Origin of the sequence: Citrobacter cronae (genome assembly GCF_016893685.1) — a bacterium.
Classification (GTDB): domain Bacteria; phylum Pseudomonadota; class Gammaproteobacteria; order Enterobacterales; family Enterobacteriaceae; genus Citrobacter; species Citrobacter werkmanii.
Map to the genome: position 1 here is coordinate 1,053,849 of NZ_CP069763.1, position 57,671 is coordinate 1,111,519.

Consider the following 57,671-nt stretch of genomic DNA (forward strand, 5'->3'; position numbering starts at 1 on the left):
TACTATGCGCTAATTGCACAGGTGTAGACGCTATTCACTACACACTCAAGTAACACCCCTCCGGCAACCGGAGGGGTGTTATGTCACCTCCGCCCGCGCTATTCGGCCAACGCACGCATCTCTTTAATCAGATCAGATTTCCCTTCAAAACCGATGCCCGGCAGTTCTGGCATGACGATATGACCCTCTTCCACCTTCACTGAATCCGGGAAACCGCCGTACGGCTGAAACAGATCCGGGTAACTTTCATTCCCACCGAGGCCAAGACCCGCCGCAATGTTCAGCGACATCTGGTGACCGCCATGCGGTATGCAGCGTGATGGAGACCAGCCAAACTGCGCCAGTACGTCCAGGGTACGCAGATATTCGACCAGACCGTAGGAAAGCGCACAGTCAAATTGCAGGTAGTCGCGATCCGGGCGCATGCCGCCGTAGCGCAGCAGGTTGCGCGCATCCTGATGAGAAAAGAGGTTTTCACCTGTCGCCATCGCGCCTGGGTAAAATTCTGACAGCGCGGCCTGGAGAGAATAATCCAGCGGGTCGCCGGCTTCTTCGTACCAAAACAATGGATAATCCCGTAGCATTTTGGCATAGGCAATACTGGTTTCCAGATCAAAGCGACCATTGGCATCGACGGCAAGACGCGCTTCGTCGCCAATTTCAGTCAATACCGCTTCGATACGGCGACGGTCCTCTTCCAACGATGCGCCGCCGATTTTCATTTTAACTACGTTGTAGCCGCGGTTCAGGTAGCCTCGCATTTCCTGACGCAGCGCGCTCAGGTCTTTACCCGGATAATAGTAACCCCCCGCCGCGTAGACAAAGACGCGTGGATTCGCCTCAACGCCCTTCATCTCAGCCAGCAGACGGAACAACGGCTTGTTGGCAATTTTGGCAACGGCATCCCAGATAGCCATATCCAGCGTACCAACAGCCACCGAGCGCTCACCATGGCCCCCCGGCTTTTCATTACTCATCATGACGTCCCAGATTTTATGCGGATCCAGGTTATCGCCTTCGGCATTCAGCAGACTTTCCGGGTCAGCGTCCAGAATGCGGTTACGGAAGCGTTCGCGGATCAATCCCCCCTGGCCGTAACGACCATTAGAGTTAAATCCGTATCCCACCACGCGACGACCCTCTATCTCAACGTCAGTCACAACGGCCACCAGACTGGTCGTCATCTTGCTGAAATCGATATAGGCGTTACGAATAGGGGAAGCGATGGGTTTGGTAATTTCTACAACATCGAGGATACGCATGTTTTCTCCGGCGGGTTCTTAGTCAGTTATGCTCGCACTTACACGCCTGTAAAAAGTGATAACTCATGCCGGTTTATTATTGGCATAATGTATCCAGGCAGCATTTAAGGACGCCATCGTCCTGTATTTCTCCATCTTAAGCAGTGCTCATTTACTGATCTAATGCCAAAGAGGCTGGCTGTAATGCAAAATCGGCATCACCTGGAACTCACCTGGCTTGAAGACTGCGTTGCGCTGGCGCAGTCACTCAATTTCTCTCGCGCAGCCGCTTCCCGATTTGTGACGCAGCCCGCATTCAGTCGGCGCATTGTCTCGCTGGAAGAGTGGCTGGGAACGCCGATTTTTGAGCGTAACCGCCGTGGCGTTAGCCTGACTCGAGCGGGGGAAGTTTTCGTCGCTCAAGTGCCCGAACTGATCCGGGCGCTATATACCCTGAGAAATGAAACCATTGAAGCGGCGGGAAATACACGACCGGATGTTATTTTCTCCGCAACGCACTCCCTGTCGTTCTCATTTTTTCCGGCGCTGATGCGTAATAACGAAAAAATCGCCCGTTTCGGCTCATTTCGCCTGCTGTCAGACACGCTCAGCGCCTGTGAAAGGATGATTGAAAATGGGGATGCGCAGTTTCTGCTGTGTTATTACCACCCTCACATGCACATCAATCTTGATCAGACGAAATATCTCAGCGTTCGCCTTGGACAAGAAACGTTATTACCCTACTCCAAATGTGATCCCGGCTCTCATCAGCCGCTCTGGCAGGCTATGGGGGGCAAAAAATTTCCGTTCCTCTCCTTCTCTGCAGAATCCGGTCTGGGGAGGATCCTCTCGAACACGTCACCGGTGAATCATGCCCGACGCGGTATGGACATCGCCTTCACCGCCGATCTGGCCGCCACGCTGCTGGCGATGGTCAAAGCCGGGGACGGCATTGCCTGGCTGCCGGAAAGTCTGGCGGCTCCGGATGTTCAGGCCGGGACGATTGCCGCGGCGGCCCCACAGAAGAGCGGATTATGGATACCCATTGATATCCGACTGTTTCGGCCTGCGGGCAGAATGTCCAGAGCGGTAGAAGAATTGTGGGAAATATTCGTGGGCGAGCAGAGGTAACAAAATATCCGGATGGGAGGAAACGCGCCCATTTTGCATACAAACGAGCGCGTTAAACAACCGATCTTAGTAGGTATTAAAATAATGCTGAATGAGCTCAGGATTTTTCGTTTTTGTCAGGGCTGTCATCAGCAAAACCCGGGCTTTCGCAGGATTTAATGAATCAGACACCAATCCCGGCTGCCCTTTATCCTGTGGAACAATGCCGTTACCCGTTCGGGATGCACGCACCACAATGATTCCCGCTTTCTCTGCTTTTTTAATTCCAGCTTCACTTCTGACAGAAACCGACCCGGCACCGGTTCCGGCATAGACAATCCCATCTACATGATGCGCAATTGCAGCATCATACATATATTCAGGATCGTCCTGGTAACCATAAATAATCGCTACCTGCGGCAGCTTTTTAAGATTTCTTACATCAAAAACGGAACGCAGGGTATGCGTCTTTTCAATGCGAGTTTCAAACTCTGGTTTGCCATTGACGATAACCCCTAAATACCCCTGCTCAGGGGCTTTGAAGGTATCCAGCGTGGTCGCGTTTGTCTTGGTCACAAACCTTGCAGAACCTATGCGATCATTTAAAACCACCATAACCCCCCGACCCCTTGCATTCGGATCGGCGGCCACCGTGACCGCTTCCAGCAGATTCATTGCACCGTCTGCGCTAATGGCCGTCGCGGGTCTCATCGCCGCAGTGAACACCACGGGTTTATCGCTCTTAACCGTCAGATTGAGAAAGTAGGCCGTTTCATCAAGCGTGTCGGTTCCGTGGGTAATAACGATACCGTCAACGTCATCACGCGCGAGCAGCGCATTCACCTGCTTAGATAGCTTTAAAATAATGTCACTGGTCATGTTTTCGCTGCCGATATTAGATATTTGCTGACCATCAACACTGGCAATCTTATTAATTTCAGGCACTGCTTTAATTAATGTCTGAACACCTATTTCACCAGATTTATATCCCGATGTTTGGGTGTTATTTTCAGCGGTACCAGCGATGGTTCCTCCCGTCGCCAGAATTATTATGTGAGGTTGCGTTATCGCACTAAAAACGTTTGAACTGATAAATAACATCGCCGCCGCGATGAATATTTTAATATTCATTTTCATCCTCTGAATTTAATTAATTAGGGATACAGGAAATGCTTCAAAAAAATCAAGCCAGGATTATTTTCCCGATAATAAGGCCAACGACGACAGCAACAATAACATTCACTAAACCAGGCCGCATAAAACTATGGTTAAATACATATTTGCCTATGCGCGTAGTTCCCGTGTCATCAAAAGCAAGCGCAGCCAGACATTGACCCGCCACCGGAATGAAGAAATATCCATTCACCGCAGGCCATGCACCAATGAGCGCATATGCAGGTAAGCCTAATGCCAGCCCCAACGGTAGAAGAATGAGCGTTGTTGCCGCCTGGCTACTGACCATCGCAGAGACAAAAAACATCATGATGGCAATTAACCAGGTATGTTGCTGTAATAGCGTCTGAACCTCTGCCTTAATCAGATCAATATGCCCATTGACGAAGGTTTCGCTCATCCAGGCAAGGCCAAAGGCGCAGACAATCGCCAGTGCCCCCGCGCGAAACACAGTCCCGCTGATAATTTGGTCCACCGGAGGTCGGCATATCAAGACTATCAGACAGGCAAAAGAGAGCATTGTTATCTGGATCGCTGCCGACATCGATAACGGTTGCAGCCCTTTTGCCGTTTCCACTACCGGTCGTAATTGAGGAATAATCCCTAAGAGCACAATCACCACGGCACTCATCAAAAACAGTACGACAGAGAGCTTAGCGCGAAAGGTAACTTCAGTTTTATCGTGTTGTTTCTGAGCAGGCTTTATTAAACCCTCCGCAAGCCTGCGTTGATACTCTGGGTCATCTTTTAGCTCTTTGCCTTTATTAAAGGTCGCTAAGGCCCCCATCGCGACACCCACTAACGTAGCGGGAACGCAGATCATCATAATTGTAGAAATGGATATCCCTAACGGGGCCATTAAACCAATCATTGCCGCCATCGCCGCCGATATTGGACTGGCTGTGATAGCCTGCTGCGATGCAATAACAGAAATGGATAATGGCCGCTCAGGACGGATCCCCGAATCACGGGCGACTTCAGAAATAACCGGTAATAAACTATAAACAACATGCCCCGTTCCGGACATAAAAGTGAAGATATAGCAAATAAAAGGCGCCAGCAGCGTAATATAACGAGGATGACGGCGCAGAATTTTCTCTGCCAGTTTAACCAGTAAATCCAGACCACCGGCGGCTTGTAATGATGAGGCAGCTAAAACAACCGAAAGAATAATAAGAATAACGTCAATCGGCGGTGTGGATGGGGTCAGGCCAAAAACAAATACCATGACGCCAACACCGAGTCCCCCGACCATGCCTAAAAACACACCGCCAATCCTGGCGCCAACCATTAAGGCTAAAAGAATAAAACACAATTCCGTCCAAAACATACTTCCTCCTGGCTTATCTGGAGTGAATGTTGGGTTACATGAGTGGAACAGCGTTAACAGGGTTAATACGGTTTACCAAAACCGAATGCACCGTAATCAGACAAAACATTCGCTGCAGATTTACCACCAGCCTGCATGGCGCACAGCACCCTTTCTCGATCGGGCTCAGCTGTACCTGATTGGATAATGGAGAGCATAAATCCGGTTAAAAACGCATCACCTGCCCCCAGGGTATCTACTGGCTCAATATATTTCGGCGTCCAGTCAAGAAAACCACCAGCGGAAAAATAATAAACACGTTCATGCCCGCAGGTTGCAATAATATGTCGACAACCGTATTGGTAAAGCTTATTTATTTTTTCTTTGGTTTCATCTGGTGAGATGCCACTACAGGAAATGAAGCCATAATCTACCCATGGGCATACTCTTGCGAAATAATCATCGGTGCCACGTCCAGAAAAATCGAATGATATCATGATATTTTTCTGTTTTATTTTTTCCAGCTCACTTTCAAGATAACCATTAATACTGGTGTGAACTAAGTCAAAACTGGCAATGTATCGCAGATCATCCACCGTCAGCATGAAGGGATGTTCGCGTAAAACACCATTTTTATTACTGGTGACAAACTCACGATCGCCATTATTGAGGCGAATACAGGCGTAACCGTTCTCCCCCTCATAATGCCGACTATGGGTAATATCTATCTGTAACTTATGCAATACATCTTGTATATGTTTTGCCGCGTCATCATTCCCAAACGCCCCCATGAAGGCGCTTGAAGCACCGGCTTGCTTTGCGTAGACGGAAAAATTTAAGGCATTGCCACCTGGATACATCATTCCAGAATGAAGGTATTTATCGACGACATTGTCACCTATACCTATTACGCGAATACTCATAATAATACCCTGCTCTATAAAATCTTAAAAAGCGTCCCTGCTTTTACCTTAATCCTTTAGTAATCAGTATGCTACTTTCCACATATAGCGACGTGTAGTGAGCGGATGCTGGCGAGCTTCAGCAAGCGCTCGGTTGTAGACAGGGTAAACATTATTGAAGAGAGAATGGTTAAAGTAATCAATAACCGTAGTTTTGATAGTCGACAACCCTAACTCTTTCGCGTCTATCACTTCAATTCGCTGACCATATTTTTTCAGAAAATCTAATGCACGCTCATCGACCGGGCGGGTACTACCTTCAGAAAGCTGTACGAAAAATGGTGTATTAGCATCCGTAATTTCGAACGGTCCGTGGAAGAATTCACCGCTGTGAATACAGGCTGAATGAATCCACTGCATTTCCATAAATATGCAGATACTTTGTAAATATGACGCGCCATAGCCCGCCCCACTGGCAACAGTATAAATAACTTTATCGTCTTTATATTCTTGAGCAAATGCTTGTGCCCGTTCAGCCACATGCTCGCAAGCACGATATACAATACGGTTAATTTTACTGACGCCATCCAGGAAATCGTCATAGTGAACATAGCCTTCTGTTTGCTGAAGAAGCTCTACCGCGGTAAGCAAACATTGTATCGTCTTCTCTTCAGCGACATCTTTTCCCTCGCCGAAGGTATAGGTCTCAACATAATCACAATGCGCAACCAAAGGTGAATCCATAACCCAGGTAAGCCCAATAACGGTCGCGCCATGCAGGCGTGCAATTTCTGCCGCCTTCGTGGTTTCAGGGGTATTGCCTTTATGCGAAGCAACAACAACGACGGCATTTTCACCCAGCGCAACAGGCGGGTTACTGATAAATTCCCCACTGTTGTAAAGGCCCACGCTCAGCGTTTTTGACTCTTTTTCTAAGAATGCTTTTGCCGGGTAGAACGCGGCATAAGACCCACCACAGGCAACATAGTAAACATGTTTAGTCCCCCCTTTTTCCGCCTGGCTGGCCACAATATCGTTCACAATTTCTTTAATGCTCATTATGGTTCCCTCTGGTTCAATCAATCATACAGGCGGATATCGCCTACAAAATGACTCTTAATGTATTGGTATTTTTATAATACATTTAAAGACATTTGATCAACGTAAGAACCATAAAAAATCGGGATCCGCGACACGGATCCCGATTTTAGCCAGTATCAAAGATGTAAGAGGAGGACCTATACGGTGAATCGAATCTTGTCGCCAACGATCAACTGACGAGACACACAAGATAATTCTCCTTTGTTATCAATCATTTCACTCTTAATTAAAATCAGAGGATAATTTTCACTCACCCCAAGATAGTGAGCAACCTCAAAGCTTGCATACACTAGCTCAATCATTTTGCGCGAATGGGTAAACCACAGCCCATATTTTTCACGTAAGCAAGCGTATAACGAATGATTATTGAGGTCCTCTTGCAGCAGAAAGGCAAAACGAGGAGGTAACTGGATGGTTTCCAGCGAAACGGGAATATCGTCAGCATAACGAATACGTTCAATGACTACCGCTTTCTCTTTTTCAGCCATTCCCAGCGAGGCGCTGGTCTCGTTATCCACCGATTCAAAAACCGATTTGATAGTTCGGGAGCCAGGCCGCCGCCCCTGGGACTGACACAACTCGCTAAAGCTCATAATCCCGGTCATGCTGCGCTGAAATTTTTCATTGCTGACAAACGTTCCCTTGCCAGAAACACGCGTCAGAAGATTTTCACGCGTTAGAGCATCCAGAGCTTTACGCACCGTTACACGACTAACCTGCCACTGGCTACTGAGTTCATTTTCTGTGGGGATCTGCTGACCGGGCTTGTATTCACCGCGCAAAATCGCCTCTTTCAAGGATGCCTCAAGCTGTTTATAGAGAGGTTTTGCGCTATTGCTGTCAGGTTGCTCCATCATTTGTATCCTTTTGTATTATTAGAATACCATGACATGTATTATAACTATTTACCTGACATTTGCTGGCATAAAAAAGAAAATCGGCCACAAAATCAATCTGGTGGCCGATTTATCATATTGAAATTACTGATGGTTCTGCATATACGGCGTATAAATCCCGTTCAAACTTTCGAGGAACGCCACGATATCGTCGATATCTTCCTGCGGCAGTTCCTTACCCACCTGATAACGCAGCATCAGTTTGACCGCACCATCGAGCGTAGGCACATCACCGCGATGGAAATAAGGCGCAGTCAGCGCAACGTTACGTAATCCAGGGACTTTCTGACGTAGCTTGTCACGTAGCTCATTGGTAACGTTCATCCGGCCAATATCTGCGGCAGTGACTTCGCCGAAATTAAAGTCCTTTTTCAAACCTAATGGTTCAAATGAGCGTCCGCCTAAAATAATACCGCCATGACAGGTCGCGCACTTATTTTCCTTAAACAACTGATAGCCATGTTTTTGCTGAGCCGTTAACGCTTCCTCATCACCACGTAACCACTTATCAAACGGTGAATTTGGCGTGATCAGCGTTTTCTCAAATTCAGCAATCGCATCGGTAATATTATCTCCGCTGAATCCCTGTGGATAAACCGCAATAAATTCTTGCTTCAAGAGCGGATCTTTATCCAGCTTCTGGATAATTTCATCCCAGGATTTAGATGCCATTTCAATCGGGTTCAACGGCGGACCACCTGCCTGCGCCTGCAATGTCGGCGCACGGCCATCCCAGAACTGTTCCACGTTAAAGACTGAGTTAAACACCGTTGGCGCGTTGATCGGCCCGACCGCTCCGCCTACGCCAATTGACGTTTTCCGGCCATCCACACCACCCGCATTCAGGGCATGACAGTGCGCGCAAGAGATCGTGCTGTCGCCGGAAATACGCGGATCGTGATAAAGCGTAAAGCCAAGCGCCACCTTCCGGGCATCAGTCGGGATGCTTTCTGGTATTGGCTGTACGGGTTCATTACGATGCTGCGCGGCGGTATCTTTACTGGCGTAATACTGCTCACGCTGTTTGGCGACCCAGCCCAGAATGTCTTTTCGCTCCGCATCGCTCACCTTACCGGCCCAGTGCAGCGCGGTATAACGCGTCGGCGGCATGGTTTCGTACTGCATCACCCATTCAATTTTATTCAGGTCGCTTTGCGAACGGGTTTATCCGCGACCAGCGCCGCACGAACGGCCTCAAGATTAAAGGATTTATATCCCAGTTGAATGTCGTAATTCATCAACTGCTTAGCGACAGGAAAAGAAGAATAGAAAGGTAATTCAGCCGAAGGGGTGTGACAATAATCACATCCTTTTTCGCGCAAGAATCCTAAAACTTTATTATTTGCTTCCAGCGAAGAGGCCTGAACATCAGCCTGTTTGCTCCGTTGATTATCGTGATACCACACATAACCGGATAATCCAAAATAACAAATCACGATGCCAGCTATGGCAATCGCGGTAAGACGGGTAATGATTTTCATTATTTTACCCTCACCGTTGTGAGTTATTGTGACCCAGAAAAATTAGAATAATTAATGCACAGTCTTTGTCAGACTTGACCATCATAGGAAATGAGGGGATTACTATTTTGATAAGTATCAAGCAATTACATGGAGGAGAACTATCAATAGAATAGCCTGTGCCTATTATAGCGTTAAGCCATTAGCAGGTTTCGTTCACACCTCGTTGCAATCGAATGTTCTGAAAATGGAATATCTTCAGGTCGCGCACGATTCTGAATTATTCATTATTATCATTGGGATAGTTTAATTTTTTAAATAATGCTCAACACTAAAACGTGATCAACCGCACGCTTTACTCAGCCAATACCGAAGCGAATGTCTACGCTTAACTGACGACCGGGCAACAGCCTTACTATTTCAACGTCCATCGGAGGTCTTTCTCATTATGCTCAACCAGAAACTACCCCACGCCCCTTCTGAAGAACTGACGATCGACATCGATCTGCTTTATGAAATGGATCCGTGCGAGTTAAAGCTGGATGAAATGATTGAGGCAGAGCCTGAGCCGGAGATGATTGAAGGGCTGCCCGCCTCAGATGCGTTAACCCCGGCCGATCGTTACCTTGAGCTGTTCGAACATGTCCAGTCGTCGAAACTGTTTGCCGATAGCAAAACCTTCCCCGACTGTGCACCCAAAATGGACCCGCTGGACATTTTGATCCGTTATCGCAAGGTCAAACGCCATCGGGACTTTGACCTGAAGCGCTTTGTTGAGAACCATTTCTGGCTCCCGGAAACGCCCTCCAGCGAATACGTTTCTGATCCGGCAAATTCGCTGAAAGAGCATATCGATCAATTGTGGCCAGTGCTGACGCGCGAACCGCAGGACCACATTCCCTGGTCCTCGTTGCTGCCGTTACCGCAGTCATATATTGTGCCTGGCGGACGTTTTAGCGAAACCTACTACTGGGATTCCTATTTCACCATGCTGGGTCTGGCAGAGAGCGGGCGCGAAGATCTGCTGAAATGTATGGCGGATAACTTTGCCTGGATGATCGAAAATTATGGTCACATCCCAAACGGTAATCGAACGTACTACCTGAGCCGCTCGCAGCCGCCGGTCTTTGCGCTGATGGTGGAACTGTTTGAAGAGGATGGCGTACGTGGCGCGCGCCGTTATCTTGATCATCTAAAAATGGAGTACGCGTTCTGGATGGATGGCGCCGATTCGCTGGTGCTCAACCAGGCCTACCGCCACGTAATCAGAATGTCGGACGGATCCTTGCTCAACCGCTATTGGGACGATCGTGATACGCCGCGCGATGAATCGTGGCTTGAAGACGTCGAGACCGCCAAGCATTCAGGTCGACCGCCCAATGAGGTGTATCGCGATTTGCGTGCAGGCGCGGCATCGGGATGGGATTACTCCTCACGCTGGCTACGCGATGCAGGCCGCCTTGCCAGCATACGCACGACACAATTCATCCCAATTGATCTGAACGCGTTCCTCTACAAGCTGGAGAGCGCCATCGCCAATATTTCGGCGCTGAAAGGTGACAAAGAAGCTGAAGCGCTGTTTCGCCAGAAAGCCAATGACCGCCGCGATGCGGTGAATCGCTACTTATGGGATGATGAAAACGGCTGCTATCGCGATTATGACTGGCGACGTGAACAAATGGCCCTCTTCTCTGCCGCCAGTATCGTACCGCTGTATGTCGGCATGGCAACGCATGAACAAGCCGACCGGCTGGCCAATGCGGTACGCAGCCGCCTGCTAACGCCAGGGGGTATTTTAGCCACAGAACATGAAACCGGTGAGCAGTGGGATAAACCCAACGGCTGGGCGCCGCTGCAATGGATGGCTATTCAAGGTTTCAAATTGTATGGCGACGACCATCTCGGGGATGAAATTGCCCGTAACTGGTTGAAAACGGTGAATCTCTTTTACCAGGAACACCACAAGCTTATCGAAAAATACCATATTGCCGACGGCATGCCGCGCGAAGGCGGCGGCGGGGAATATCCGCTGCAGGACGGCTTTGGCTGGACAAACGGCGTGGTGCGCCGACTCATCGGGCTGTATGGCGAACCTTAGCCGCTGGCGGCCTGACTCCTCAGGCCGTTAGTTAATCGCATCGTAGAGTTCAGTATGAATTTTTTGCCATTTCTTGTTCTCCGGGCTGGGTTCTGCGCGAGCGCGGAGCTGAGCCTGCTCAAGATCATACTGTTGACGTGCGATAACCGCCGGAACCGAACAAAAACTTTGCAGGTAGCTTTTGTGCAAGGAAGTGAGTGACGCCCCATTCGACATGGCATGACTGAGCGTACTCATAAACTGTCTGCAAGGTTTGCTCTCGTTCATCTGCGCAGGATAACGCAGCAGCAGTCTCAACACCTCGGTATTGCCCGCAGCGAATGCTTGTTCCGTCCACGCCAGCTTCCAGTCCATCCCGCCCTGCAGGAACAGTGACGTCACACGGGTATCGTTGCGATCGATAGCCGCGCGCATGTTAAAGGCATCCCAGGTGATACCCATTCGGGTCACAGATTCCCGTGCGGAAGGTGCATCACGGCGCGGTTCCTCCTGCACGATTTCAACGGATTGTCCGGATGGCGCCTGTGGCGCTGGCGAAGTGAATAACCAGAACGCACCCAGCGAAATCACCAGCACCATCACGCCGACCGCGACCCACAACATGCCTGAAATCAGCTGTTCACGCTCCTCCGCGGTGCGCTTTGCTCGCTTCTCCGGCGGATCAATACTGTCGGCGATTTCCTGTTTGTCGCCCCCCGCCTGCTCATCCTTTTGCTTTGCCATTTCCCAGAACTGGCGGACGGTCGTCTCATCAGACTCCAGATATGACGCGGGATTAACACGCGTACGCCTTTCTGCAAATGCCCGTTGTACAGGGTGAGTAATCTGTCGGTACTGACAATCCAGCAACATCAGTTGTACTGAGGTCAGCGGCTGCTGCGCGATGACGCCGTTGCGGGCCAGCCGGCAATCATCCAGAAACATACGCAACGTAAGACGTGGTTCGACAAACAACGTCAGCACCGAGGTGTCGTTAAAAATCTGGGTAAAGTGGCGTACAAACAATTTCTTATCCACGACCATAAGCGCCAGCTCGCTAAACATCATGCCGTCCAGCGCATCCCGACTGTCACCCAGTTTTAACCAACGGCGCAGGCGTTCCCCACCGAAGTGCTGTTTCAGGAAGCTGTTGAGTGGATGTTGATCCGGCCATACCCGGGCGATAAGCGATTTGAGCGTTAATTCTATGGCACGAAGCTGACGCTGCGCATGGATCTGTGCTTCCGGCTCTGCACGTTCAATCTCAGTTTCATACTTCAGTATGGGCTGTTGCTGACGCAATTGTTCCAGAGACGCCACGAAGCGTAGCGCAGAAATCAGCTGGTTTTCACTGACGTCCTGGCCATTTTCATACTGCGGCACGCTCTGCTGCAGATGACGCAGCCGTAGAGTGAACTGGCTCAATTGCGCATCGTTCATCTGCAAACGTCTGGCGACAGCTCCCCAGCCGCCCAGATTCAATCTGGCCTGGTCAAGCTGCTCAAGGAACCATCGCGGCTCTTTACCCTCTGCGACATGCACGCCTAACAGCAGCAATATTTCTACCGATGCCTGACGGATGATCGCCAGACAACGTTCAAAGGGTGTACATGTCGCTTGTAATGCGCTATTGGTCATCATCTTCCCTAACAGGACCCAAAACGTGCGGCCTCACAATGGTATGTCGTTATTTTCTATAAAAGCAGATGTGTATCGACGTAGACTAAAACACATTCATATAGCAAATAAATCTGTTTTACAGTGACTTCCGCACAATCATGGAAAATTATTCAGGAGATATGTCCGTGCCCGTATTGAAAACATCGCGCCTGATCTGTCGTCCATTGAATATTGAAGATTGGGCGTTCTTTTTAACGTTACAGCAGAACGCTGATGTGATGCGCTTTGTCGCTGATACGCGCACAGAACAAGAGATACAGGCAGCCTTTCATTCACGCTTACCAGAGTGGTCCCCCGGCAGCCCGCACTGGCTTTGCCTGGTGCTGTGCGATAAGGCATCGGGAACGCCGCTGGGGGTGACTGGATATATTCATGAAAACAATGAATGTGCCGAGGTCGGTTTTTTGCTTACTCCCGAGGCACAGGGTAAAGGTTATGGCACTGAATCCCTGCATGCCGTTTGCGATTACGCATTTACCCACGGCGGACTCCGCCGGCTGACGGCCTGCGTCACCGCAGGAAACGAAGCCTCAAGACGTCTGCTGGAAAAGATTGGGTTCATTCACGAAGGTACGCTGCGGGAAAGCTATTGGCTACAACAAACCTGGCGCGATGACTGGCTTTTCGGCCTGTTAAAACGTGAATATCAGCCGCCAATGCCATAAGGCGTTTTGCTGTAAAAACTGGCTACATGGCAACTGGCGTAACGGAGTGGATTTCTTAAAATATATCTCTTTACTCAGAGAGTATTATGCCGCTCCGTTCAACGCACTTCACACCCGCCTGTGTCGCATTTATTAAGCAATGGCAAGGCCTGTCGCTGGAAAAGTATCAGGATAAACATGGAATTTGGGTGATAGGTTACGGGCATGAAATTGCCGCAGACGAAACCTTTGATACCCCAATTACGCTAATGCAGGCAGAAGCACTTCTGCTCGCCGATCTGCATCTCTGTGAGGCGTTACTATATGAAAAAAAACCGCAAATAAAAGATCGGTTTCAACAAGAGACGTTAATTGCGTGGATATTCAGCGTGGGAATAACCCGATTTAACATGACAGAAATTTGGCCTTAAGCTATTTCACAGCCAGAAATTTTCTGACTGTGAAATTTACGTCAATTAAATAGCGTCGTTTAACATCATTGCCGCCTGCGTACGATTTTTTACCTCCAGACGCTGGTAAAGCGACTCAAGATGGGCTTTTACCGTTCCGGTACTGATATTTAACAGTCGGCCAATTTGTTTATTCGACTCGCCCGCGGCCAGCATAGTCAGAATTTCTCGCTGACGCGCACTGAGCGATCTTATATTTTGGCGGCTACTCTCAGTCACTGTAATACAGTCTCTGGGGATAAACATCATGCCCATCGCGACACTATTGAGCGCCAGTGTGAAGGTTTCCGCGTCAGAGTCACGTGGAACAATGGCCAGCACGTTTAAATGCGTGACCTCCTGTAGCCATCTTTTCCGGCAATCCGTTGCTGTTACCAGCACTTTTACCGCCGAATAGCGTTGCGCGATCTGTTGCAGCAAGTTGCGGCAGAACTCAGCATCAAGATCGCCATCCAGCATTACCATTGCATCAGGGTTGTCTTCCAGCTTCTGCCACAGGTCATCTGTCTGACTGACACCCTGAACATCCACTCCTGGAATACGTTGCTGTAAACTTACATTCATTCCATGAATAAATATTGACTGCCTGTCAAACATTATTAACTGCATTATTTATCTCCGTCTGAATAAGATATTAGCCTTAGCGCGCGGAAGGGTATTACCCATAGGGTAAAATAAGAAGTCACCATTTGGCGGGTGGGCCATTGTACCGATAGTCGTAGAAGAAAGAAGCAGAAATTATGATTAGTTACAGCTCAATCAACAGAATCACACAAAGAAACAAAAACAGAGAAATATATTAAGTAAATTCTTATATTTTGACGCTCATGTATATTAATTAATATTAATTATATGCAGTCTATATTTTTGTCGAAAAATAAGGAATGCAAACCATCATTCAAATATGTTACAAAATAAAAAATCGCATTAAATGCTTATTCAGCCAATATCTGGCTGAATAAGACACGACGGGTTACAGGAACATTCCGCCGGAGACCTCAATACGCTGCGCCGTCATCCACGCCAGCTCATCGCTGAGCAACGCGGCAATCGCGTCACCGATATCATCCGGCAAACCAACTCGCCCCAACGCTGTTTGCGAAGCAATGTACGCATTCAGTTGCGCGTTATCCCGCACATTTCCACCGCTAAAATCGGTTTCTATCGCGCCGGGGGCAATAATATTGGCCGTAATTCCGCGCTCCCCCAGTTCTTTTGCCTGATAACGGGTTAACACTTCCATCGCCCCTTTCATAGCCGCGTATGCGCTGTAACCCGGCAGCGCAAAGCGCGCAAGTCCGGTTGAAACATTGAGGATCCTGCCGCCTCTGTTCATCAGCGGTAAAAGGTTCTGCGTCAGGAAAAAAGGACCTTTAAAATGGATATTCAAAAGTTGATCAAATTGCGCTTCGGTGAACGCCGGATACGGCGCGTTAATACCAATCCCGGCATTGTTCAATAAATAATCAAAGGTGTCGCTTTGCCACTGGGTCTGTAAGGTTTCCCGCACCTGTTTTATAAACTGAGGGAATGTTGAAATATCCCCGACATTCAACGGTAATGCCGCTGCTTTACCGCCAGATTGGCGAATTTCATCCACAACCTGCAGCGCTTCTTTTTCATTGCTGTTCCACGTCAGGATGATACCGATTCCTTTGCTTGCCAGCTTAAGCGCCGCGTTTTTACCGAGTCCACGACCACCGCCGGTCACCAATGCGATACGTTGCGTCATAAGAAACCTCATTTCATGTGTAGTGAAGATTGAGACAAAGCTTATTAGGTGGTAGAAAAACAATAAATATCGCTGATTGCGCATTACTGTTTCATACAGAACAACAATAGGGCATGAGAATGGATAAAATTCACGCAATGCAGTTGTTCATCCGCGTCGCAGAACTGGAGAGTTTTTCGCGTGCAGCGGACACCCTTGGACTACCTAAAGGTAGCGTATCGCGACAAATCCAGGCCCTGGAAAATCATCTGGGCACGCAGCTGTTGCACCGCACCACCCGACGCGTCCAGCTCACACAAGACGGCATGATCTATTATGAACGCGCGAAAGATCTGCTAAGCAATCTGGATGAACTGGATGGACTATTCCATCACGATTCGGCCAGTATCAGCGGCAAGCTGCGCGTGGATATGCCGGTGGGCGTCGCGAGAAATTTGGTGATGCCTCGCCTGGCAGCCTTCTTGCATCAATATCCGGGACTTGAACTCGAACTCAGCAGCAGCGATCGGCTGGTGGACTTGATCCGCGAAGGTTTCGACTGCGTCGTACGCGTAGGTACGCTGAAAGATTCAGGGCTGATTGCCCGTCCGCTGGGTAAACTCACGCAGATTAACTGCGCCAGCCCAGAATATCTGGCCCGCTTTGGCTACCCGGAAAGCCTGGAAGATTTAGCCTCGCATGCGGTGGTGCATTACTCGGTGAACCTGGGAACGCGTGCACAAGGTTTCGAGGTGGCGACAGGCAACGGTACTCAATGGGTTAAAACCGGCGGCATGCTGACGGTGAACAGCACGGAAACCTATCATGCAGCGTGCCTTGCCGGCCTGGGCATTATTCAGGTGCCACGCGTCGGCGTACGCGACGCCCTGCGCGCCGGTACGCTGGTCGAGGTGTTAGGGCAGTATCGTGCCGAGCCGATGCCGGTTTCTCTGTTGTATCCGCATCGCCGCAACCTCTCCCGCCGGGTTCATCTGTTTATGGAATGGCTGACCGGCGTAATGAAAGATTATGTGGACTGACAAGCTATACTGTCCTGAGAATGAACAGAACAAGGAATACTGGCCTGATGACGCAGGAAAAAGAGATAAAACGCCCCATTCAGGAACTTGAGCACGCACCGATCCCAAAAATTGAGACCCAGGAGCGTGAAAAAACAGAAACCAACGGTACGACCAACCAGGCATTGCAAACAGCCCTGACCCTCGCCGATAAAATTCAACGCCAGCCCGTCATCGCCCATATGATTCGAGCCGCAGAGCGTTTTAATGACCGCATGGGAAACCAGTTTGGCGCCGCTATCACCTACTTCTCGTTCCTGTCGATGATCCCTATCCTGATGGTGTCATTTGCCGCCGCCGGTTTTATTCTCGCCTCCCACCCTACGCTGTTGCAGGATATCTTCAGCAAAATACTGCTTAACGTCAGCGACCCGACGCTCGCCTCCACGTTAAAAAACACCATTAACACTGCCGTTCAGCAGCGAACCACTGTGGGTCTGGTCGGGCTTGGGATCGCCCTTTATTCCGGGATTAACTGGATGGGTAATCTGCGCGAAGCGATTCGTGCCCAGTCGCGAGATGTCTGGGAGCGTACGCCGCAGGATCAGGAAAAAATTTGGGTTAAATACCTGCGCGATTTTGTTTCATTGATTGGTTTGTTGATTGCGCTGATTGTCACTCTGTCCATTACTTCTATCGCCGGTTCCGCCCAGCAGATGATTATCTCTGCGCTATATCTCGACGGCATCGAATGGCTGAAGCCCGCCTGGCGCCTGATCGGCCTGACCATCTCTATTTTCGCCAACTATTTGCTTTTCTTCTGGATTTTCTGGCGACTGCCGCGTCACCGACCACGTAAGAAAGCACTCATTCGCGGCACATTTATCGCGGCGCTGGGGTTTGAAGTTATCAAAATGATCATGACCTACACGCTGCCGTCACTGGTGCAATCGCCGTCAGGCGCGGCGTTTGGTTCCGTGCTTGGACTGATGGCGTTCTTCTACTTCTTCGCTCGTCTGACGCTGTTTTGCGCCGCCTGGATAGCCACGGCGGAATACAAAGATGACCCGCGAATGCCGGGGAAAACGCAATAGCCACCGCCGGAATAGTTGTCAATTRCCGGATGGMGACGCACGCGTCTTATCCGGCCTACGGGTGAGTTTGTAGGCCGGATAAGCGCAGCGCCATCCGGCAATTATAATGCCGCCTGTTCTTACTGATTTAGTGAATAAATCCAACCCGTAACTTTTATTTAACCAAAAACCAGTTTTATCATCCAAGTTTTAAATTATGTGAAGCATTTCATGGAAGTGAAATCTTCAGCCTGAATATTATCCCCTTTTTGCTCTTTTTTTGACCAATTGCAGGGTTTGTTACAGATTGAAATATCGCTTTTGCTGTGCGTAATATGGCCTTTCGTTCGGCCAAAAATAAGAAAATATTATGCAAGCAACAGCCACAACACTCGACAACGAACAGGAACACACCCCGGTCAACTCGCGCAATAAAGTTGTCGTCGCCTCACTCATTGGTACCGCCATTGAGTTCTTCGACTTCTATATCTACGCGACCGCCGCGGTGATCGTGTTTCCCCATATTTTCTTCCCACAGGGAGATCCGACCGCGGCTACGCTGCAGTCCCTCGCCACCTTCGCTATCGCTTTTGTGGCCCGGCCAATCGGCTCCGCGGTGTTCGGCCATTTCGGCGATCGCGTAGGCCGTAAAGTCACGCTGGTTGCTTCACTGCTTACCATGGGGATTTCAACGGTTGTCATTGGCCTGCTGCCGGGCTATGAAACTATCGGCATTTTCGCCCCGTTGCTGCTGGCACTGGCGCGTTTTGGTCAGGGTTTAGGTCTGGGCGGTGAGTGGGGCGGCGCGGCGTTGCTGGCAACGGAAAACGCGCCGCCGCGTAAACGCGCGCTGTACGGATCATTCCCGCAACTGGGCGCGCCTATCGGCTTTTTCTTCGCCAACGGCACTTTTCTGCTGCTCTCCTGGCTGCTGACCGATGAACAGTTTATGAGCTGGGGCTGGCGCGTACCGTTCATCTTCTCTGCGGTACTGGTGATCATCGGCCTGTACGTTCGCGTTTCATTGCATGAGTCCCCGGTCTTCGCCAAAGTCGCTGCGGCGAAAAAACAGGTGAAAATCCCGCTGGGTACCTTACTGACAAAGCATATTCGCGTAACGATCCTCGGCACGTTCATCATGCTGGCGACCTATACGCTGTTCTATATCATGACCGTCTATTCGATGACGTTCAGTACAGCCGCCGCGCCTGTAGGGCTTGGCCTGCCACGTAATGAAGTGTTGTGGATGCTGATGATGGCGGTAATTGGCTTTGGCGTTATGGTGCCTGTGGCGGGTCTGCTGGCCGACGCGTTTGGTCGCCGCAAGAGCATGCTCATCATCACCACGCTTATCATTCTGTTTGCGCTGTTTGCCTTTAAACCGCTGCTCGGATCTGGCAATCCGGCGCTGGTGTTCGCTTTCCTGCTGCTGGGTTTAAGCCTGATGGGACTGACATTTGGTCCGATGGGCGCGTTGCTGCCGGAGCTGTTCCCAACCGAGGTTCGCTACACGGGCGCATCATTCTCATATAACGTTTCGTCGATTCTTGGCGCTTCCGTTGCCCCGTATATTGCCGCATGGCTGCAGGCTAACTACGGTCTGGCAGCGGTAGGAACGTATCTGGCATCGATGGCGGCGTTGACATTGATCGCGCTGCTGTTAACCCATGAGACCCGTCATCAGTCATTATGATTCTTTTGCCGGATGCGGTGTAACCATCGCATCCGGCCTGACATCACTTCTTCATTTGCGACAGTATCGCCCGGCACTGGTTGGCTTCCCCTTCGGAAGGAGAAATCAGCGCCAACAGTGCCGCCGCTGGAGTGACTAACGTGGCTAATGCGGCGGCAACCGCACCACGCGCAATCAATGGCCCAGCTTTTACACCTGCCTGCGGGTTCTTGAAGGTCCCGCGAACATACAGCGGCGAACGCAGCGTAATAATACGAATACCTTTGCTCTCTGGATCGATGGTTAAATCCAGTTGCTCAGAGGCAAAACTCGCGGTCCCGGTCACATTGATCACCGCATTTTCCGTATCAAAAGCAAAGATTTGAGGACGCGCCACGCCGTTAACGATATCCAGATTCGCCGCCGCGCAGTTCACCCGGACCTCATCGTCACCAAATATCTGACCAACGAGATAGTTACCCAGATTTAATCCCACAATTTCCATCAGATTCCGGCTGATTAAGCCGTCGTTCATCAGCAGCTTCAGGTTGCCATTGCTGTTTCCTAACAGCGCGGCCACCGAGTTTCCGCTGCCGCTAAATTTAGCGTCACCGTTCATTTCACCGAGCGTTTTCTGCATCAGTTCTACATCCGGCATGAGCTCTTTTAGCTTCAGGCGGCGAGCCTGAATATCCGCCTGCCCACGCATCGGCTTTTTATCCCCTTCCAGATGGATTCTGGAAACAATGCTGCCTCCCGCCAGGCCAAATTTCAGCGGCTGCAGGCGCAGGTCGGCATTTTTCAGGATGATATGGGTGGAGAGATCGCTAATCGGTAGGCTGCTGCCGTGTTCAATGCGCCGACCTTTGAAACGTACGTCAGCATCCATCACATTCCATTTGTCAGTTTCGAAACGGTCATACGGTAAGACTTTATCGGCAGGCTGGACGCTCTTCTCACCTTTGCGCTGTTCAGACTGTTTGGCCTTTTCCGCGCCTTTCCCCGAATCCACACCAATCAGCGGTCCCAAATCAGCCAGTCTCAGCTGGCGTGATTCGACGTCCCCTTCCAGTTTCGGACGCGGCTTACCGGTCGTATAAGTTAGCGTTCCATGAATATCGCTGTCGCCAATACGGCCATTAAAATCGCGGTAATCAAAAACAGAGGATTTTTCCGGATCGATTTTCGCCACCAGACGCCCATCGGTTTCAAACGGCGGCGTATCCGGGAGCAGCACCCCCGTCAAATCGTACAAATCCCCTAGCGAATCACCCGAGAATTTAAGCCGCAGATCCACGCCGCCCATATTCATCGGGTCATTTACCGTACCGGTAAATGCTACGCGCGTATTGCCCGAGCGGAAATCAGCCTGCACCGGGAAAGGGGTTCCTTCGCCCCTCAGCGCCAGCATCCCGCCTATTTTTCCGCTACCGCTTAGCGGTTCGTCGTTATAGCGTCCTTTGGCCTGCAAACCAAATACGTAATCCTCAACGCGGGTTTGACTCTCTTTATTTTTTGCGCCCGTCACTTCGCTAAAAGGCAATGGCTTACCCAGCGGATCGACCAGGATCTCAAGCTCCGAGCGGGTCACCTTATCGTTTATAGCGATGCGTCCTTGATCGAAGAGAATATTATCCAGCCGGAAAGACCACGCAGAGGGCGGCGCATTGGGATCGCGGTTTTCATCTTCTGCGAGGGTAAAGGTCCAGTTATTGTTTTTTTCCGACAGGCGAATAAGGCGCGCATCAGGCTTTACCAGCTTGACCCACGGTAGCCAGACGGTTTTTGTCAGCAATGCCAGCGGCGCGAGCGTGGCTTCCACACGGGGAAGATGCACCATGGTGACGTCGGGAATGTCCGGCGGGTTGCCAAGGATAATATCCTCGGCATGAACGTGCGGCCACGGAACCCAGCTACGCCAGCCGGTTTCCTGCTTCTGGCGCTCCCAAACCACGCCCAGATCGCCCCGTATGGCGAAGGGCCGGTTGAGTTCTGTAGAGACTTTCTGGTTGATGGTCGGTTTGAGCCGGTTCCAGTCAAATGTCGCAATCACAATGATGAATACGACGATCAACAACAAGAAAACCCCTAATACTGATACGGTTATTTTGCCTGCTTTTGTCATAGTTAGCGTCCTCACTTCCTTCCTTGCCTGTCCTAAAGATAGTCCAGCAGGGCAAAATGAGGGACGCTACATCCGAATCAAAGCGACAGGATCACCTCTTCGAGGGTGTCCAGAGGTACTGGACGAGAAAGAAAATAGCCTTGCGCCGCGAAAGCCGGTGAGTTTTGCACATCACGCCACTCTTCAAGTGTTTCAACACCTTCAACAATCACCCCGCGGCAATAGCGGTTCATCAGCTGTAACAACAACGTGAAGAGATTGCGGCCTTCCGGCGTCTGGCGCAGCATGACAAACAGATCCCGCGCCACTTTAATATAGTCGTAACTCACTTCGCTCAGGGCCGAGAAGTTCGCCATTCCGGTACCAAAATCATCCAGCCAGAGGGGACCAAACTCGCACATTGAGGCGAACGACGACCCCTTCGGCAGGCGGATATGCTCCACCAGCTCAAAACGCAGCCACGGCAGGCATTCGATGATTTTCAGGATTTCAGGATCCTGGCGCATCGCAATCAGCGTTGGGCCATCGACATTCACTGAAGCCAGCAGGTTATTGGCTCTGAAAAAGTCCTTTTTCAGCTCAAGCTGCAGGAGCTGCTCTTTCACGACCTCTATACGGTGTCGGACGGCCACTTCAGCAAAATAGCGATCTGGCGCAATACGTTGGGCAGGATTATCAGGATGGGTCACGACGGTCAGCAGTTCAACGGCCATCAGCCGTCCGTCGGTCTGGTAAATCGGCTGATAGGTGTAAGCACGCTCGCACTGCAGCCAATAGCGTCTCGCCTGCAAGCTTTCGATACTCGCATCGGGCGTAATGAGCTGCTGGGTAACCTGCTTTATCATCAAAGATGTCCTGTAAATAAGAGTGTGACTGACCGGACTCGTCAAAGGTTATCGGCGCTCAGGCGCAGAACTTTACGTTCCGCCGCAGGCAAAATAAAAACCAGGCGGCAAAAAACAACGCAGAACACGTGCTGGCTCAAAAAAATAATGGAACGTTGTTTTAATATAGTTGACCACTTAACACCCACAGCGCACACTAACGCTAATTTTTTTCAGAGCAGGTTACGACTATGTCCAGAAAGATTGCCGTGATTGGCGAATGCATGATTGAGCTGTCACAGAAAGGCACCGACGTTCAGCGCGGATTCGGTGGCGACACGTTGAATACATCCGTTTATATCGCCCGCCAGGTCGATGCAGCGGCGCTTTCGGTACACTATGTGACTGCACTGGGTACTGACAGTTTCAGCCAACAAATGCTGGACTCCTGGCAGGGTGAAAATGTTGACACCTCATTAACCCAGCGTATGGAAAACCGCCTGCCGGGACTCTACTACATTGAGACCGACAGCACCGGCGAGCGCACCTTCTATTACTGGCGTAATGAAGCCGCAGCAAAATTCTGGCTGGAGAGCGAACAGTCCGCCGCGATTTGCGAAGAGCTGGCGACATTTGACTATCTGTATCTGAGCGGAATCAGCCTGGCGATTCTAAGCCCGGCCAGCCGTGACAAACTGCTGACGTTACTGCGTGAATGCCGCGCTAACGGTGGAAAAGTCATTTTTGACAATAACTACCGCCCACGCCTGTGGAGCAGCAAAGAAGAAACGCAGCAGGTTTATCAGCAGATGCTGGAATGCACCAATATCGCGTTCCTGACGCTGGATGATGAAGACGCATTGTGGGGTGAAAAACCTGTAGCCGAGGTGATTGCCCGTACTCACGCGGCTGGCGTTCAGGAAGTCGTGGTGAAGCGCGGCGCAGACTCTTGTCTGGTTTCTATCGAGGGTGAAACGCTGATCGACGTCCCGGCCGTTAAATTACCGAAAGAGAAAGTGATTGATACCACCGCAGCGGGAGACTCCTTTAGCGCCGGGTATCTGGCGGTACGTCTGACCGGTGGCAATGCCGCCGATGCCGCAAAACGTGGTCACCTGACGGCAAGCACGGTGATTCAGCATCGCGGGGCGATTATCCCACGCGACGCTATGCCGCAATAACGTGTTGTTCTTGTAGGCCGGGCAAGCGAAGCGCCCCCAGCCTACCCACCCAAGGCCGGATGGCAGCGTAATCGCCTTATCCGGCCTGGAGGTTACTGTACCGGCGGGATATCCGTCACTTCAGGATGTGATTCATCCGTTTCTACCGGCGTTGCCGCCGCGGTAACGGGCGCCATAATGCTATCCCACGTCGCCTGCAGTTCCTTCATATTGAATTCAGGCTCCCCCTTCGGCTGCAGCAGAATTAACGCCATATCTTGCGACAATTGCTGGCGCAGATCCTGATTCAGCATCTCAACGTTCAGACTGTTGAGGAAGCTCTGGCGTAAACGCTGATACTGTTCAGGCGCGATATCCACCACCTGATTTTGCAGCGAGCGCAAACGCTGGCTGATCAAAATGTCGGTATCGGTACGGCCATAGGTGGCAAACAGTTTCTGCAGTTCCAGATTTTTTTGCGCCACCAGCGCATTGAACTCTTCTTCCGGCAGGCCCTTATCACGCACTTTCGCCAGCTCACGCGCAACCGTACCGAGGTTCGCATTCAGCTTACCGTTCGGCGATTCCACGTTGATAGCGCACTGGGCACGCAGAAACAGGACCCGACAATCAAATCCAAGGCCGATATCTTTGGCATTGTTTTTGGTCAGTTCCTGCTGAATATGCCAGAACAGCGCTTCACGGGCTAAATCAGCGCGCCAGTAGCGCAACAGCGCGGCGGATTCACGGATTGGCTGCCATGGCGTGTCCCACATGATGGAAAGGCGATCCTGACGTACCGCATCGGTCATAATGCTCACGGCTTCCGCACGCAGCGGCGAAAGCGTCGGCACCGGCGCTGGGGTTTCCCGTTTTCCTTTTAACTCGCCAAAGGTTTTATTGATTTGTTCAGCCACGCTGCGCGCATCTACGTTACCCACGATAATCAGCGTCATCGCGTCCGGGGTATACCATTTCTGGTAGAAGGAGTGGATTTTCGCGGCATCGACAGGCGTTTTTAGCGGATCGGCTGGATCGTGCCCCAGCAGGGTTGATCCCTTCAGACGGTAACGCCACCACCCCTCTTTGGTATCTGACGGCCAGGTTGCGACCATATCTTCGCTACTCAGCGCATGATTAACCGTTTCAGGAGTGATGCTCAGATTGCCGGAAATATTCGCCAGGTAAGTAAGTGACTCTTTCAGCAAGTCGTTACGGCTGTTAGGCAGACTGAGGTTATATAGCGTGGAATCATAAGAAACGATAACGGGCGGCATGGGACGTTTGGGATCGAACCCCTGCTGCCACAGTGAACGGGCTTGCGTGGCATCAAGGCCACCGCTTTGCGTCAGCGCGATACGCGGGATCGCATGGCTGAAACCACTCTGTTGCGTACTTTCGGTGAGTGAACCGGTATTGACCAGCAGGCGAACCTCAATACGGTCGCTGGGGCGCTGGGGAGTGGCTAGCACTTGCCACTGTAGACCATTTGCCAGCGTGCCCTGTTGCCACGCCGGGTCAGGCTGGAGCGCATCTGCCTGCACATAGCCGGCAGTGGCCATCATCAGCAAGCCGCCCGCTAAAAGTCGAATTTTTGTGCCCTGCATGTGAACCCCTGATCAACTATCCTGGTAATAAAAAGACAGCCCGCGAAAGGACTCTCTGAATATGACGTTAAAAACACTTCGTGTTAGACCGCAAGAACATGAAAATGTCACGGAGGAAGTGAAAAAATCCCGACGCCGCCGAATCGACGGTTTCAGGCACAGGGGGTAATTATGCGCAAACACCCGCAGTCCTGGAAGGGACTACGGGCATAAGTGACGAGATTAAGAGGATAAATCGTGCGTTTTGCCATCCGGCGCACGATTATTCAGCGTGTCATCCAGCTTTTTGGTATCCAATTCTTTCACCCATTTAGCCACAACGACAGTTGCCACACCGTTACCAATCAGGTTGGTCAGCGCACGGGCTTCAGACATAAAGCGGTCAATACCGAGAATTAGCGCCAGGCCAGCGACCGGTAAATGCCCCACCGCAGAGATAGTCGCGGCCAGAACAATGAAGCCACTCCCGGTCACACCCGCAGCACCTTTTGAGGAGAGCAGGAGCACGACCAGCAGGGTTATCTGATGGAAAATATCCATATGACTGTTGGTGGCTTGAGCGATAAACACCGCCGCCATCGTCAGATAGATGGATGTCCCATCAAGGTTAAACGAGTACCCCGTGGGTATAACCAACCCGACAACCGACTTCCGACAGCCCAGTTTCTCCATTTTATCGAGCATACGCGGCAGTGCGGATTCAGATGAAGACGTACCCAGAACGATCAGCAGTTCTTCACGGATATAGCGGATGAATTTGAAGATGCTGAAGCCAGTCGCGCGAGCAATGGAGCCCAGTACCAGAACCACAAACAGAATACAGGTGATGTAGAAGCAGATTATCAGCTGCCCCAGTTGCACCAGCGTTCCGACGCCATATTTACCGATGGTAAAAGCCATGGCACCGAAAGCACCGATCGGCGCCAGGCGCATGATCATATTGATGATGCCGAAAATAACCTGCGAGAAGCTTTCAATTACGTTGAAAATCATCTGGCCTTTGCTGCCCAGACGATGCAGAGCAAAACCAAACATTACCGCAAACAGTAATACCTGCAGGATGTTACCGCTGGCAAACGCGCCAATGACGCTCGCAGGGATAATGTCCATCAGGAAACCTACGATCCCCTGGTCTTTTGCCTGTTCGGCGTAAATCGCTACCGCTTTGGCATCCAGCGTTGCCGGATCGACGTTCATCCCGGCACCAGGTTGCACCACGTTGACGATGATGAGGCCGATGATCAGCGCAATCGTACTGACAATTTCAAAATAGAGCAGTGCAACCGCACCGGTGCGGCCTACTGCTTTCATACTTTCCATGCCTGCAATGCCGGTCACGACAGTACAGAAGATGACAGGTGCGATGACCATCTTGATGAGCTTAACGAAAGCATCACCAAGCGGCTTCATTTGGGCGCCTAATTCAGGGTAGTAATGGCCAAGGAGAATACCAATGGCAATTGCTGTCAGGACCTGAAAGTAAAGGCTTTTGAATATAGAGGTCTTCATAGGGTGTCCTTAAAGTAAAAACCACAGGTCTTGTAAGGTTTTGTTTAACCTGCGGCCTTAAAGTAACACCCACTCAACATGACAGAAATGCACCTGGATCATAATTGATACAAAAATGTTAAAAATTTTGAGCTGGCTCGCACAAGCGAGACCTTTTTTAACTTTTGTAATCAGCGCCTTCCGGTGCCAGATAGCGTTCTTCAAAGATATTTGCCGGAACCGGTCGGGCAAACAGGAAGCCTTGCGCCACTTCCACCCCTGCTTGTGATAACCATTCGCGTTGCGCTTCCGTTTCAACGCCTTCGGCGATCATCTGCAAGTTGAGACTGTGTGCCAATTGAATGATGGCGGAGATCATGCTGCAATCTTCGGGCACGCCATCGACAAACATCTTATCAATTTTGAGTACATCCACCGGTAGCGACTTCATATGCTGTAGCTGTCGCAGACCCGCATACCCCATGCCAAAATCGTCCAGCGCGATGCGCACGCCCGCGTTGCGCAGCGGTCGCAAAATGGCCACCGCGGCATTGGGATCGTCAATATGTCGGCTTTCAGTCACTTCGAGGATCAATGTGCCAGGCTTAATGCGATAGCGCGTTAACAACTCCAGCAGATCAGACACCATATTGGGGTGCATCAACTGGAGAGCGGATAAATTCACCGAGAGCGGCAGCATCAGACCGCGTTCTTGCCAGGCTGACAGCTGGCGGCATGTTTCTTCCAGCACCCAATAACCGACGGTCACCATCAGACCACAAGACTCAATTCTGTCGATTAACCCTTCTGGCAGCTCCCAGCTACCGTCCGACTGTTGCATCCGCAATAATGCTTCTGCGCTCAATACCTTGCCGCTGAACATTTCTACCTGGGGCTGCATCCAGAGCGCAAACTGCTGGTTATCCATGGCGGTTAAAATATCGTTCTCCTGGGTTAAACGCTGCTGCGCCTCTTCCATTTGCAACGGATCAAAGAACTGAATTTGGTTTTTACCTTTATGACGCGACGTTAACACGGCGGACAGGGCGCGGCGGTAGAGCTGCTCTGCAGTTAAATCACCATAAAACATCGCCACCCCGATGTTGCAGTTCGGACGTAGTTGAATGCCCTGAATCGGTAACCGCTCATTAACGATAGTGAGTACTTGCTGACCTAGTGTAATGGCATGCCAGGGCTCTTTTACACCATGCGCGATGATGGCGAAGTCATAGCCGCTCACCTGGGTAAGCACCATTCTGGGGGCCAATACCGATTTTAGTTTTTCGACTAACGTCAGCAGCAAGATTTCTCGCTGAGTTTCGGTTAACACGCCCGCGGTATCACGCAGGGTTTCACAGGTGACAATCATCAGCGCCGTCGTTTGCTGACGCGTCACCACCTGCTCCAGCAATCCCATTAAAAACGACTTGTTGGGCAATTCGGAAACCGGGAAGCGCATCGAATGGTCGCTTTGCTCTTCGCTATGGCGTTTGATGAGCTGCTGATTGAGGTTGTAGCTACGCACCAGCATACCAATCTCATCATCCTGATGCAGACGTGGTAATGCCAGTTGATAGCCAATCAGATCCTGCTGTTGAATGTCGTTCAGCTCGCGAGCGATTTTGCGCAATGGGTGCACAATCAAACGGTTAATACACCATGAGATGGCTACCGTGAGTATTAACGATAAAAGTAAGTAAATGGTCACTAACGTTGAGAGCGTGCTCATCACAAACTTGTACATGCGGTACGAATCCGCCTGCAGCACCAGATACGCCAGCGGCTGTGGGTTCGCTGAGCGCTCAAGTGAATAGACCGGCAGCGAAATTTGCACCGGAAGCTCAAACAGGCGGGTCACCGTAACGGGAACCGGGCGTTCGGGAATAAAGCTCATCCGCAGCGCCTGAAACTGATTAGGCAGCACCACATCAGCGCGGCTGACCACGCCCGCTGGCCGAATGCTGCGTAAAATGGCTTCCGCTTCGGGAATATCCCCTTTCAGGATAGTGTCGGAAAGAGGTTCACGGACGGAGCGAGCGATACTTTCCAGTTGTGTAGCCGTGTTATAGCGGTTCTGCTGTACCAGATGGAACAACAAAACGGTGCAAAAAATGAAAACAAACACCATGACAACGGCCGCGACCATTGCCATCTGCTTAATTGTTAACGAGCGACTGACACGCAAACTGACTCTCCACGGATAGACGAAACTGCCGTCAGAGTATACCCGATCGTAGCGGTATTAAGAGAGACGGTATCTGAAAACTTCCCAGCGTGCATTATCGCGACAGGATAGGCACCTGACGACGAGATTTATCTGCATTTAAGCCGAAAAAGGCCGCAAGGTCACCCCTGCGGCCTGGTTCGGGCGCATGTTGCCATCACGGCAGGCAGACGCCCACTAAGCGCATTACTTCCTGTTACGTAGCCAGCTCACAATCAGGCTGGCAAAAATGCCAGCGATGATTGGAGCCGCTAAATCGTGCCAGAAGGCCACGCCTAACTGTACGAGCGTCATATAGCCGCCTGTGTTGCAATGGCAACTGTTCGCGGCTATCCTTAACTTGTCTGGAGTCAAGTTAGCCCCCGTTTTGTTGCCAGGTTTATACTGAACAACGTGCGGGGGTTTTCTCTTTCCAGCAACCGATGCCGCCGGGGATCAAGCCCCCGCAACATTGCGCCTCACCGGGAATTCCCGGCTTGCCGCTGATTCTACGGTAGCCCATTCGCCATATCACTGCGCAATATTCCGCTCTGCGTAGCGCCTCGCACTTCACCCTTTTCTCGCCAGTACGCTGGAAAGATTCTTGCCAGTTGGCAACATTCCTGCCGACCATCAATCAAGGAAAACACATAACCCATTGATATCTATTAATTCATTTTCTGGCACAGCGATTGCTATTTGAGTGTGAGCTGTTCTGTTCCGAATTAAAGGAGATATCATGTCTGACTGTCGTACTTACGGATTCAACACCCAGATCGTTCACGCGGGGCAACAACCCGACCCTTCAACTGGCGCGCTCAGTACGCCTATTTTCCAGACTTCAACATTTGTATTTGACAGCGCCGAACAAGGTGCCGCCCGCTTTGCGCTTGAGGAGTCCGGGTACATTTATACTCGTTTGGGTAACCCCACCACCGATGCGCTGGAGAAAAAGCTGGCGGTGCTGGAAAGAGGTGAAGCCGGACTGGCAACCGCGTCCGGTATTTCTGCCATCACCACAACGCTGCTGACATTGTGCCAGCAGGGTGACCATATCGTTTCCGCCAGCGCAATTTACGGCTGCACCCACGCGTTTCTGTCGCACAGCATGCCGAAGTTCGGGATTAACGTCAGCTTTGTCGATGCGGCGAATCCTGAAGAAATTCGCGCCGCCATGCGCCCGGAAACCAAAGTGGTGTATATCGAAACGCCCGCCAACCCGACGCTCTCATTGGTTGATATTGAAACGGTGGCCGGTATTGCCCATCAGCAAGGCGCAGTGTTGGTGGTGGATAACACCTTTATGTCGCCGTACTGTCAGCAGCCTTTGCAACTGGGCGCAGACATCGTGGTGCACAGCGTCACCAAATATATCAACGGTCACGGGGATGTGATTGGCGGCATTATCGTCGGCAAGCAGGAGTTTATTGACCAGGCGCGGTTTGTGGGGCTGAAAGATATCACCGGCGGCTGCATGAGTCCGTTCAACGCCTGGTTAACGCTGCGCGGCGTTAAAACACTGGGCATTCGAATGGAGCGTCACTGCGAAAATGCGATGAAAATCGCCCGCTTCCTGGAAGGGCATCCATCCATCACCCACGTTTATTATCCCGGCCTCTCTTCACATCCGCAGTATGAGCTTGGCCAACGGCAGATGAGTCTGCCTGGAGGAATTATCAGCTTCGAAATCGCCGGCGGCCTCGAGGCTGGCAGACGGATGATCAATTCTGTAGAATTGTGCCTCCTCGCGGTCAGTCTCGGTGATACCGAAACCCTCATTCAGCACCCAGCGTCTATGACACATTCGCCCGTTGCGCCAGAGGAACGGCTTAAAGCAGGTATTACCGACGGGCTTATCCGTCTTTCTGTGGGTCTTGAAGATCCAGAAGATATTATTAACGACCTTGAACACGCCATCAGAAAGGCAACATTCTGACCACTACAGTCTGAACCGACGCCGATCGGTTCAGACTGTTGAGAATCAAGGCACAACAGTCTGGCTATACGCGCAATCCTTTTCCGGGGAGAGCGTGTATTTTGGGCAGGGGGTTCTATGCAGGACAACACATTACAATTAAGCAACAATACAGCAACCGCCGTACCAATCTCAAAAAAGATACCGTTTACGAAATACGATTTTGGCTGGGTATTACTCTGTATCGGCATGGCAATTGGCGCCGGAACGGTACTGATGCCGGTACAAATTGGCTTAACAGGTATTTGGGTATTTATTGTCGCCTTTATTATTGCTTATCCCGCGACTTATATTGTGCAGGACATTTATTTAAAAACATTATCAGAGAGTGAAACCTGTAATGACTATACCGATATTATAAGTCATTATTTGGGGAAAAACTGGGGCGTATTTCTTGGCGTCATCTATTTCCTGATGATTATTCACGGCATATTTATTTATTCCCTATCAGTAGTATTTGACAGTGCCTCTTATATCAAAACTTTTGGCTTGACCGAGGCCGACCTTTCGCAGTCAATAATCTACAAAGTAGCCATTTTTGCCGTGCTGGTCGCCATTGCATCCGGGGGAGAAAAGCTGCTGTTCAAAATCTCCGGTCCGATGGTAGTAGTAAAAGTGGGTATCATCATCGTGTTTGGTTTTGCGATGATCCCGCACTGGAACTTTAGCAATATCAGCGCGTTTCCTGAAGCCTCGGTTTTCTTTCGCAACGTGCTGTTGACCATCCCGTTCTGCTTCTTCTCAGCAGTGTTTATTCAGGTATTAAACCCAATGAACATCGCTTATCGCAAACGGGTGGCAGACCGGGTACTGGCGACGCGCATGGCGATTCGCACGCATCGCATCAGTTACATTACGCTAATTGCGGTTATTCTGTTTTTCTCCTTCTCTTTTACCTTTTCTATTAGCCATGAAGAGGCCGTTTCGGCCTTTGAGCAAAATATTTCCGCCCTGGCGCTGGCAGCGCAGGTTATTCCAGGACAAATTATTCATATCACCTCAACGGTACTGAATATCTTCGCCGTATTAACGGCGTTTTTTGGTATTTACCTGGGATTCCATGAGGCCATTAAGGGTATTATTCTTAACATCCTGAGTCGCGTCATTGACGTTGAGAAAATTAATCCGCTGGTGCTCACGCTGGGTATTTGCACATTTATTGTGATTACTCTGGTTATTTGGGTGTCGTTCCGCGTATCGGTGCTGGTATTCTTCCAATTGGGGAGCCCACTGTACGGGATTGTGTCGTGTATTATTCCGTTTTTCCTGATCTATAAAGTGACGCAGTTAGAGAAATTGCGCGGTGTTAAAACCTGGCTGATTCTGCTGTACGGAATTCTGCTGTGCCTGTCGCCATTATTGAAGCTGATTGAATAACCCGTCTAACGCGCCGTCAGCCACTGGCGGCGCTTAACTCACACTCTCCAACTGATAGCTGCGAATTTTATTCAACACCGTGGTATGCGACACCCCCAACGCTTTAGCGATATGCCGCGACGACACATTATCTTCTACCATTTGTTCGATGAGCTGGCGCTCAGCACTAAGCACTTGTTCTTTAAAAGGGCGTTCCGTTGGGGCTTGTTCAACCGCAGGTAAATTCACCATTCCCAGTTCGTCCAGGGTAATGACATCCGATTCCGCCATCAGCATCAGACGAATAATGGTATTTTCCAGTTCACGAACGTTTCCCGGCCAGGCGTGATGATGCAAGGCCGCAAAACAGGCTTTATCCAGGATTATCCGGCGCTGGAACTCCTTCGCATACTTCTGCACAAAGTGGCGAATAAGCAGACTAATATCCTGCGGGCGCTCCCGTAAGGGAGGAATGGTGAGTGAAAGTACGTTGATGCGATAATAGAGATCGGCGCGCAACAGACGTTGTTCCACCATCTCTTCCAGATTAGCGTTGGTTGCCACAATAATACGTACATTAACCGGTATAATTTGTGCGCCGCCAACGCGACGAATCCCACCATCCTGAAGCACGCGCAGTAATTTAGCCTGTAAGCTCAGCGACATTTCACCAAACTCATCAAGAAAAAGGGTGCCTTTATCGGCCATTTCAAACAGCCCTTTTTTGCCTTTACAATCTGCGCCGCTAAAGGCTCCTTTCTCATAGCCAAAGAATTCACTCTCCATCAGCGACTCAGGCAATGCAGAGCAGTTGACTGGAATAAACGGATAAAACCGCCGCTTCCCTGAATTATGGATAGCCCGAGCCAGTAGCTCCTTGCCGGTTCCGGTGTCACCGCGGATCAGAACGGTATATTTGCTGTCGGCAATTCTGATCGACTTTTCGATAAGCAAGCGCATGCTCTGGCTAGTGCAAATAATGTCAGAGAAATAGCGCGGGCGTTCCGGCTCGGACGTTGACAGTTCGCTTATCTCTTCACACAGGTAAGCGACATTAATAATATCGGCTCGCTGGCTCAAACACGTTTGCACGCAGGAAATATCCTGCAGCTGGCGGCACCAGGATTTAATCAGGATCCGTCCCGGTGTGACTTTCATTGAGATGATATTGATATCACAGCAGGAAAATTCCTTCAGGACATCCTCAACCATCGATAGTCGATCAATTGTTTTAATATCCCAGCGTATCGTGACCACATTTGCTCCTGATCGTTAGCAACTGCGAAATCGCTATTTCTGTGACAAAAGGGTATCTGACTACATTTTAGACGCTATGGAATAATGTTCTGCCAGAGGACTCACATTGTGGACGTAAAAACAAAATATAAAAAAACCGGAGCACAAGGCTCCGGTTATTAGGTCATAACCCACGTTTATCGCTGTGGGTTTTCATCCTGGTCCACGGCGAAACAGGCCACCAGTTGACCGCCATAATCTTTCAACTGCGGCTGAAGCTGGGTACACGGACCAAAACGACGGCGGCAGCGGGCGTTGAACGCACAACCCGGCGGCGGATTCAGCGGGCTTGGCAGCTCGCCGGTCAGCTTGATACGTTCGCGGCGGTCGTCCGGGTTCAGACGTGGCGTGGCTGAAAGTAGCGCCTGGGTATACGGATGACGCGGATTATTGAAGATCTGATCCTTAGTCCCTTTTTCCACACAGCGGCCTAAATACATCACCATCACTTCATCGGCAATGTGCTCCACCACCGACAGGTCGTGCGAGATAAAAACGTAGGACAGTCCAAGATCCTGTTGTAAATCCATCATCAGATTCAGGACCTGCGCACGCACCGAAACATCGAGCGCCGAGACCGGTTCGTCGGCAATCACCACGTCCGGGTCCAGCATCAGACCACGGGCAATGGCGATACGCTGACGCTGGCCGCCGGAGAACATATGCGGGTAACGATCGTAGTGCTCAGTTTTTAGCCCCACTTTCGCCATCATCGCCAGCGCTTTTTCACGCCGCTGCTCTTTGCTGAGCGTGGAGTTGATCAGCAACGGCTCTTCCAGAATCTGCCCCACTTTCTTACGGGGATTCAGGGAGCCGTACGGGTTCTGGAACACAATCTGGATTTTCTGCCGACGCAGCTTCTGCGCTTGCGGATCGTGCTTGAGCAGATCCTGCCCCTGGTAATACAGCTCACCGCCAGTTGGAACTTCAATCATCGTCAACAGGCGGCCAAGCGTGGATTTTCCACAGCCGGACTCACCTACTACCGCCAGCGTTTTACCGCGTTCAAGAGTAAAGGAGACGCCGTCCAGCGCCTTCACCAGGCGCTCAGGGGAAAATAATCCCTTCTTTACCGGGTAGTGTTTTTTCAGATCGATAGCCTGCAACAGTGGCTGTTGCAAGGTGGCCTCATGCGTACTCATAGTGTGGGCCTCCCGGCATCATCAAGTGGGTAGTGGCATTTCGACTGACGACCGCCTTCCAGCAGATTCAGTTCAGGTTCTTCAGCGCGGCATTTGTCGGTTGCATACGGACAGCGCGGGTTCAGCAAACAGCCGTTCGGACGGTCATATTTACCTGGGACCACACCTGGCAACGAAGCCAGACGCGCTTTATCCTGCGCAAACTCCGGTAGCGCACGTAGCAATGCCTGGGTATACGGATGACGCGGCGCGCGGAAAATATCCTGCGCAGCGCCGGTTTCCACGACCTGCCCGGCGTACATCACGATGATTTTGTGTGCCGCTTCCGCCACCAGCGCCAGGTCGTGGGTAATCAAAACCAGCGCCATATTCTCTTTTTGCTGCAACTCCAGCAGCAGCTCAATGATCTGCGCCTGAATGGTCACGTCCAGCGCCGTCGTCGGTTCGTCGGCAATTAGCAGCTTCGGACGACAGGCAATCGCCATCGCGATCATCACGCGCTGGCTCATCCCACCGGACAACTGGTGCGGATACACGTCCAGACGCGAGGCCGGATCGGGGATCCCCACCAACGTCAGCAGGTCAATCGCCCGCTGAACGCGCGTTTTTTTATTGCCGCCCTGATGCACCTTGATGGCTTCCATAATCTGATAGCCGACGGTGTAGCACGGGTTAAGGCTGGTCATCGGATCCTGGAAAATCATCGCCACTTCTGCACCGACTAACTGACGACGCTCTTTCTCAGAGATGCGCTTCAGGTCACGACCGTTAAACTCCAGATTTTCGGCCATCACGCGGCCAGGGTAATCAATCAACCCCATAATCGCCAGCGAACTGACAGACTTACCAGAGCCGGATTCACCCACAATGCCAACCACTTCACCCTGGTTCACACTGTAGCTAATGCGGTCTACGGCGCGGAACTCGGAGCCTACGTCGCCGAAGTGCACCGATAATTTATCTACATTTAATAACGCCATCTCGAACCTCTTACTGCTTCAGTTTGGGATCGAGCGCGTCACGCAGACCGTCACCCATCAGGTTAAATGCCAGCACCGTCAGCAGGATCGCCAGCCCCGGGAAGGTCACGACCCACCAGGCGCTTTGGGCAAACTGCAGAACGTCAGAGAGCATGGTGCCCCATTCCGGCGTAGGTGGCTGTGCGCCCATCCCCAGAAAGCCGAGGGCAGCCATATCGAGAATGGCGTTAGAGAAACCAAGCGATGCCTGAACAATCAACGGCGCAAGACAGTTAGGCAAAATATTGACGAACATCTGGCGCATCGCACCGGCACCCGCCACGCGCGAAGCGGTAACGTAGTCGCGGTTGACTTCCACCAGCACGGCGGCGCGCGTCAGACGCACATAGTGCGGTAACGCCACGAACGTCAGCGCCAACGCGGCGTTGCCAATCGAAGGACCAAATACCGCCACCAGCACCAGCGCCAGTAACAGGCTCGGCAGCGCCAGCATGATATCGACCACGCGCATGATGACGTTATCGATAATCCCGCCAAAATAACCGGCGATCAACCCGAGAATTACGCCCATCAGCAGGGAGAGCACCACGACCAGACAGCCGACCAACAGCGACAGACGCGCGCCGTACATCAGACGCGACAGCACATCGCGGCCCACATCGTCAGTACCAAACAGGTGCGCCATCGTGCCGCCTTCCTGCCACGCAGGCGGCGCCAGCAGCGCATCACGGAACTGCTCAGCCGGATTATACGGGGCGAGAACATTCGCAAAGACCGCAATCAGAATCATGATGACAACATAAACCAGCCCGACAACCGCGCCTTTATTACGCTTGAAATAGTGCCAGAACTCCTGCATCGGGGTCATTGGCACCGGTGCGGCAATAACTTTATTTTCAGTAACCTGTGACATGATGGCCCCTTACTTCTTATGACGAATACGCGGGTTCACCACGCCGTACAGCAGGTCTACCAGCAGGTTGACGAGGATAATCATCGTCGCGACCAGCAGCACCCCGCCCTGCACCACCGGATAATCGCGGCGCTGTAACGCATCGATCAGCCAGCGTCCCAGCCCAGGCCATGAGAAGATAGTCTCAGTCAGGATCGCCCCGGCCAGCAATGTACCGACCTGCAGACCGATAACGGTCACGACGGGCAGCATGGCGTTACGCAAAGCGTGAATAATGATGACGCGCATCCGGGTCAGACCTTTGGCACGGGCGGTACGAATGTAATCTTCACCCAGTACTTCCAGCATTGATGAACGGGTCATACGCACAATTACCGCCAGAGGAATGGTACCCAGCACCATCGCGGGCAGGATCATATGCGCCAGCGCATCAATAAAGTTACCCTCTTCGCCCCAGATGGCGGTATCTATCAGCATAAAACCGGTCAGCGGGTTGGAGTCATCAAGGAATACCATGTCGCTCACCCGGCCGGAAACCGGGGTCAGGTTTAACTGCACGGAAACCAGCATGATCAGCATCATGCCCCACCAGAAAATCGGCATAGAGTAACCGGTCAGCGCCAGGCCAACGGCGGTGTGATCGAAAATGGAGCCGCGCTTCACGGCAGCAAGTACCCCCACCGGAATACCTACTGCGACGGCGAAAATCATCGCGCAGACGCCGAGTTCCAGCGTGGCTTTAAAACGAGGCACGAACTCATCCCACACAGGTAAACGGCTTTTCAGCGAGATACCTAAGTCACCATGCATAACCCCCCAGATATAATGGAGGTACTGCTGCCACATCGGTTTATCCAAACCAAGTTCGGCCAGCAGTTGAGCATGACGCTCAGGGGAGATCCCACGCTCACCCGCCATGATCATTACCGGATCGCCGGGGATCATATGGACGAAGGCAAAAGTGAGAAGAGTGATACCGATAAACGTGGGGATGACGAGTCCCAAACGTCGGAGAATGAACTGCAACATAACCCGGATTCTCTCTAATGACGCACGGCCTGGAACCGTGAGTCTGTATTGCTCACAAATCTTATCCCACGCAAACTGCATCGCGGGTAAAGCATTACGCCGGATGGCGCTGCGCTTATCCGGCCTACACAACACCGGGGCGCAGCGCTTCCTTGATTGCTTTTAATTATTCGACAGAGACGTTTTCGAAGTGATGTTTGCCTAATGGATCAACCACATAGCCTTTAACTTCTTTACGCACTGGCTCGTACACAGTGGAGTGAGCAACAATCAGAGCCGGAGCCTGATCGTGCATAACAACCTGAGCTTGTTTGTACAGTTCGATACGCTTGTTGTGGTCGTCGGTGGCACGCGCCGGCTGGATCAAGTCTTCAAACGGCTTGTAGCACCAGCGAGAGTAGTTGGAACCGTCTTTCGCTGCCGCACAGCTGAACAGGGTGGCGAAGAAGTTATCCGGATCCCCATTGTCACCGGTCCAGCCCATCATGACGGCCTGATGCTCACCCGCTTTGGCGCGTTTCAGATACTCGCCCCACTCGTAGGTCACAATCTTGGCCTGAACGCCAATTTTCGCCCAGTCAGCCTGAACCATCTCCGCCATACGGCGTGCGTTCGGGTTGTACGGACGCTGTACCGGCATTGCCCACAGCTCAACGGTAAAGCCTTTGTCCTGACCGGCTTCTTTCAGCAGCGCTTTCGCTTTCTCAGGATCGTAACTGTAGTCTTTAATGTCGTCGTTATAGCCCCACATAGTCGGTGGGATCAGGTTCTTCGCGGCCACGCCAGCGCCCTGATAAACGGCTTTGATGATCGCTTCTTTGTTTACCGCGTAAGTCAGCGCCTGACGAACTTTGACGTCATCAAACGGTTTCTTCTCGGTGTTGTAGGAGAGGTAGCCCACGTTCAGACCAGCCTGCTCCATCAGGTTGATGTTTTTATCCTGCTTCATGCGCGCGATATCTGCCGGGTTTGGATACGGCATCACCTGGCACTCATTCTTCTGCAGTTTGGCGTAACGTACGGAAGCATCAGGCGTAATAGAGAAGACCAGACGGTCGATCTGCGGCTTAGTACCCCAGTAGCCCGGGAAAGCTTTATACAGAATACGGGAGTCTTTCTGGTATTGCTGCAGCTGGAACGGACCGGTACCAATTGGGTTGAGGTCTACTTTCTCCGGGGAACCGGCTTTCAGCATGTTGTCTGCGTATTCTTTAGAAAGAATAGAAGCGAAGTCCATCGCCAGATCGGCCAGGAAAGGAGCTTCCGGACGCGTCAGTACGAACTGAACGGTTTTATCGTCCACTTTTTTCACTTCGGAGATCAGATCTGGCAGACCCATCCCTTCGAAGTATTCATAACTGCCGCCAGAGACTTTGTGGTACGGGTTCTGGGCATTTTTCTGACGATCGAACGAGAACACCACGTCATCGGCGTTAAAATCGCGCGTCGGTTTGAAATCTTTATTGTCCTGCCACTTCACGCCCTGGCGCAGGTGGAAGGTGTAGGTTTTACCGTCTTCGCTGATTTCCCACTTCTCAGCAAGGCCCGGGATCACTTCGGTGGTACCGATTTTGAATTCAACCAGGCGGTTATAGATCGGTACGGAGCTGGCATCATAGGTGGTGCCAGAGGTGAAAAGCTGCGGGTTAAAGCCTTCAGGAGATCCTTCTGAACAATAAACCAGAGTTTTAGCCTGTACGCTTGCTGCGACGGTCATGGCCACCAGGCTCAGACCAAGCTTCAGCATCCCTGACTTCTTCAAGGAAATACTCATTCTTCTGCTCCAAATGTGATGTTTGTTGTTTTACCCTTTGCAGTGGGTTTGCACCGCCTGGCCTTTTTTGTTTTTTACCCGGCCGGGTCGGCGTTAAGAGGATGGGGATTCCGTTCACATAAGCGACTGAGTTGCAGTGCGGATTCTCCATGAAATGCCCCTCATGCCCTACAATCTGTCAACAGAATGTGAAAACGTCAATACAGGTAACCGTGATTTACACCAACGGTGAGAATTGACAAACAAAGATTAAAAAAAGTGCAGACGGCTATTTTCAGCAGGGAAATTTGTGCTACGCGCTCTGTACCAGAATAAATATCTTAATATTTAGCAACATTTGGTGATTAACATTTATGCAAATTCTTAAAACTTTCTAAATTAATGCTGCATATCTGAGCGATTAATACCATGAACGTTAAAACGCACAGCGGAAAATGCCAGGTTCAGCCATAAGTAGCGCAAAAAAAGTTTCATGCAAATATAAAAAAAGGCAATGGAATATGTCACAGAATCGTTAACAGTCAGTGGGAAGTGGCGCACAATTTTTGTAGACAAAATGAAGGTCAAAGATGGGATTGGAAACGCCATACACGCCGGGGTGAAACTGAGCGTGTAGGCCGGATAGAGGATTACTCGCCACTGCGTGGCTCGCCCTGCGGGCCGTTGCTGACGCAACGTTCTCTCGCTACGCTCGAGTCGAACCTCTTGCCCCCGGAGGTTCTCATCCTCACGGGCCATAATGCAAAAAACCCTGCTCGTTGAGCAGGGTTTTGAATTTGGTCGGTGATAGAGGATTCGAACCTCCGACCCCTTCGTCCCGAACGAAGTGCGCTACCAGGCTGCGCCAATCACCGAATGCGGGGCGCATCTTACTGCTCAGCAGCGCGCCCGTCAATCCCTTAGCATCAAAATGGCATTTGATCGGCGAGAAAGTCAGCAGCCTCCGTTACTGGGCTGCAACCTTATTCGCGTCCGGGATACGGCACCAGTTGTTATTCTCGTTAATACCGCCGTTTGGTGAGGTATAACCAAGGCAACCTAAAATAGTGTCGTACAGCTCCACGTGACGACGCGGCACCTTCATATCCGCTTCTTGCTTCAGATGGGCGAACGCCTTCGCATGATCGGGGTCTTCCAGATACTTGTCAGACATCCACACCAGCATAGGAACGCGGAACTGCTCAGGCGGCGCCATTTTACGCGGCGTCCCGTGCAGGTGCTCACGCTCGTTAATTGACTCACCGTGATCGGCAGCGTAGAACACTATCGCTTTCTTATCGCGCAGTTGATCAAATACTTGAGTGATAAAGTGATCAACATAAGTTACCGAGTTATCGAATGAGTTGATCATCTCCGCTTTTGAGCAGCCGCTATCAACATTGACGCATTCCGGCTTCCACTGTGCATATTCACGGGTGTAGCGCTGCGTATAGTTAAAATGCGATCCTTTGGTATGCAGAATAATCAGGTGATTACTACCGTCATCGTTCTGCTGCAGAGACTGCTGCATCTCGGGAATCAACAGCATGTCATCAACGTTTTTGCCACGGTTACGCGGCTCAGCGCCGATCTGCTCACGGTAGGAGATATTCTCCGCCATGGTATTACTGTAAAACCACATCTCGCTTTGCATGGCGTAGAGATCTGTCTTGAACCCTAGCTGAGTAAGCACGGCAAAAACGTTTTGTTCTTTCAGCGTACGCTGCGGATTTTCTTCCGCCCCACCCTCACGGACAAACATGCAGCGCAGAGAAAGTTTGGTTGCCGTATCGCAGGAATATCCGCGGAATGCGGCCAGATTTTTCTCCTGGGCGAGCCTTGGCGTGGTATTTCGCTCATAGCCAAAAATTCCCATATGATCCCAGCGGGTCGTTTCCCCGATAATAAAGACCACATAGGTGTCGTCGAGGTTCTTCGGCGCGACATAGGTAAACTTTTTGGCCGGGTTCATCAGCGATTTGTTATCTGAAGACTCATCCACCTGCGCCCAGGCGTACAGGCCCAACGCTGAGAGCCAGTTTGACGGCAAATAAGAGTTCGCCACAACCCCGCCATAGCTGGGTAGATCGATGCCGGTTTCCCGTTCAACGCTTCTCTGTTGCATGCTCAACAGGCGAATCGGCACCCACACCATCAGGCCTGCCAGTAACACCACCGCCACGCTACGCCATCTCATGCCCGGGGTACGAATCTGTCTCATTAGCGTATAGCGGCAGCGGTTACTCCAAATAAGAACCAACGGCACAATACTGACTGAAACCAGCCACACGATAAAATGCCAGCCGACGACTTCTTTAGATAAATCAATATCCGTGGTCATGACGGAGGCAATAATACCGTAGCCAATTACCACGTTCAGGAAGGTCATATAATAACTGGCGCCGGCAGAACACAGCACCACAAAGGTTGCCAGCACACGCCAGACCCGGCGGCCGAATAAAGAGAGAAGACGTAATAAAAAGAAGGTCACCAGCACAGTGCCAGCTAATTCAACAACCGCAGAGAGTCCTTTCCAGACGGTGAATTCGTGCGCATATCCGCTAAAGCGACGGAAAAATACAGCACAGTTCATAAACAAACCGATATAGATTGCCAGCAAGAAACTGAGTTTCTGCTGCGTCATCGACTTAATGTATCTCATGCAAACAAACCCTGGGGATCGGGATAAAAACTCCCTGTGCAGCGGCCAAACAGACCTAACAGGGGAAAAATGCGACAACAGCAGAGGTGAAATCTACGGGCGCGGGTAAGTAGACCACAGGAGGGAAGAAAAGTGCTTATAGAGAATGCAAATGACGCATATATTTTTGTAAATATATGCGCCAGGTATTAATCAGGCTACTAATAGATTTAGGCGTGCGCCTCGGTATATACGCTACGTTGCGGCTGGCGAATAGTAGTGGAAAGTGCCAGCGAGATGATTAACAGCGCAAAGATAACGCAGAAGGTCACATAGAATCCGCCAAACAGCGAGGCGATAATGGAACCACAAATACTGCCGATACCGAAGCCCAGGTAAATAACCCCGTAGTTTTTAGCCAGGTTATTGAGACCAAAGAACTCACTCACCAGTGACGGGAACACGGTGATGGTGCCGCCAAAGTTAAATGCCACGCAGGCAATCGCCGCAAAGAACGTAACGTCATTGAGCGGGGCGAACAGCAGTGCCGCCATACCGACCAGCGAAACAACCTGACCAATGGTGATAACACGAATACGAGAGATTTTGTCGGACAGAATACCCAGTACCAGACGGCCTGACAGGTTAGCGATGGAGATGACAGTCACTGCATTTGCCGCCGTGGCTACATCCATATGCGCCAGGCTCTGTGCAATATCTTTCGCCACGCCAATTACATACAGCCCGCTCATACATGCAGTCAGGAACATCACGGCCAGCATCCAGTACTGTGGTTTACGCATGGACTGCGCCAGAGTGTAGTCGTTCTCGACCACGCCATTTTTCGCCTTCACTTCCTGATTCGGCGCATCTTTCATCAGCATGGAGCCAAAGACGATCATCACCAGCACAATTGCGCCCCAGATCATAAAGGTTTTTTCCAGACCCACGGTGCTGAGCAGTTGGCTGTCGATGAATTTAAAACCGAGGCTACCCAGGCCATAAGAGCCGATGGCAAAGGCGGAAATCAGCCCCTTACGCTCAGGGAACCATTTTACGCAGTTGGAAAGGGTTAACAGGTATCCTGCGCCATCCGCCAGGCCGACCAGTACACCAGCGCTCAACCACAGCATAATCAGGCTGTCAGAGTGGGCGGTTAAGAAGAAGCCGACGCCCAGTAAGATACCGGAGGCCATGGTGACGCGTTTCACGCCAAAACGTTCTTGCAGTTTTCCGGCGACGGAAGAAGAAATCGCCAACCCCAGGCTCAGCAAACCAAAGGAAAATGCAACCTGACTCACCGGCGCGTCCAGTTTAGAAGAGAGCGCGCCATTAAACAGGCTCCAGGTATAAACAGAACCTAAGGCAAATTGGGTAATGATGGTGCCGATCAGTGTCAGCCAACGGGTACGCTGATAATCAGAAGTTTTCATGGCAGTCTTCCTGCATAAGCAAAATGGGAAATTCTCTGCCAACAACCATACCGAAGCGCCATTTATACCAGGAAAAAACGGCATGAAATGCCGCCAGGACGGAATGAAATGCCTGGATTGCGGAATGAATGACGAGACAAAAAGTCGGGATACTGAATTTTATCGCAAGAGTTAGTACACACTATCGCTGGAAGGCGTGTGATTATTGATCCCAATATGTAACTAAGATGTATAACCAATGATTTCTTTCGTTAAAATTTAGCGCTAACCCCCATGGTGTACATATAGTCGCTATTGTTGGTACTGTTTTCTGCCTGAGAAAGTGCGGCGTAAGCCGCCATATGCGGGTTCAACAGCATATCCGCACCGACGGTAACATCCAGCCAGTTACCGTCCTGTCCTGCTGTCGTCATGCGGCTGAGGCCCGACTGCGCCTTCCAGATATTCTCGCCAAACTGTTGGTTATAGCTGATTTGCGCCCATGGACGCACATCACCGAACTGCGAATTGACTCGCCAGCCTAACGTGCTGACGCTGGCATGCCACAACGGATCGGTCGGTGTTATCGAGGTCGCGCTATCACCAAACTCGTTGTAGGTAGACGTGGTCGAGCCGTCATAATGTAAGGCGGCGACCGGTCCGGTCGTTACCTGTCTGGAAAGCGGAAAGTTCCAGCCCATACTCATGCCGCTGGTCGTATCCATCAGCGTCTGATCGGCCAGATTCACCACCGGACCCGCCACGTTCTGCGTAGAACGAATACGTTCCTCCAGAATGTCGTTATAACGTGGTTGGTGATCGCTGTCCCATGTATAACGTTCAGCCGTATGCCCTGACATCGCATCAACGATATATTCTTGTTGCCAGCCATATGCTGTATTGATGGACAGCGCACAAACTACGACGCTCGCCAGAGTTAACCTTTGGCGACCACTACTGTTTCTTATAATCATCAACGCGACTCCAGAAAAGAGCCGAATTCGGCGATATTATTGTCATTGTGTGTAGGAAATCGGGCCCATCAGGCCCTGTATTAAATATTGTCTTTTTAGCTGGCGCGTCAAGGCGGGCCGAATGAAATTTTTACGCCAGTAAAAACAGCGAGGAAGAATATGCAGCGTTGCGGATGGGTCAGCCAGGACCCACTTTACATTGCCTATCACGACAAGGAATGGGGCGTCCCCGAAACCGATGGCAAGAAGCTGTTCGAAATGATCTGCCTGGAAGGCCAGCAGGCGGGATTATCATGGATTACCGTACTGAAGAAACGGGAAAATTATCGCCACGCCTTCCACCATTTTGATCCGGAAAAAGTGGCAGCGATGACCGAAGAGGATGTGGAAAGGCTGGTACAGGATGCCGGCATTATTCGCCATCGCGGAAAAATTCAGGCCATTATCGGTAACGCTCGCGCCTTTCTGACCATGGCGCAAAACGGTGAACCATTTAGCGAGTTTGTCTGGTCATTTGTTGATAACCAACCGCAAGTGACCTGCGCCGCCAACCTGAGCGATATCCCCACCTCAACGCCTGCGTCAGATGCTCTGTCTAAGGCATTAAAAAAACGCGGGTTTAAGTTTGTCGGCACCACCATCTGTTACTCCTTTATGCAGGCCTGTGGTCTGGTCAACGACCATATCACCAGTTGCATCTGTTACCCAGGGGCACAACATGATTCGTGAATCTAAAGCTGACGATCTGCCGTCAATTCTGGCGCTGTGGATGGAAAGCACGATCCATGCCCATCCGTTTATCGACGAACGCTACTGGCGCGAAAGTGAACCCGTCGTGCGTGATGTATACCTGCCCGCCGCGCAAACCTGGGTGTGGGAAGAAGAAGGTGTACTCAAAGGCTTTGTCAGCGTGATTGACGAACGCTTTCTTGGCGCGTTGTTTGTCGCGCCAGCGGCCATCAGAAGCGGAATTGGCACAGCGCTGGTGCGGCATGTCCAGCAGCGCTTTTCCCTGCTCAGCCTGGAGGTCTACCAGAAGAATCAGTCAGCGGTAAACTTCTACCATGCGCTGGGTTTTCGCATTGAAGACGGCGCATGGCAGGAAGAGACTCACCACCCCACGTGGATTATGGGCTGGCAGGCGGATCAAACGCCGTAAGCGTCAGGGCGGGTCCATTGTATTTTTCGAGCCACGCCAGCGCAGTGTTGCCCGCGCAGCCATTCCCCAGCTTCGAGCTGGGGAGATCTTTGGTCAGCACATTGACGGCGCCATTTTTACAAATACCACCGGCAGTAAGATCCAAATCAGGCCAGGCGCCTTCATGAATGCAGATGACGCCAGGTTTGATCCCTGTCGTCACGACTGCACCCGCCAGAATTTGCCCACGCGGGTTCCACACCCTCACCGTGTCGCCATGCTTAATACCACGAGCGTTCGCGTCCTGCGGATGGATCGTAACGGGCTCACGATCCGCCACCGCATACTGCTCACGCAACGCACTGTAATTCAACTGGCTATGCAAACGGTGCGCCGGATGGGCGGAAAGTAGCTGTAACTGACCCGGCTCGGCGTTACCAAACCACTCATCAGGCGCCAGCCACATCGGGTGTCCCGCACAATCCGCATAGCCGTAACCCGCAATCTTCGCGGAGTAGATTTCAATTTTTCCGCTGTCCGTTTTCAGCGGATGCGCCTGTGGATCGCGGCGAAAATCCGCAAACCGAATAAATTGCGCGCTGGCGGGGTTTTCCGGCATTTCTATCAGGGCGTTGCGCTGCCAAAACTCGGTGAAGGGCGGCAGTGTAACCTGCTGGCTGGCCCCGCGCTGCCCGGCAATATTATAAAAGGTCTCCAGCCACGCCAGCTCGCTTTTACCTTCGGTGAAGCGTTCATACCCGCCCTTTTCCCAGCGCTCGCTCAGTTCGGCAAAAACATCAAAATCATTGCGCGCCTCATACTGCGGCGGCACAACCTGCTTCATCGGCACCAGGTGCTGGTTGCTGTAATCACCCGTCATGGTGAGGTCGTTGCGCTCAAACGAGGTGGTCGCCGGTAATACGATATCGGCATGCTTTGCTGCGGCGGTCCAGAAACACTCCGAGATAACCACCAGCTCCGGTTTTTGCCAGGCGCGAATCAGACGGTTGGTGTCCTGGTGATGAGTAAAGTTGGCCCCGCCGGCCCACCACAACATGCGGATGTCCGGGAAATGCCGGTCCATTCCATTGTGCTGGTAAAAACCCCCGGGGTTCTCCAGCGCTTCGACAATTCGCGCCACCGGGATTTTATCCACCGCGTCGGTGCCGCCTTTAACGCTGCCCTGCATTGAAGCCAATACAGCGGCACGACGCGTTGGGTTACCGCCGTTGGCAAAATGGTACGACAGCCCAAAGCCACCGCCAGGCGTGCCGATTTGCCCGAGCATGGCGGCCAGGGTGACAATCATCCAGTGTTTTTGCTCGCCATACTGTTGGCGCTGCATCCCCCACCCCGCCATCAGCATGGTGGTGTTTTGGTGAAATATCGCCGCCAGTTCGCGTATTTTTTCCGCTGTTATCCCACAAATTTCAGCAGCCCACTCTGCCGTTTTTGCGACATTATCAGTTTTACCCAGCAGATAGTCGGCAAAGCGGTCATAACCGGTGGTACAGCGGGCGAGAAAGTCTTCGTCGTGCCAGCCGTTTTCCACCAGCGTATGCGCTATGCCCAGCATCAGCGCCACGTCGGTTCCCATATGCGGGGCGATCCATTCCATCTTATCGCCAAAGAAATCCACGCTTTCCGATCGCATCGGATCGATACAGATCAAACGTTTGCCGCTATCACGCAATGCCTCGAAGTAAGCGAGACCCTGTTCGTCGGAAGCATTCCAGGCAATCTTCAGGGTATTCAGCGGATTGGCGCTCCATAACACCACCACATCGCTGTGTTCCAGCACGACAGGCCAGCTGGTCTGTTGCTGGTAAACTTCGTTACCGCCCACCACGTACGGCATGATGGCCTGCGCGGCGCCCGTGGAGTAATCCCCCAGATGCCCGGTATAACCCCCCGCCAACGCCATGTAGCGCTGTAACAGGGTCGCGGCTTTATGTAACACACCGTTGGAGCGCCAGCCGTAGGAACCAGCGAAAATCGAGGCCGGGCCATAGCTGTCACGGATGCGTTTATGCTGCGTATGGATAAGCGTCAGTGCGTCATCCCAACTGACGCGAACAAACTCATCCTGCCCGCGCACGCCTTGTGGGTTTTCCGGCGAGACGAGGAAGCCTTTACGTACCATCGGAAAACGTACCCGCGTTTTACTGTGTACCTGGTCACGCACCACAGTTTGCAAAGAGTTGGGTTGAGTGGTGGGCAATGCGCCACGGGAGGAGAAAACGGTCTCGCCATCGGTTTCGACGAGAATAGGTCCCCAGTGGGCGGCGGTTAACACTGAGTAGTGTGCGGGTGAATTAGCCAAGATGGCGCTCCTGAATACGATGTGGCGGCTTATTTATTCTGCCGTTCAATGTTACTTACAAATTTCAGAGTCTTCCCTGGAATTTTCTTCATGTTCACACGTCATAATCAACCGCCACCGTCGCTGTGGCAAAGAAGAATAAGTCATTAAGGAATTGAGATGAAGAAACGTGTTTTTGTTATTGCTGCCATCGTGAGCGGCGCCCTGGCGGTTTCTGGCTGCACAACAAACCCTTACACCGGCGAACGCGAAGCGGGTAAATCCGGCATTGGCGCAGGCATTGGCTCTCTGGTCGGCGCGGGTATTGGCGCACTCTCTTCTTCGAAGAAAGATCGTGGCAAGGGCGCACTGATTGGCGCAGCGGCTGGCGCGGCCGTTGGCGGTGGTATCGGCTATTACATGGATGTGCAGGAAGCAAAACTGCGCGAAAAAATGCAGGGAACCGGCGTCAGCGTGACGCGTAGTGGCGATAACATCATTCTGAACATGCCAAACAACGTCACCTTCGACAGCAGTAGCGCTAACCTGAAACCTGCCGGGGCTAACACCCTGACCGGCGTGGCCATGGTCCTGAAAGAGTACAATAAAACCGCGGTTAACGTGCTGGGCTTCACCGACAGCACCGGCAGCCAGGATCTGAATATGCGTCTGTCGCAGCAGCGTGCGGACTCCGTCGCCAGCGCCTTGATCACTCAAGGGGTCGCAGCTAACCGTATCCGCACTCAGGGTATGGGTCCGGCAAACCCAATCGCCAGCAACAGCACGGCGGAAGGTAAGGCGCAGAACCGCCGCGTAGAGATCACCTTAAGCCCGATCCAGTAACGTTTTGAGCCGGAGACAGGGTGCGCCCGATCCGGCATGAAGCACTTGCCATCGTTGATTTTCGCGTTAAGGTGTTGTCACCAAATTCAGGGAAATCAGCGATGAGCAAATCAACACGGGCAACCATCAGCGATGTGGCAAAGGCCGCAAAAACCGGCAAGACCAGCATTTCACGCTACCTCAACGGTGAAAAGCACCTGCTTTCCGACGCGCTGCTGGCCCGCATTGAACAAGCCATTGCCGATCTCGACTACCGACCCAGCCTGATGGCACGCGGCCTGAAACACGGTCGCACCCGCCTGATTGGCCTGATCATCGCCGATATTACCAATCCCTACTCTGTCAACGTATTAAGCGGAATTGAAGCCGCCTGTCGCGATAAAGGCTTTACCCCGCTGGTATGTAACACCAACAACGAAGTGGATCAGGAGTTGCACTATCTTGACCTGTTGCGCAGTTACCAGGTCGAAGGGATTGTGGTCAACGCCGTTGGGATGCGTGAAGAGGGGCTGAACCGCCTGCAACAGTCTGCGCTACCGATGGTACTGATTGATCGTAAAATACCCGATTTCGCCTGTGATATGGTCGGACTGGATAACACCCAGGCCGCAACGATTGCCACGGAACACCTGCTTGAACAAGGCTTTGAAGCCATTCTGTTTCTCAGCGAACCACTCGGCATGGTGAATACCCGCCGCGAACGTTTGAGCGCCTTTCGCGCCACGCTCGCACGCTACCCCGGCGTTATCGCGCAAAATGCCGAAGTTCCGCTAACGGACAATGCGCAACTGGATGACACGCTGCGCCAGTTCCACCAGCAGCATCGAGGCATGCGCAAAGCCGTTATCTCCGCCAACGGCGCCCTCACGCTACAGGTTGCCCGCGCCCTGAAACGCATTGGCCTCAACTGGGGCAGCGATATCGGCCTGCTCGGGTTTGACGAGCTGGAATGGGCCGAGCTGGCGGGTGTCGGCATTACCACGCTGAAACAACCCACCTGGCAGATTGGCTACACCGCCGTGGAACAGGTTGTACGCCGGATCGATGGCGGTTCTGATGCCATTCAGGAGCAGGTTTTCTCTGGTGAATTGATCGTGCGCGGATCTACCGCCCGTTAAATTTCCTTCGTGATGGTGATCATAAATTCAGCATCATGGGCTTTTCTTTGGAACCGGTTCCATCTAGCGTTATAGCAAGAACGCTGGTTATGGAGTTTCCATGAAAAGAAAAATTATGGTGGTCACCGCCGCCTACGGCTATGAGCAGGTCCGCGCTGCGGGTGGACAAACCGCCATGCTGCCCATCATTGCTGAAGCCGGTGCTGACGGCGTCGAAATTCGCCGCGAGATGTTAACTGACACCGAACTCACCACACTGTCAACGATGGCCTCAGCGATCGAAATCTTCGGCCTGCTGGCCTGTTATTCTGCGCCTGAGCCGCTGTTCCTTGAGGACGGTAACCTCAATCCCCGTCTTCCGGCGTTACTCGCGGAAGCGCAGGCCCTGCAAGCGCTGTGGTTAAAAGTCTCCCTTGGTCATTTTTCCCATACCGGCCAGTTCGACGTTTTACGTACATGGCTGGCTGACAGCGGGATGGAGCTGGTTGTCGAAAACGATCAGACCGCCTGCGGACGCCTGCAGCCGATGCAGTGCTTTAACGAAGCCTGTCAGGCGCAAAACCTGCCGATCTCTCTGACCTTTGATATGGGCAACTGGCTGTGGGTTGGCGACTCCCCGGAAGAGGCGGCGAAAAACCTGGCGCCAACCGTGGGATACATCCATGTCAAAGCCGCAGTTACGCATCACGACAGCTACCGCGCAGTGCCGCCTGATGCCGCCGAACCGCGCTGGCTGGCGCTGCTAAAAACGCTGCCTGACGATGTTCCGCGCGGCATCGAGTTTCCCCTGGAAGGGCAGGATTTGACGGCGGTTACCCGCCATTACGTCGAGCTGTTACGCGAGGAGTAACGCATGAAGAATTCACTGGATGTGGTCACCATTGGTGAAGCGATGGCGATGTTTGTCGCCACGCAAACCGGCGACCTGGCGGATGTAGAGCAATTTATCAAGCGCGTGGCAGGCGCTGAACTCAACGTGGCGACCGGTCTTGCTCGTTTGGGTCTGAATGTCGGCTGGGTAAGCCGCGTAGGTAACGACAGTTTTGGCCGTTTTATTATTAAGTCGCTGGAAAAAGAAGGGATTAATGCGCAGGGAGTCACCCAGGATGAGCGCTTCGCTACCGGCTTTCAGCTTAAATCTAAGGTCGAAAATGGAACCGATCCCATTGTGGAGTACTTCCGCAAAGGGTCCGCAGCCAGCCATCTCAGTATTGAGGATTACCACGAGAACTATTTTGCCAGCGCACGTCACTTGCACCTGAGCGGCGTGGCAGCCGCGCTTTCCGCCAGCTCCTATGAACTTCTGGCGCATACCGCCCGCACGCTGAAAGCCCAAGGGAAAACCATCTCCTTTGACCCGAATTTGCGTCCGGTGCTGTGGAAAAGCGAAGCCGAGATGGTGGAAAAACTGAACCGGCTGGCATTCCAGGCTGACTGGGTTTTGCCTGGTCTAAAAGAGGGAATGATTCTCACCGGACAACAAACGCCTGAAGCCATCGCCGACTTTTATCTGCGCCATGGGGTGAAGGCAGTCATTATCAAAACCGGGGCAGATGGCGCCTGGTACAAAACCGCCAGCGGCGAGCACGGCTGCGTCGCACCGGTAAAAGTCGACAACGTGGTTGATACGGTCGGCGCAGGAGATGGCTTTGCCGTGGGCGTGATCAGCGCTCTGCTGGAAGGCCGCTCGCTGCATCAGGCGGTGACCCGCGGCAATAAAATTGGCGCACTGGCCATTCAGGTTCAGGGCGACAGCGAAGGATTACCCACACGTGAACAATTAGGGGAATAAACCCCCGGCCAACTCTGTACCCTACATACAGAGGCGGTGTATCAGCATAATCAGAGGGCAGTCTATGAATAGCTCAACCAATGCAGCAAAACGCTGGTGGTACATCATGCCAATCGTGTTTATCACGTATAGCCTGGCGTACCTTGACCGCGCGAACTTCAGCTTCGCCTCCGCCGCAGGCATTAACGAGGATCTCGGCATTACCAAAGGGATCTCTTCCCTGCTGGGCGCTCTGTTTTTCCTTGGCTATTTCTTCTTCCAGATCCCGGGCGCAATTTACGCCGAGCGTCGCAGCGTACGAAAATTGATTTTTATCTGCCTGATCCTGTGGGGGGCTTGCGCCTCGTTAACCGGGATGGTCAGCAATATTCCGATGCTGGCCGCTATCCGCTTTATTCTTGGTGTCGTTGAAGCTGCCGTGATGCCCGCAATGCTGATTTACATCAGCAACTGGTTTACGAAATCCGAGCGTTCACGCGCTAACACCTTCTTAATCCTCGGTAACCCGGTTACTGTCTTATGGATGTCCGTCGTTTCCGGTTATCTCATTCAGGCGCTGGGCTGGCGGGAAATGTTCATCATCGAGGGCTTCCCGGCCATCATCTGGGCGTTCTGCTGGTGGGTACTGGTAAAAGACAAACCGTCTCAGGTCGGCTGGCTGTCGGAATCCGAAAAAGCTGCGCTTCAGGCCCAACTGGAACAAGAGCAACAAGGGATCAAAGCCGTGCGTAACTACGGTGAGGCCTTCCGCTCACGTAACGTCATCCTGCTGTGTATGCAGTATTTCGCCTGGAGTATTGGCGTCTACGGTTTTGTGCTGTGGCTGCCGTCCATCATTCGCAACGGCGGCGCAAATCTGGGGATGGTGGAAGTTGGCTGGCTGTCATCCGTACCGTATCTGGCGGCGACGGCAGCGATGATTCTCGTCTCCTGGGCCTCTGATAAACTGCAAAATCGTAAGCTGTTTGTCTGGCCGCTGTTACTGATTGCCGCTTTCGCCTTTATCGGCTCCTGGGCCGTTGGCGCAGATCACTTCTGGGTGTCCTACACGCTGCTGGTTATTGCGGGCGCGGCAATGTACGCCCCATATGGTCCCTTCTTCGCCATCATTCCTGAAATGCTGCCGCGCAACGTGGCCGGTGGCGCCATGGCGCTGATTAACAGCATGGGCGCATTAGGCTCATTCTTTGGTTCCTGGTTTGTCGGCTACCTCAATGGCGCAACCGGCAGCCCATCCGCCTCGTACATTTTTATGGGGGTAGCGCTTTTTGCCTCAGTATGGCTAACTCTCATTGTTAAGCCTGCTAATAATCAACAGCTACCTGTTGGCGCACGCCACGCTTAAATTTTAACTTACGGAGATCCGCATGAAGCCGTCCATTATTCTCTATAAAGCGTTACCTGACGATTTACTGCATCGCCTGGAAGAGCATTTTACTGTGACTTCTGTACCGAACCTGCGCCCGGAAACGGTCGCACAGCACGCCGAAGCCTTTGCCAACGCCGAAGGCCTGCTGGGCTCCAGTGAAGCCGTCAATACCGCGCTGTTGGAGAAAATGCCCAGGCTGCGAGCGACATCCACAATTTCCGTAGGCTATGACAACTTCGATGTCGATGCCCTTAATGCGCGTAAGGTGCTGTTGATGCATACGCCAACCGTACTAACGGAAACCGTCGCCGACACGGTGATGGCGCTGATGTTAAGCACCGCTCGCCGTGTGGTGGAAGTTGCTGAACGGGTTAAGTCTGGCGAATGGACCAAAAGTATCGGGCCGGACTGGTTTGGTACAGATGTCCACCACAAAACGCTGGGAATTGTCGGCATGGGTCGTATTGGGCTCGCGCTGGCGCAGCGTGCGCATTTCGGCTTTAGCATGCCGATTCTCTATAACGCCCGCCGTCATCATCACGAAGCGGAAGAACGCTTCAACGCGCGTTACTGCGATCTCGACACGCTGTTGCAGGAGTCTGATTTTGTCTGCCTGATCCTGCCATTAACCAACGAAACACATCATCTGTTCAGTAGCGAGCGGTTTGCCAAAATGAAGTCTTCCGCCATTTTCATTAATGCCGGACGTGGTCCGGTGGTCGATGAAAAAGCGTTGATTAGCGCTCTGCAAAACGGCGACATTCATGCCGCAGGTCTGGATGTGTTTGAGCAGGAGCCATTAGCGACAGACTCTCCGCTGCTGTCACTGCCCAACGTGGTGGCCGTGCCGCACATCGGTTCCGCCACGCACGAAACGCGCTATAACATGGCGGCCTGCGCGGTGGATAACTTAATCGATGCGCTGCAAGGAAGAGTGGAGAAGAACTGCGTCAACCCGCAGGTCGCGCAATAAACAAAAGGCCGGGTAGCGCTCACGCTTACCCGGCCTTGCATGTATTACAGTACTCTTTTACTGAGTGGCATTCACCGCAGCAGTCCAGGCTTGAGTAAACGCCTGATGCTGAGCAGCCAACGGGCCAATCAGCGTGTTGTACTGACTTGCCTGTTGTGAGGTTGGGAACTGGATACCGTTGGCGACAAAGCTCACCTGCGTATCCTGTTGCGCCACAAAATCACCGACCTGCACCAGTTGCTGCGTGAAGATTTGCGCGGCAGGGATCAGCGGCTGTAACGCCTCTGAAGGCGCAGTGACGACTTTATTGTAGACCTGATCAAAGACCGGCTTGAGATCCTCGCCCTGTTTCAGCGCGCCATGCGCAGCATCTGCCTGCAGTTTCGCATTCTGCAACTGTTGCCCTAACACACCCAGTGCGCCATTTGCCTGACGCAGCGGTTCACGCTGAGTCACATAATCCTGAGGAACACGAATCGCATTTACGCTATCAACGACCGGGCGCAGACCGGAGTCCATCGCCTGATTAATCTGTTGAGAATAGCCATACAGAATCGCGTAATCGGACACAAACGGGCCAAACTGTTTTTTCTGATCGGCGGTCAGCGTTGGTAAACGCTCCCCGCTACGCATTGCAGTATTCTGCAGAAAATCGATAAACGCTTTGCGCTGATCGCCTTCTTTATCAAAACACCCACTCAGGCCAACTACCATTAAGAGCGCCAAAACAGGCGCAAACCAGCGAGAGCAGGACTTACCTGTCGCCATTTTAATACTCCTTTCACCCAAAAATGCGCACAACGACACCCGCGTGCCAGACGTTGACAAGGATAGTCCAGGTCAGGCTCGCAAGATACCCTTTCCGCGTAATCTTGTGAGGGAAAATAACCGCTCCCGCCCCCCTTTTTTTTGCTAAACAATGCGCCATTCAGTACCCAGGGCCATATTTTCGTCATCTTTACAATCGGGAGCGATCGTTCGGAGATCGCGACCTTAATCAGTTTGTTAGCCTGTAAAGGCTTGTCGCTCATACTCTGCTGAAACGAATCCATCACGCAAACCTTAGATCCGACTTCATTTTTTCCGACTACTCTTAAGGAGCTTCGATGAAATTCACGATCCCGCTGTGTGATTTATAGGAGTTCTCAATGGAATACAAAGATCCAATGTTTGAACTGCTGAGCAGTCTGGAGCAGATTGTTTTTAAAGATGTATCGCAGACAGTTACTCTGACGCAAAAAACCAACCCTTTCACCGAATTTGAACAGCTACGACGAGGGACAGGTTTAAAAACAGATGATTTTGCCCGAGTGATGGGCGTGACTGTCGCGATGGTGCATGAATGGGAGTCTAAACGCGTTAAGCCTTCCACTACCGAATTGAAGTTGATGCGCCTGATCCAGGCCGATCCGAGATTAAGTAAGCAGTTGATGGATTGAACTATTTTTTAATTTTGCTGAAGAACGGTCCGGTAAAAGGGCCGTTCCCTTACGGAGGATATCCACAAATAAGAAAATAGTAGTTGCATCCACAGGCGTAAAATGAGTTAATGCTCTCAACGGTTTGACGTACAGACCATTACAGCAGTTTAGTAAGGCAAGTCCCTTCAAGAGTTATCATTGATACCCCTCGTAGTGAGCATTTCCTTTACTGTTAAAAAATCTGTAGAGCACGCCATATCGCCGAAAGGCACACTTATTTTTTAAAAGGTAATACACTATGTCCGGTAAAATGACTGGTATCGTAAAATGGTTCAACGCTGATAAAGGTTTCGGCTTCATCACTCCTGACGATGGCTCTAAAGACGTGTTCGTACACTTCTCTGCTATCCAGAACGATGGCTACAAATCTCTGGACGAAGGTCAGAAAGTTTCCTTCACCATCGAAAGCGGCGCTAAAGGCCCGGCAGCTGGCAACGTAACCAGCCTGTAAGCTTAAAAAGCTCAAAATTCTGAATCCCTGCCAAACGGCGGGGATTTTTTTTACCTGTATTTCGCAATACATCCCACCGAAACGCGTCTTTGCATTACTTTACCCGCCGTACCTTTGACCTTTCCCTAAGGGCAAGCTTTATAGTGAGCCAGTCTGTATTCCATAATGTTCACAAGGAATTGAAACTATGTCGAAATCCTCACTGCTGCTGGTTTTAGGTTTGCTCACAACGGGCACTGCATTCGCGGCGACCCCGGAAGCCACTTTTCTGGCGGAACATGGACTCAGCGGTAAATCCGTTGAGCAAATCGTAGAGACTATTGACCAGTCGCCGCAGAGTCGCCCGTTGCCTTACTCAGCGTCTGTCACCAGCGCCGCGCTGAAACTCTCTTCTGGCGATCAGGTTTATACCCTGCCGCTCGGTGACAAATTCTACCTGTCATTTGCCCCCTATGAATGGCAAACACACCCTTGCTTCAACCATAGTCTGTCTGGCTGCCAGGGCGAAATGCCGGAGAAGACATTCAATGTCAAAGTGACGGACAGTAAGGGAGAGGTCGTGGTACAAAAAGCGATGAAGAGCGGTCGAAACGGCTTCGTCGGGGTATGGCTACCGCGCAATATGGAAGGCACCATCGCAGTAAACTACAACGGTAAATCAGCCGAGTATCCCATTAAGACTATGGAAGACAGCCAGACCTGCCTGACTAAGTTGCAGTTGCGCTAACAACATAAAAAAATGCCGGATAAGGCGGAGACGCCATCCGGCATTTTCTAAGTCAGCTCAGGACCGTTACTGTAGCAGCGAAATATCCGCCACGCGCAGGAACAGCTCGCGCAGTTTTTCGAGCATAGACAGACGGTTAATACGCAGTTCTTTATCTTCTACGTTAACCATGACTTTCTCGAAGAACGCATCGACCGGTTCACGCAGAGCCGATAGCTCAACCAGCGCTTCCTGGTAATGCCCGGCTGCAAAGACAGGCTCCAGCTTGTCGCGCAGCACCACAACCTGCATCGCCAGCGCAATTTCTTCCGGCTCTTTCAGCGTTGCCGCATTCACGCGGTCGTTCAGCGTTTCTTCAGACTTCGCCAGGATGTTCGATACACGCTTGTTCGCCGCAGCCAGCGCGGACGCGGCTTCCAGCGTACGGAAGTGCGATACCGCCTTCATGCGTGCGTCGAAATCAGCTGGACGAGTCGGACGACGCGCCAGCACGGCCTGAATGGTATCAACGGTGTAACCTTCGTCCTGATACCAGGCGCGGAAGCGACCGAGCATAAAGTCGATAACGTCATCCACGACTTTCGCGTTGGTCAGCTTGTCGCCATACAGACGAACCGCTTCTTCGGTCAGCGTTTGCAGATCGAGATTCAGGTTCTTCTCAACGATAATACGCAGCACGCCCAGCGCGGCACGACGCAGCGCAAACGGGTCTTTGTCGCCTTTCGGATGCTGGCCGATACCAAAGATACCCGCCAGGGTATCCATCTTGTCGGCAATCGCCACGGCACAGGCTACCGGGTTAGACGGCAGGTCATCGCCGGCAAAGCGCGGCTGATACTGCTCGTTTAGCGCCACGGCCACATCTTCCGCTTCGCCATCATGACGCGCATAGTGCATGCCCATCACGCCCTGGGTGTCGGTGAACTCAAAGACCATGTTGGTCATCAGGTCACACTTGGACAGCAGGCCCGCACGCGTTGCGTGGTTAACGTCAGCGCCAATCTGGCCAGCAATCCAGCCCGCCAGCGCCTGGATACGATCGGTCTTGTCGCGCAGCGTAC

48 protein-coding genes, 1 tRNA gene, 1 other RNA gene and 1 pseudogene (1 of these 51 only partly in view) are annotated in these 57,671 nt (G+C 51.8%); 21 read left to right on the forward strand and 30 right to left on the reverse strand.

The features are described from left to right. Positions 1-98: 98 nt before the first annotated feature. Entirely contained in the window at positions 99-1,262 is a 1,164-nt protein-coding gene (locus tag JSN25_RS04685; protein WP_085049058.1) for a mandelate racemase/muconate lactonizing enzyme family protein, read from the reverse strand. A gap of 183 nt (positions 1,263-1,445) precedes the next feature. Between JSN25_RS04685 and JSN25_RS04690 the strand changes: the two genes are divergently transcribed. Then, entirely contained in the window at positions 1,446-2,372 is a 927-nt protein-coding gene (locus JSN25_RS04690) for a LysR family transcriptional regulator (protein ID WP_085049059.1), read from the forward strand. A 66-nt stretch (positions 2,373-2,438) separates the two neighbouring features. Here the strand turns inward: JSN25_RS04690 and fraE are convergent, their stop codons facing one another. The 6 genes and pseudogenes from fraE to JSN25_RS04720 all read right to left on the reverse strand — a co-directional run bounded on the left by fraE (position 2,439) and on the right by JSN25_RS04720 (position 9,213). Continuing rightward, positions 2,439-3,482: a fructose-asparagine asparaginase gene (gene fraE / locus JSN25_RS04695; protein WP_085049060.1), complete on the reverse strand. Its 1,044-nt coding sequence runs from the start codon at positions 3,480-3,482 to the stop codon at positions 2,439-2,441. A 52-nt stretch (positions 3,483-3,534) separates the two neighbouring features. Next, on the reverse strand, positions 3,535-4,854 hold the full coding sequence (locus JSN25_RS04700; RefSeq protein WP_038635104.1) for an anaerobic C4-dicarboxylate transporter family protein: 1,320 nt from the start codon (positions 4,852-4,854) through the stop codon (positions 3,535-3,537). 62 nt (positions 4,855-4,916) lie between these two features. Then, positions 4,917-5,756: a fructoselysine 6-kinase gene (locus tag JSN25_RS04705; protein ID WP_038635106.1), complete on the reverse strand. Its 840-nt coding sequence runs from the start codon at positions 5,754-5,756 to the stop codon at positions 4,917-4,919. A 63-nt stretch (positions 5,757-5,819) separates the two neighbouring features. Further along, positions 5,820-6,797 (reverse strand): 6-phosphofructose-aspartate deglycase, encoded by a 978-nt coding sequence (fraB, locus tag JSN25_RS04710; protein ID WP_087857266.1) that lies wholly within the window; start codon positions 6,795-6,797, stop codon positions 5,820-5,822. A 176-nt stretch (positions 6,798-6,973) separates the two neighbouring features. After that, positions 6,974-7,693 carry a GntR family transcriptional regulator gene (locus JSN25_RS04715; RefSeq protein WP_087857176.1) on the reverse strand — a complete coding sequence of 240 codons (720 nt, stop codon included), beginning with the start codon at positions 7,691-7,693 and terminating at the stop codon, positions 6,974-6,976. A gap of 123 nt (positions 7,694-7,816) precedes the next feature. After that, positions 7,817-9,213: pseudogene (locus JSN25_RS04720) on the reverse strand (cytochrome-c peroxidase). A 427-nt stretch (positions 9,214-9,640) separates the two neighbouring features. Between JSN25_RS04720 and JSN25_RS04725 the strand changes: the two are divergent. Next, positions 9,641-11,290, forward strand: a complete 1,650-nt coding sequence (locus JSN25_RS04725; protein ID WP_032940627.1) for an alpha,alpha-trehalase — start codon at positions 9,641-9,643, stop codon at positions 11,288-11,290. Positions 11,291-11,317: 27 nt separating this feature from the next. Here JSN25_RS04725 and JSN25_RS04730 read toward each other — a convergent pair whose 3' ends face one another. Further along, entirely contained in the window at positions 11,318-12,907 is a 1,590-nt protein-coding gene (locus JSN25_RS04730) for an STY4199 family HEPN domain-containing protein (RefSeq protein WP_085049062.1), read from the reverse strand. Positions 12,908-13,074: 167 nt separating this feature from the next. On the opposite strand from JSN25_RS04730, the gene JSN25_RS04735 reads away from it, so the two are divergent. Both JSN25_RS04735 and JSN25_RS04740 read left to right on the forward strand, forming a co-directional pair. Beyond that, positions 13,075-13,614, forward strand: coding sequence for a GNAT family N-acetyltransferase (locus tag JSN25_RS04735; RefSeq protein ID WP_085049163.1), 540 nt, complete (start codon positions 13,075-13,077; stop codon positions 13,612-13,614). Between the two features lie 86 nt (positions 13,615-13,700). Further along, on the forward strand, positions 13,701-14,024 hold the full coding sequence (locus JSN25_RS04740; protein WP_069323754.1) for a glycoside hydrolase family protein: 324 nt from the start codon (positions 13,701-13,703) through the stop codon (positions 14,022-14,024). Positions 14,025-14,069: 45 nt separating this feature from the next. Here the strand turns inward: JSN25_RS04740 and JSN25_RS04745 are convergent, their stop codons facing one another. Then, positions 14,070-14,672: a helix-turn-helix transcriptional regulator gene (locus JSN25_RS04745; protein ID WP_160955353.1), complete on the reverse strand. Its 603-nt coding sequence runs from the start codon at positions 14,670-14,672 to the stop codon at positions 14,070-14,072. 364 nt (positions 14,673-15,036) lie between these two features. Next, entirely contained in the window at positions 15,037-15,795 is a 759-nt protein-coding gene (locus JSN25_RS04750; protein ID WP_159121634.1) for an SDR family NAD(P)-dependent oxidoreductase, read from the reverse strand. 119 nt (positions 15,796-15,914) lie between these two features. Between JSN25_RS04750 and JSN25_RS04755 the strand changes: the two genes are divergently transcribed. From JSN25_RS04755 to JSN25_RS04765, 3 genes are all read left to right on the forward strand, one after another. Continuing rightward, positions 15,915-16,814, forward strand: coding sequence for a LysR family transcriptional regulator (locus tag JSN25_RS04755; protein ID WP_038635118.1), 900 nt, complete (start codon positions 15,915-15,917; stop codon positions 16,812-16,814). A gap of 47 nt (positions 16,815-16,861) precedes the next feature. Further along, complete coding sequence (yhjD, locus tag JSN25_RS04760) at positions 16,862-17,887, forward strand: inner membrane protein YhjD (protein ID WP_121529674.1); 1,026 nt, start codon at positions 16,862-16,864, stop codon at positions 17,885-17,887. 349 nt (positions 17,888-18,236) lie between these two features. Further along, positions 18,237-19,559: an MFS transporter gene (locus JSN25_RS04765; RefSeq protein ID WP_069323751.1), complete on the forward strand. Its 1,323-nt coding sequence runs from the start codon at positions 18,237-18,239 to the stop codon at positions 19,557-19,559. 43 nt (positions 19,560-19,602) lie between these two features. Here JSN25_RS04765 and JSN25_RS04770 read toward each other — a convergent pair whose 3' ends face one another. Continuing rightward, positions 19,603-21,663: an AsmA family protein gene (locus JSN25_RS04770; RefSeq protein WP_199952775.1), complete on the reverse strand. Its 2,061-nt coding sequence runs from the start codon at positions 21,661-21,663 to the stop codon at positions 19,603-19,605. 77 nt (positions 21,664-21,740) lie between these two features. Then, positions 21,741-22,508 carry a cyclic-guanylate-specific phosphodiesterase gene (gene pdeH, locus JSN25_RS04775; RefSeq protein ID WP_061380956.1) on the reverse strand — a complete coding sequence of 256 codons (768 nt, stop codon included), beginning with the start codon at positions 22,506-22,508 and terminating at the stop codon, positions 21,741-21,743. 230 nt (positions 22,509-22,738) lie between these two features. On the opposite strand from pdeH, the gene kdgK reads away from it, so the two are divergent. Then, positions 22,739-23,668: a 2-dehydro-3-deoxygluconokinase gene (gene kdgK / locus JSN25_RS04780; RefSeq protein ID WP_204525483.1), complete on the forward strand. Its 930-nt coding sequence runs from the start codon at positions 22,739-22,741 to the stop codon at positions 23,666-23,668. Between the two features lie 92 nt (positions 23,669-23,760). Here kdgK and JSN25_RS04785 read toward each other — a convergent pair whose 3' ends face one another. The 4 genes from JSN25_RS04785 to JSN25_RS04800 form a co-directional block, all read right to left on the reverse strand. After that, positions 23,761-25,254: a M16 family metallopeptidase gene (locus tag JSN25_RS04785; RefSeq protein WP_038635132.1), complete on the reverse strand. Its 1,494-nt coding sequence runs from the start codon at positions 25,252-25,254 to the stop codon at positions 23,761-23,763. Between the two features lie 222 nt (positions 25,255-25,476). Further along, the gene (dctA, locus tag JSN25_RS04790; protein ID WP_006687518.1) at positions 25,477-26,763 is read right to left on the reverse strand and encodes a C4-dicarboxylate transporter DctC; all 1,287 of its coding nucleotides are present in this window, start codon (positions 26,761-26,763) and stop codon (positions 25,477-25,479) included. Between the two features lie 157 nt (positions 26,764-26,920). After that, positions 26,921-28,927 carry a biofilm formation regulator HmsP gene (hmsP, locus tag JSN25_RS04795; RefSeq protein ID WP_204525484.1) on the reverse strand — a complete coding sequence of 669 codons (2,007 nt, stop codon included), beginning with the start codon at positions 28,925-28,927 and terminating at the stop codon, positions 26,921-26,923. Positions 28,928-29,152: 225 nt separating this feature from the next. Next, complete coding sequence (locus JSN25_RS04800; RefSeq protein ID WP_204525485.1) at positions 29,153-29,260, reverse strand: type I toxin-antitoxin system toxin Ldr family protein; 108 nt, start codon at positions 29,258-29,260, stop codon at positions 29,153-29,155. Positions 29,261-29,684: 424 nt separating this feature from the next. Here JSN25_RS04800 and megL point away from each other — a divergent pair, with 424 nt between their 5' ends. Both megL and JSN25_RS04810 read left to right on the forward strand, forming a co-directional pair. Then, positions 29,685-30,881 carry a methionine gamma-lyase gene (gene megL / locus JSN25_RS04805; protein WP_061380953.1) on the forward strand — a complete coding sequence of 399 codons (1,197 nt, stop codon included), beginning with the start codon at positions 29,685-29,687 and terminating at the stop codon, positions 30,879-30,881. Positions 30,882-30,998: 117 nt separating this feature from the next. Beyond that, positions 30,999-32,297, forward strand: a complete 1,299-nt coding sequence (locus tag JSN25_RS04810; protein WP_038635139.1) for an aromatic amino acid transport family protein — start codon at positions 30,999-31,001, stop codon at positions 32,295-32,297. 33 nt (positions 32,298-32,330) lie between these two features. On the opposite strand, the gene JSN25_RS04815 is transcribed toward JSN25_RS04810, so the two are convergent. From JSN25_RS04815 to JSN25_RS04865, 11 genes are all read right to left on the reverse strand, one after another. Continuing rightward, a complete protein-coding gene (locus JSN25_RS04815) occupies positions 32,331-33,533 on the reverse strand; it encodes a sigma-54 interaction domain-containing protein (RefSeq protein ID WP_087857186.1) in 1,203 nt (400 codons plus the stop codon). A 176-nt stretch (positions 33,534-33,709) separates the two neighbouring features. Then, positions 33,710-34,714 (reverse strand): dipeptide ABC transporter ATP-binding subunit DppF, encoded by a 1,005-nt coding sequence (dppF, locus tag JSN25_RS04820; protein ID WP_038635143.1) that lies wholly within the window; start codon positions 34,712-34,714, stop codon positions 33,710-33,712. Continuing rightward, complete coding sequence (gene dppD, locus JSN25_RS04825; protein WP_087857187.1) at positions 34,711-35,694, reverse strand: dipeptide ABC transporter ATP-binding protein; 984 nt, start codon at positions 35,692-35,694, stop codon at positions 34,711-34,713. Before dppD ends, dppF begins: the two co-directional genes overlap by 4 nt. Positions 35,695-35,704: 10 nt before the next feature. Further along, positions 35,705-36,607: a dipeptide ABC transporter permease DppC gene (dppC, locus tag JSN25_RS04830; RefSeq protein WP_042311715.1), complete on the reverse strand. Its 903-nt coding sequence runs from the start codon at positions 36,605-36,607 to the stop codon at positions 35,705-35,707. Positions 36,608-36,616: 9 nt separating this feature from the next. Beyond that, positions 36,617-37,636, reverse strand: a complete 1,020-nt coding sequence (dppB, locus tag JSN25_RS04835; RefSeq protein WP_032940634.1) for a dipeptide ABC transporter permease DppB — start codon at positions 37,634-37,636, stop codon at positions 36,617-36,619. Between the two features lie 166 nt (positions 37,637-37,802). Next, complete coding sequence (gene dppA / locus JSN25_RS04840; RefSeq protein ID WP_038635147.1) at positions 37,803-39,410, reverse strand: dipeptide ABC transporter periplasmic-binding protein DppA; 1,608 nt, start codon at positions 39,408-39,410, stop codon at positions 37,803-37,805. Positions 39,411-40,021: 611 nt separating this feature from the next. Next, positions 40,022-40,155, reverse strand: a non-coding RNA gene (locus JSN25_RS04845) — RtT sRNA. Positions 40,156-40,187: 32 nt separating this feature from the next. Further along, positions 40,188-40,264: transfer RNA gene (locus JSN25_RS04850), tRNA-Pro, on the reverse strand. A 92-nt stretch (positions 40,265-40,356) separates the two neighbouring features. Further along, positions 40,357-42,051 carry a kdo(2)-lipid A phosphoethanolamine 7''-transferase gene (gene eptB, locus JSN25_RS04855; protein ID WP_199967193.1) on the reverse strand — a complete coding sequence of 565 codons (1,695 nt, stop codon included), beginning with the start codon at positions 42,049-42,051 and terminating at the stop codon, positions 40,357-40,359. Between the two features lie 209 nt (positions 42,052-42,260). After that, positions 42,261-43,463: an L-lactate MFS transporter gene (locus tag JSN25_RS04860; RefSeq protein ID WP_038635150.1), complete on the reverse strand. Its 1,203-nt coding sequence runs from the start codon at positions 43,461-43,463 to the stop codon at positions 42,261-42,263. 251 nt (positions 43,464-43,714) lie between these two features. Continuing rightward, entirely contained in the window at positions 43,715-44,416 is a 702-nt protein-coding gene (locus JSN25_RS04865) for an autotransporter outer membrane beta-barrel domain-containing protein (protein WP_038635151.1), read from the reverse strand. Between the two features lie 159 nt (positions 44,417-44,575). Between JSN25_RS04865 and tag the strand changes: the two genes are divergently transcribed. Both tag and JSN25_RS04875 read left to right on the forward strand, forming a co-directional pair. Beyond that, complete coding sequence (tag, locus tag JSN25_RS04870; protein WP_038635153.1) at positions 44,576-45,145, forward strand: DNA-3-methyladenine glycosylase I; 570 nt, start codon at positions 44,576-44,578, stop codon at positions 45,143-45,145. Next, on the forward strand, positions 45,135-45,575 hold the full coding sequence (locus JSN25_RS04875; protein WP_069323746.1) for an N-acetyltransferase: 441 nt from the start codon (positions 45,135-45,137) through the stop codon (positions 45,573-45,575). Before tag ends, JSN25_RS04875 begins: the two co-directional genes overlap by 11 nt. On the opposite strand, the gene JSN25_RS04880 is transcribed toward JSN25_RS04875, so the two are convergent. Continuing rightward, complete coding sequence (locus JSN25_RS04880; protein WP_137351212.1) at positions 45,544-47,877, reverse strand: molybdopterin guanine dinucleotide-containing S/N-oxide reductase; 2,334 nt, start codon at positions 47,875-47,877, stop codon at positions 45,544-45,546. The two genes, JSN25_RS04875 and JSN25_RS04880, sit on opposite strands and share 32 nt — an antisense overlap. 159 nt (positions 47,878-48,036) lie before the next feature. Between JSN25_RS04880 and JSN25_RS04885 the strand changes: the two genes are divergently transcribed. From JSN25_RS04885 to ghrB, 6 genes are all read left to right on the forward strand, one after another. Beyond that, positions 48,037-48,699 (forward strand): OmpA family lipoprotein, encoded by a 663-nt coding sequence (locus JSN25_RS04885; protein WP_003827397.1) that lies wholly within the window; start codon positions 48,037-48,039, stop codon positions 48,697-48,699. 101 nt (positions 48,700-48,800) lie between these two features. Beyond that, positions 48,801-49,817: a LacI family DNA-binding transcriptional regulator gene (locus tag JSN25_RS04890; protein WP_038635169.1), complete on the forward strand. Its 1,017-nt coding sequence runs from the start codon at positions 48,801-48,803 to the stop codon at positions 49,815-49,817. A 100-nt stretch (positions 49,818-49,917) separates the two neighbouring features. Then, complete coding sequence (locus JSN25_RS04895) at positions 49,918-50,667, forward strand: sugar phosphate isomerase/epimerase family protein (RefSeq protein ID WP_204525486.1); 750 nt, start codon at positions 49,918-49,920, stop codon at positions 50,665-50,667. A gap of 3 nt (positions 50,668-50,670) precedes the next feature. Continuing rightward, a complete protein-coding gene (locus tag JSN25_RS04900) occupies positions 50,671-51,609 on the forward strand; it encodes a sugar kinase (RefSeq protein ID WP_137346671.1) in 939 nt (312 codons plus the stop codon). 64 nt (positions 51,610-51,673) lie between these two features. Then, the gene (locus tag JSN25_RS04905; protein WP_137346670.1) at positions 51,674-52,954 is read left to right on the forward strand and encodes an MFS transporter; all 1,281 of its coding nucleotides are present in this window, start codon (positions 51,674-51,676) and stop codon (positions 52,952-52,954) included. A 22-nt stretch (positions 52,955-52,976) separates the two neighbouring features. After that, positions 52,977-53,951 carry a glyoxylate/hydroxypyruvate reductase GhrB gene (gene ghrB, locus JSN25_RS04910; protein ID WP_204525487.1) on the forward strand — a complete coding sequence of 325 codons (975 nt, stop codon included), beginning with the start codon at positions 52,977-52,979 and terminating at the stop codon, positions 53,949-53,951. Between the two features lie 57 nt (positions 53,952-54,008). Here ghrB and JSN25_RS04915 read toward each other — a convergent pair whose 3' ends face one another. Next, a complete protein-coding gene (locus JSN25_RS04915) occupies positions 54,009-54,719 on the reverse strand; it encodes a DUF3053 domain-containing protein (protein WP_038635187.1) in 711 nt (236 codons plus the stop codon). A gap of 380 nt (positions 54,720-55,099) precedes the next feature. On the opposite strand from JSN25_RS04915, the gene JSN25_RS04920 reads away from it, so the two are divergent. The 3 genes from JSN25_RS04920 to cueP all read left to right on the forward strand — a co-directional run bounded on the left by JSN25_RS04920 (position 55,100) and on the right by cueP (position 56,610). Further along, positions 55,100-55,390 (forward strand): HTH-type transcriptional regulator, encoded by a 291-nt coding sequence (locus JSN25_RS04920; protein WP_003024273.1) that lies wholly within the window; start codon positions 55,100-55,102, stop codon positions 55,388-55,390. A gap of 280 nt (positions 55,391-55,670) precedes the next feature. Further along, the gene (gene cspE, locus JSN25_RS04925; protein WP_000014594.1) at positions 55,671-55,883 is read left to right on the forward strand and encodes a transcription antiterminator/RNA stability regulator CspE; all 213 of its coding nucleotides are present in this window, start codon (positions 55,671-55,673) and stop codon (positions 55,881-55,883) included. Between the two features lie 187 nt (positions 55,884-56,070). Continuing rightward, a complete protein-coding gene (cueP, locus tag JSN25_RS04930) occupies positions 56,071-56,610 on the forward strand; it encodes a copper-binding periplasmic metallochaperone CueP (protein WP_121529685.1) in 540 nt (179 codons plus the stop codon). A gap of 66 nt (positions 56,611-56,676) precedes the next feature. On the opposite strand, the gene glyS is transcribed toward cueP, so the two are convergent. Next, on the reverse strand, positions 56,677-57,671 hold the 3' end of the coding sequence (glyS, locus tag JSN25_RS04935) for a glycine--tRNA ligase subunit beta (protein WP_204525488.1). 1,075 nt of this gene lie beyond the right edge of the window; the window shows 995 of its 2,070 coding nt (coding positions 1,076-2,070); the start codon falls outside the window, past its right edge; it ends in the stop codon at positions 56,677-56,679.

Coding starts and splice junctions, on each gene's coding strand:
- JSN25_RS04810 (WP_038635139.1), top strand. CDS start 30,999: ATGCAGGACAACACATTACAATTAAGCAACAATACAGCAACCGCCGTA.
- dppC (WP_042311715.1), bottom strand. CDS start 36,607: ATGTCACAGGTTACTGAAAATAAAGTTATTGCCGCACCGGTGCCAATG.
- JSN25_RS04800 (WP_204525485.1), bottom strand. CDS start 29,260: ATGACGCTCGTACAGTTAGGCGTGGCCTTCTGGCACGATTTAGCGGCT.
- JSN25_RS04715 (WP_087857176.1), bottom strand. CDS start 7,693: ATGATGGAGCAACCTGACAGCAATAGCGCAAAACCTCTCTATAAACAG.
- JSN25_RS04765 (WP_069323751.1), top strand. CDS start 18,237: ATGCAAGCAACAGCCACAACACTCGACAACGAACAGGAACACACCCCG.
- cspE (WP_000014594.1), top strand. CDS start 55,671: ATGTCCGGTAAAATGACTGGTATCGTAAAATGGTTCAACGCTGATAAA.
- dppD (WP_087857187.1), bottom strand. CDS start 35,694: ATGGCGTTATTAAATGTAGATAAATTATCGGTGCACTTCGGCGACGTA.
- megL (WP_061380953.1), top strand. CDS start 29,685: ATGTCTGACTGTCGTACTTACGGATTCAACACCCAGATCGTTCACGCG.
- JSN25_RS04725 (WP_032940627.1), top strand. CDS start 9,641: ATGCTCAACCAGAAACTACCCCACGCCCCTTCTGAAGAACTGACGATC.
- yhjD (WP_121529674.1), top strand. CDS start 16,862: ATGACGCAGGAAAAAGAGATAAAACGCCCCATTCAGGAACTTGAGCAC.
- fraE (WP_085049060.1), bottom strand. CDS start 3,482: ATGAATATTAAAATATTCATCGCGGCGGCGATGTTATTTATCAGTTCA.
- ghrB (WP_204525487.1), top strand. CDS start 52,977: ATGAAGCCGTCCATTATTCTCTATAAAGCGTTACCTGACGATTTACTG.
- tag (WP_038635153.1), top strand. CDS start 44,576: ATGCAGCGTTGCGGATGGGTCAGCCAGGACCCACTTTACATTGCCTAT.
- JSN25_RS04700 (WP_038635104.1), bottom strand. CDS start 4,854: ATGTTTTGGACGGAATTGTGTTTTATTCTTTTAGCCTTAATGGTTGGC.
- JSN25_RS04740 (WP_069323754.1), top strand. CDS start 13,701: ATGCCGCTCCGTTCAACGCACTTCACACCCGCCTGTGTCGCATTTATT.
- cueP (WP_121529685.1), top strand. CDS start 56,071: ATGTCGAAATCCTCACTGCTGCTGGTTTTAGGTTTGCTCACAACGGGC.
- JSN25_RS04685 (WP_085049058.1), bottom strand. CDS start 1,262: ATGCGTATCCTCGATGTTGTAGAAATTACCAAACCCATCGCTTCCCCT.
- JSN25_RS04705 (WP_038635106.1), bottom strand. CDS start 5,756: ATGAGTATTCGCGTAATAGGTATAGGTGACAATGTCGTCGATAAATAC.
- JSN25_RS04915 (WP_038635187.1), bottom strand. CDS start 54,719: ATGGCGACAGGTAAGTCCTGCTCTCGCTGGTTTGCGCCTGTTTTGGCG.
- JSN25_RS04785 (WP_038635132.1), bottom strand. CDS start 25,254: ATGCAGGGCACAAAAATTCGACTTTTAGCGGGCGGCTTGCTGATGATG.
- dppF (WP_038635143.1), bottom strand. CDS start 34,714: ATGAGTACGCATGAGGCCACCTTGCAACAGCCACTGTTGCAGGCTATC.
- JSN25_RS04900 (WP_137346671.1), top strand. CDS start 50,671: ATGAAGAATTCACTGGATGTGGTCACCATTGGTGAAGCGATGGCGATG.
- JSN25_RS04875 (WP_069323746.1), top strand. CDS start 45,135: ATGATTCGTGAATCTAAAGCTGACGATCTGCCGTCAATTCTGGCGCTG.
- dppA (WP_038635147.1), bottom strand. CDS start 39,410: ATGAGTATTTCCTTGAAGAAGTCAGGGATGCTGAAGCTTGGTCTGAGC.
- JSN25_RS04895 (WP_204525486.1), top strand. CDS start 49,918: ATGAAAAGAAAAATTATGGTGGTCACCGCCGCCTACGGCTATGAGCAG.
- JSN25_RS04730 (WP_085049062.1), bottom strand. CDS start 12,907: ATGACCAATAGCGCATTACAAGCGACATGTACACCCTTTGAACGTTGT.
- JSN25_RS04890 (WP_038635169.1), top strand. CDS start 48,801: ATGAGCAAATCAACACGGGCAACCATCAGCGATGTGGCAAAGGCCGCA.
- JSN25_RS04770 (WP_199952775.1), bottom strand. CDS start 21,663: ATGACAAAAGCAGGCAAAATAACCGTATCAGTATTAGGGGTTTTCTTG.
- dppB (WP_032940634.1), bottom strand. CDS start 37,636: ATGTTGCAGTTCATTCTCCGACGTTTGGGACTCGTCATCCCCACGTTT.
- JSN25_RS04865 (WP_038635151.1), bottom strand. CDS start 44,416: ATGATTATAAGAAACAGTAGTGGTCGCCAAAGGTTAACTCTGGCGAGC.
- JSN25_RS04920 (WP_003024273.1), top strand. CDS start 55,100: ATGGAATACAAAGATCCAATGTTTGAACTGCTGAGCAGTCTGGAGCAG.
- JSN25_RS04860 (WP_038635150.1), bottom strand. CDS start 43,463: ATGAAAACTTCTGATTATCAGCGTACCCGTTGGCTGACACTGATCGGC.
- pdeH (WP_061380956.1), bottom strand. CDS start 22,508: ATGATAAAGCAGGTTACCCAGCAGCTCATTACGCCCGATGCGAGTATC.
- eptB (WP_199967193.1), bottom strand. CDS start 42,051: ATGAGATACATTAAGTCGATGACGCAGCAGAAACTCAGTTTCTTGCTG.
- JSN25_RS04690 (WP_085049059.1), top strand. CDS start 1,446: ATGCAAAATCGGCATCACCTGGAACTCACCTGGCTTGAAGACTGCGTT.
- JSN25_RS04755 (WP_038635118.1), top strand. CDS start 15,915: ATGGATAAAATTCACGCAATGCAGTTGTTCATCCGCGTCGCAGAACTG.
- JSN25_RS04745 (WP_160955353.1), bottom strand. CDS start 14,672: ATGCAGTTAATAATGTTTGACAGGCAGTCAATATTTATTCATGGAATG.
- JSN25_RS04905 (WP_137346670.1), top strand. CDS start 51,674: ATGAATAGCTCAACCAATGCAGCAAAACGCTGGTGGTACATCATGCCA.
- kdgK (WP_204525483.1), top strand. CDS start 22,739: ATGTCCAGAAAGATTGCCGTGATTGGCGAATGCATGATTGAGCTGTCA.
- dctA (WP_006687518.1), bottom strand. CDS start 26,763: ATGAAGACCTCTATATTCAAAAGCCTTTACTTTCAGGTCCTGACAGCA.
- JSN25_RS04885 (WP_003827397.1), top strand. CDS start 48,037: ATGAAGAAACGTGTTTTTGTTATTGCTGCCATCGTGAGCGGCGCCCTG.
- JSN25_RS04750 (WP_159121634.1), bottom strand. CDS start 15,795: ATGACGCAACGTATCGCATTGGTGACCGGCGGTGGTCGTGGACTCGGT.